The organism is Pseudomonas campi (assembly GCF_013200955.2).
GTDB classification, from domain to species: Bacteria; Pseudomonadota; Gammaproteobacteria; order Pseudomonadales; family Pseudomonadaceae; genus Aquipseudomonas; species Aquipseudomonas campi.
Genome location: NZ_CP053697.2, coordinates 682,719 through 738,563, shown reverse-complemented (window position 1 = coordinate 738,563; position 55,845 = coordinate 682,719). Strand labels below are relative to the sequence as shown.

The following is a 55,845-nucleotide window of genomic DNA, read 5'->3' as shown; positions in this document are numbered from 1 at the left end:
GGTAGGCCTTGGGCGACTGACCGAACCAGCCCTTGAACGCCTTGTAGAAAGCACTCGGCTCACTGAAGCCCAACTCGCGGCTGAGCGCCTCGACCCGGCAACCCGGTTGCGCCAGGCGCTGCAGTGCCTGCTGGCGGCGCACCTGGGCCAGCAACTCGGAGAAGCAGCAGTCTTCCTCACGCAGGTGGCGGTGCAGGGTCTGCCGGCTGATCTGCAGACGCTCGGCCAGCGCCGCCACCGAAAACTCGCCACTGACCAGCCCCTGCTCGATCAGGCGCAGCACCTGCTGACGCAAGCTGCTGTGTGCCGGCAACTGCGCCTGCATGCTGCTTACCCGCTGTTGCAACAGGCCCTTGAGGTAAGCGTTGTCGCCGACCATGGGCAGTTGCATGTCAGCCTCGGCCATCTCGATGTAGTCCTGCGCCTCGCCGAAGCGCACCGCGCAGCCGAACACCTGACGGTAGTTGGCCGGCCCGGCCAGGGCCGCATGACGCAGGCCCACCGCCAACGGCAACAGGCGCACCCCGCTCATCTGCCGCGCCCAGCACAGGGCCGAGCTCAGGCTGTACTCGCAGACGGGCGGCAGGCCCGCCAATGGCGCACTGAACAGGAACACGATGCGCACGCGCCCGGCCTGCCGTTCCACCCGCAGGCTCTCGCATTCGCTCATCACCGGGCTATGCCGGCAGAACAGCTCCAGCGCCTCGCCGAGGGTGGCGCTCAGCGCCGCCAGATTGGCCACCGGGCCGCGCGTCTGCAGGCCACGGCGCTGGCCGAGCAACAGGCCCAGATCGGCCGGTGCGCCACGCCGCAGGGCCAATTGCCAGAGCCGCACCAGCCAAGCCACCGGGATGCGCGTTTCCAGGTCCAGCGCCGGCTCGGGCGCCAGGCCCAGCGTCAGCAGGTCATCCGGCCCCACCAGCTGCAGACTGCGCAGGGCCTGGTAGAGGTCGAGCAACAATGACGCCGACGCGCTGGGAGCCGTGGTCACCTGCAACATGGGGAAGCCCTTTCACCTGCCGAGAGAGGGTCGATTGTGCGGCGCACTTGAGACAAATTGCCAGTTCCTTGTGACCCCAGGCTATCAACAGACCCGCCGCCGCTGGGTAGATTGGCCGGACAACAATATCGAGTGCCTAGCACCGCCGGAGTCCGCCATGAGTCATGCCGACCTGATTACCCTGCCACGCCTGCTGCAACGTCTACCGCGCCTGCTGCTCGACCTGCCCGGCATCGCCAAGGGCCTGCATATCGCCAGCCGCAGTCGCGGCCAACGTCCGGTCGGTCTGGGCCTGTGCGTCGAGCAGGCGGCGCGCGCCAACCCCGACGGTGCGGCGCTGATCCAGGGTGACGAACAACTCAGCTATGCCGAGTTCAACCAGTGGGCCAACCGCCTCGCCCACTACCTGCAGGCCCGTGGCCTGGGCAAGGGCGACAGCGTGGTGCTGATGCTGGAGAACCGCCTGGAGCTGCTGGCCTGCGTCACCGCCTGCGCCAAGCTCGGCGTGGTAAGCGCACTGATCAACAGCAGCCAGCGCGGTCAGGTGCTGGCGCACAGCATCAACCTGGTGCAACCGAAACTGGCACTGGTCGGCGAGGAACTGCTGGCGGCTTTCCAGGAAGTCGAAGCGCAGTTGCAGCTGGCCCAGGACGCGCGCCTGTATTTCGCCGACCAGCCGACCTGGCGCGACCCCGGCATGGCGCCCACAGGCTGGCAGCACCCGGCCGCCGAGCTGCACGCCTACCCGACGAGCAATCCGCAGCTAGCCGAGCCGGTACGCGCCGCCGACCCCTGCTTCTACATCTACACCTCCGGCACCACCGGCCTGCCGAAAGCCGTGGTGTTCAACCACGGGCGCTTCATGAAGGGCTACGGCGTGTTCGGTTTCGCCGCCGTGCGCCTGGGCAACACCGACCGCCTGTACTGCAGCCTGCCGTTCTACCACGCCACCGCCATGGTGGTGTGCTGGGGCTCGGTGCTGGCTGGCCAGGCGGCGCTGATCATGGTGCGCAAGTTCAGCGCCAGCCGTTTCTGGGAGGACGTGCAGCGCCACCAGGCGACCGCCTTCGGTTATGTCGGCGAGTTGTGCCGCTACCTGCTGGACCAGCCGCCGCGTGCCAACGACGGCGCCAACCCGATCCGTGTGATGGTTGGCAACGGCCTGCGCCCGAGCATCTGGCAGGCATTCAAACAGCGCTTCGCGGTCGAGCGGGTGATGGAGCTGTATGCCTCCAGCGAAGGCAATATCGGTTTCACCAATCTGCTCAACTTCGACAATACCGTGGGCTTCTCGCCCTACCCCTACGCCATCGTCCAGTACGACCAGGAGTCCGAGGCGCCGCGCCGCGATGCCGACGGCCGGCTGCAACGAGTGGGCAAAGGCGAAGCCGGGTTGCTGCTCGGGCAGATCACCGCGAATACTCCGTTCGATGGCTACACCGATATGAAGAAGACCGAGACCTGCATCCTGCGCGACGTGTTCGAGCCCGGCGATGCCTGGTTCAACACCGGCGACCTGATGCGCGACATCGGCTTCAAGCACGCCCAGTTCGTCGACCGCCTCGGCGACACCTTCCGCTGGAAAGGCGAGAACGTCTCCACCTCGCAGGTCGAGGCGATCCTCGATGGCATCGAGCAGATCAGCGAGACGGCCGTGTATGGCGTGGAAATCCCCGGCACCAACGGCCGCGCCGGCATGGCCTGCATGCGCCTGGATTGCCCGCCGGCGCAGTTCGACTTCCATGCCCTGCTCAACGAGCTGCGCCGCGAGCTGCCGGTCTACGCCGTGCCGCTGTTCCTGCGCCTGAGCGCGCAACTGGAGACCACCGGCACCTTCAAGCACAAGAAGGCGCCGCTGAAGGAGCAGGCCTATGACCTCGAACGCTGCAGCGATCCGCTGTATGCCTGGCTGCCCGGCAGCGACCGCTACGTGCCACTGACCCGCGAACTGCAGGCGGCCATCGCTGCCGGTGCCTATCGCTACTGAGGCCTATCGCTACTGACGCCTAGGACGGGTGAACCCCGCGCCGGCCAGCGCGGGTTGCACCCGCCCTACGCGTTAGCCCTGAACCTGGGCGAGCAGGGCGTGGCAATCCACGGCGAAGTGATCGGCCAGTTCCGGCCAGGGATTCTCCGCCAGGTTGACCAGCACGCCGCAAGCTCCAGCGGCGCGGGCGCAGTCGAGGTCGAAGCGGTAGTCACCGACCATCACCAGTTGCTGCGGCGCCACTTGCCATTGCCCAGCCAGCTGCAGCAGGCCGCCGGGATGCGGCTTGGGCGGCGCCTCGTCACGGCCGACCACATCGCGACTGACAAAGCAGTCGCCGAGGCCGATCGCCTGCAGGGTCAGCAGCGCCAGTTCGTGGGCGTTGCGGGTGAGGATGCCGAGGCGGCAGTCGCGCTGCTGCAGTTCGCGCACCAGCTCCACGGCTCCCGGCGCCGGCTGCGCGGCCAGGGCCAGCTCGCGTTCGTGCTCGAGCAACCAGGCATGCTTGGCCGCCGCTTCGTCCGCCGGCAGCGCGGCCAGGTGATGGAGGATGTCGTCGCAGGCGGGGATCGCCAGGGCGCGCTTGATCGCCTCGAAGTCATGCACGGCGATGGTCAGGGTGCCGTCCATGTCGAACACCCAGTGCCGGCTACTGCGTAGTCGAACGACGCTCATGGTCGTAGGGCGGGTGAAACCCGCGTCCGCAAAGCGCGGGTTTCACCCGCCCTACCTGTCACTTCCAATCCTCGCGCAGGCGGGTCAGCCCCTCCTGGCAGGACGACGCCACCAACTGGCCGCTGCGATTGAAGATGCTGGCGCGGGCAAAGCCGCGGGCGTTGCCGGCCCAGGGGCTGTCCATGGCGTACAGCAGCCAGTCGTCCATGCGCAGATCGCCGTGGAACCACAGCGCATGGTCGAGGCTGGCGACCTGCATGAACTTCTGGAACACCGAGACGCCGTGCGGCTGCATCGAGGTGGTCAGCAGGTTGAAGTCACTGGCGTAGGCCAGCAGGAACTTGTGCAGCTGCGGCTCGGCCGGCAGCGTACCGGCGGCGCGGAACCAGACATATTTGACCGGCTCGCACGGCTCGGGCGCGAAGGGGTTGATGCGCGTCACCGGGCGGATCTCGATCGGCTTGTCGCTGGTCATGCGCTCGCGCATGCGCTCCGGGATCAGCTGTGCGACCTGGCGCGCCAGCTCGGTTTCCGAGGGCAGGTTTTCCGGGCCGGGCACGTCGGGCATCGGCAGCTGGTGGCTGAAGCCCTGCTCGTCGAACTGGAAAGAAGCGGCGCAGGAGAAGATCGGCTGGCCCTTCTGAATCGCCGTGACCCGCCGGGTGCTGAAGCTGCCACCGTCGCGGATGCGCTCGACCTGGTACACCACCGGCAGGCTGGCGTCGCCGGGACGTAGGAAGTAGCCGTGCAGGGAATGCACGTGGCGCGCTTCCTCCACCGTCTGGCTGGCCGCCGACACGCACTGGCCGAGCACCTGGCCGCCGAACAGCTGGCGGAAGCCAAGGTCCTGGCTCAGGCCGCGGAACAGGTTTTCCTCGATTTGCTCCAGGCTTAGCAGGGCCACCAGATCTTCCAGCACTTGACTCATGATTCCCCTCCCTCGGGGCGGCGCAATACGGGGTAGGCCGGCTGCGAGGAGAGACGCTCATCCCACACCGCGCGGCCAATGGTGAAATGGTAAAGACTTTGCCAGCGGCTGTCGGCCAGTTCGAGCAATTCATGCACCTGATCGTCGAAGAAACAGCCGATTCCGGTGCCGGACAGGCCCGCCGCCTCGGCTTCCAGATAGAGCAGCTGGCCGATCTGCCCGCACTCCCAGTACAGCCGTGGATAGTGCCAGGCGCCCTCGCCCAGGGCCTGGTCGAAGCGCGCCAGCATGGCCAGGGCTACACAGCCATCGCTGGCGATGTCCTGGCCGCAGGAGAGGAAGCCGGCCAGGCCACGGGCATCGCCAGTCAACAGGCGGTACAGCGGCAGCTCGGCATGCGCAGGCTGCCAGGCGAAATCCGCACGCAGCCCCTCTGGCTGAGCTTGCCCGTCGCCGCGCGACAGCCAGTACAGGCCGGGCTCCAGGCCTTGAACACGGTGGACGAACAGCAGCAAATCGACCTGTGCCGGCGTACCGAGCACGGCGAAGGGCACCGGCGAATGGCCCGGCAGCAGACGCCGCAGCCAGGCGAACAGCAGCTCGGCGTGAATGCCGCTACGCCCGTCGAAAGACTGGGCGCTGCGCCGCCGGTGCAGGATCGGCCGCAACGGCAGGCCGGGGTTGTCCGTGGCCAGCAGACCTGTCGGCGCCGTCCACTCAGCCGGCGACAATCCTGGCGCGCGGCACACGGCCTGCACCCGCGCCAGCTCCGGCCAATCGCGGTAGTGGCGCGACAGGCGATTGGGCTGCCCGGCCTGCTCCAGCGCGGCCAGGCCATTGAGCAGACTGCTCGGCAGCTTGAACTCACCCGACTGCGGCGGACCGATCCACAGCAGGCAGTCGGCGTGCTCGGCTTCGTGGAAGCCCTCGCGATCAAGGCCGAGCAGGCCGTCCAGGCGAGCCTCCGCCACCCCGCGCAGCAGGCGCACCTGCCAGCCGTGGAGGCTGGCGGCAATACTCAAGCAGGCCAGCGCGTGGCCGAGGTCGTGCTGGCAGTAACGGTAAGCGCGCTCGCCGTACTTCCACGCCTCGCGCCAGGGAATGCTGGCCAGGCCCAGCAGGAGGCCGCCAACCGGCAGCGCTTCACGCAGTTGCTCGCCCAGCGCCGCCGGCAGCTCGGCGCGCAGCTCCAGAGCATGCTGATCGGGCGCGTAATGGGCCAGCACGCCGGCCTCGTCCACCACACCGGGCGGCAGCAGCAGGTAGGCCTCGGTCGGGTGCAGGTTGCCCGACGACGGATTGACCCGCAGCGCCCAGCGATTGCCGCCAGCCTCCTTCCAGGCCGACAGCGCCAGGCTGTCGTACAGCAGTTGCGCCAGGCTGGCGCGGTTCAGCTCGGCCGGCGCGCCGAGCGGCTCTGCAAACACCGCGTCGTAGCCCGGCGACTCCTCCTGCGGGCGCTGCCACAACTCGATCAGCCGCGCCCCGGTGTATCGGCGGAACGGCGCCGGCTGGGTCGCCCAGTCGAGCTGGCCGGGCCCCGGCGCATAACCATCCGGGCGATGCTTGCTGAGCTGGTGGTAGGCGCGTACGGCCTGTTCGGCATCCATCGGGCGACGGCTCCTTGAGCCAGTGACAAGGCCCACAGCATACTGCCTGCCGCGTGATCACGAGAGCCGTCCGATGTACCTGCCGCTGGTCTACCACGACGACTACAGCCCGCCCTTCCCGGCCGGCCATCGCTTCCCGATGGAGAAGTTTCGCCTGCTGCGCGATCACCTGGTGGACAGCGGCCTGACGACCGACAGCGAACTGCAGCGCCCGCAGATCTGCCCGCCCGAGGTGCTGGCCCTGGCCCACTGCCCGGCCTATATCGAGCGTTTTCTCGCCGGCGAGCTGACCGCGCAGGAGCAGCGCCGCCTCGGCCTGCCCTGGAGTGAAGCCCTGGCCCGGCGCACCGTGCGTGCGGTGGGCGGCTCGCTGCTGGCCGCCGAGCTGGCGCTGCAGCACGGTATCGCCTGCCACCTGGCCGGCGGCACTCACCATGCCCACTTCGACCATGCCTCCGGTTTCTGCATTTTCAACGACCTGGCGGTGGTGGCCCTGCATCTGCTGGAAAGCGGTCAGGCCGGGCGCGTACTGATCTTCGACTGCGACGTGCACCAGGGCGACGGCAGCGCGCGCATCCTGGAAAACGTGCCCGACGCCATCACCGTGTCGCTGCACTGCGAGAAGAACTTCCCGGCACGCAAGGCCAACAGCGACTGGGACATCGGCCTGCCGATCGGCATGGGTGACGCCGCCTATCTCAAGGTGGTCAACGACAGCCTCGGCTACCTGCTGGCCCTCTACCAGCCGGATATCGTGCTGTACGACGCTGGCGTCGACGTACACCGCGATGACGCCCTTGGCTATCTGCAACTGACCGACGCCGGCATCGCCGCCCGCGATGAAGCGGTGCTGCGCCATTGCCTGGAGCGCGAGATTCCGGTGGTCGGCCTGATCGGTGGCGGCTACGACAAAGACCGCGCGGCCCTGGCGCGCCGCCACGGCATCCTCCACCACAGCGCGGCGCGGGTGCTGCAGGCCCTGCGGGCCTGACCCCCGCGGCTAGCCGCCGCAGGGCCGGCATTGCTAGGATCGCCGCCTCACCGACAGGATGTTACCCATGCCAGCCCAGCCCGCCACCGCCCAACACGTTTACTGCCGCTACTGCGGCACGGCCATCGGCCGGCTGGACAATCACTGCCCCGCCTGCAACGCCGGGCAAAACCTCAAGCCGCGCAACCAGATAGTCGCCGGCCTGCTCGCCCTGTTTCTCGGTGGCCTGGGCATGCACCGTTTCTACCTGGGCCAATGGTGGGGCCTGTTCTACCTGCTGCTGTGCTGGAGCGGCATTCCCATGCTGGTTGCCCTGGTGGAGGCGATCAGCTTCCTGGCGACCGACAAGCAAGACTGGAAAGAGCGCTACGGCCATACCGATGGCAGCAGCTGGTTGATCGCCATCGTCAGCGTCGGCCTGCTGCTCATCGCCGTCGCGCTGCTCCTGGCCATCATGATCGTGGCCCTCAGCGATCCCGCCGCGCCCATCGAGTTCAGCGAGCTGCTGCTGGAGCGGCCGGACTGACGCAGGCGGCTACCGATTGCTGATGTAGAATCGCCACCTCTATCGCCGCTCGTCACTCGCCATGCCTGCAGTTTCGCCTCCGCAATCGCCCACAGTCGCCATCATCGGTGGCGGCCCCGCCGGGCTGATGGCCGCCGAAGTGCTGGCCAATGCCGGCGTGCGCGTCGAGCTGTACGACGCCATGCCCTCGCTGGGGCGCAAGTTTCTCCTGGCCGGGGTCGGCGGGATGAACATCACCCACTCAGAACCGAAAGCGGCGTTCCTCGGCCGCTACCGCGAGCGCCGCGAGGAAGTCGCCGGCTTGCTCGCCGACTTCGATGCCGACAGCCTGCGCGCCTGGATCCATGGCCTGGGCATCGACACCTTCGTCGGCACCTCCGGCCGCGTGTTCCCCAGCGACATGAAAGCCGCGCCGCTACTGCGCGCCTGGCTCAAGCGCCTGCGTGAGGCCGGCGTGCGCCTGCACACGCGCAGCCGCTGGCTGGGCTGGAACAGCGATGGCAGCCTGCGCCTGCAGACCAGCGAGGGCGAACAGGCGATCCACGCCGATGCCTGCGTGCTGGCCCTGGGTGGCGGCAGCTGGGCGCGCCTGGGTTCCGATGGCGCCTGGGTGCCCCTGCTGCAACAGCGCGGAGTGAGCAGCGCCCCGCTGCAGCCGGCCAACTGTGGTTTCGAGGTGGCGAGCTGGAGCGCCCTGCTGCGTGACAAGTTCGCCGGCGCCCCGCTGAAGAACGTGACCCTGGCCCTGGCCGACGAGGCGCCGCGGCGTGGCGAATTCATCCTCACCGCAGTCGGCGTGGAGGGCAGCCTGGTCTACGCCCTCTCGGCCGCCATCCGCGAGCAGATCGAACAGACCGGCAGCGCCACCCTGCATCTCGACCTGCAGCCGGATCGCTCGCTGGAGAAGGTCAGCCAGTTGCTGGCCAAGCCGCGCGGTTCGCGCTCCATGGCCAAGCACCTGCACAGCCAGCTGGGACTCGACGGGGTCAAGGCCGCGCTGCTGCGCGAGCTGACCAACGCCGCACAATTCGCCGAACCGGGCCTGCTGGCGGCGGCGATCAAGGCCCTGCCGCTGTGCCTGCTGCGCCCACGCCCCCTGGACGAGGCGATCAGCAGCGCCGGCGGCGTGCCGTTCGAGCAACTGGATGCGAACCTGATGCTGCACCGGCTGCCCGGCGTGTTCTGCGCTGGCGAGATGCTCGACTGGGAAGCGCCGACCGGCGGCTACCTGCTCACCGCCTGCTTCGCCAGCGGCCGTGCGGCCGGGTTGGGCGCATTGGCGTGGCTGCAGGCTCGGGGCCTGCCCCTGTAGGAGCGAGCCCTGCTCGCGAACCGGCGCACCGCAAAGCTTCGCGAGCAGAGCTTGCTCCTACATCAGTTGCGCCCTTACTCCATAGGTTTCTATCGCCCATGAAAAAGCCCGGCATCCGCCGGGCTTTTTGGTTACGCGTCACTCAGTACTCGGGGTTGCCATTGAGCTGAGCTTCGGCGGCCTTGGCCAGGTCCGGCGGCAGGAAGTCCTGGTCCGGGTTGTAGTCCGGCTTGAGGAAGCTGGACAGCGCATCCAGGTCGGACGGTGCCAGGGTGCCGGCGGCCTGTTTCAGGCGCAGGTTGTTGATGATGTAGTCGTAGCGCGCATCGTTGTAGTTACGCACCGAGCTGTACAGCTGACGCTGAGCATCGAGCACGTCGACGATGTTGCGGGTACCGACCTGATAGCCGATTTCGGTGGCTTCCAGGGCGCTCTGGTTGGAGATGATCGACTGCTTGCGCGCCTGTACGGTTTCCACATCGGTGTTCACCGCGCGGTGCAGGTTGCGGGTGTTCTCGACGATCTGCCGGCGCAGGCTTTCGCGCTCCTGCTCGGTCTGGGTCAGGGTCTGATAGGCCTCGCGCACTTGCGAGCTGGTCAGGCCGCCGCTGTAGATCGGGATATTCAGCTGCAGGCCGATGGTGGTCTGCTCGGCATCGCCGTCGTAGACCGACAGCGCGTCGCTGTTGTTGAAACCGAGCGAGTCGTTGTCGCCCTTCTGGTACTGCGCCACGGCGTCGAGGGTCGGCGCATGGCCGGACTTGCGCTGGCGCAGGGTTTCTTCAGCTGCATCCACGGCAAAGTTGCTGGACTGCAGATTGAGGTTCTGCTGGGCGGCGGTATCGACCCAGGCTTTGGCATCGTTCGGCACCGGCACCAGGATCGGCAGGGTGTGCTGGATGCCTTCGATGGCGGCATATTCGTTGTTGGTCAGGGTGACCAGAGCCTGGAAGGCGTCCTGCACATTGCGCTCGGCGATGATGCGGTTGGCGCGGGAAGTGTCGTAACCGGCCTGGGCTTCCAGTACATCGGTCTTGTCCGACAGGCCGACGTCGAAGCGCTCGTTGGCCTGGTCCAGCTGGCGCTTGAACGCCGCTTCTTCGGCCTTGGTCGAAGCCAGGGTGTCCTGGGCGCGCAGCACCGCGAAGTAGGTCTCGGCGCTCTGCAGGATCAGGTTCTGTTCGGTCGCGGACAAGGCCAGGCTGGCCTGCTCGTTGGTGGCCTTGGCCGCCTGGTACTGGAACCAGCGGTCGGCACGGAACAGTGGCTGGCTCAGGCTGGCGCGGTAGGAGGTGCCACTGCGCGAGGAGTCCAGGTCGCCGATGCTGCGATCGACCTGGGTGTCGGTGTTGGTCATGTCGGCGCCGGCGGACAGGTTCGGCAGCAGGCCGGCACGGGCCTGCGGTACCACTTCGCTGATGGCGCCGTAGTTGGCGCGGGCGGCGGCCAGGTCGGCGTTGTTCTTCACCGCCTCGTTGTACACGGTCACCAGACCGGTTTTGCTGCCAGCCGGGGCGTCAGCGGCCCAGGCCATTCCGGATGCGGCGGAAGCTACTGCGAGCGCCAGAGAGAGTCTGCGTAGCATGATCAATCCTAGATACGAGTGAATCGGCCAAGGCTAAGGGGGCGGCCCGCGGTGGTCAAGGCACAGCGAGCCCGACGATAGCCTAGTTTGCAATAAGCTTTGTTGCTGGCTTGCAACAATACTCTACCAGCCGGTTCAGTTTATCTTTTTTTCACCACGATCAATCCATTCTTGCGACCAGCGCATTGGTGTTCTGCCGGCCGCTTGATTAGACTGCCGACTGTTCTTGTCGGGGTGCCCAGAAGCATGGGCTGAGATCGGAAAGTTCCGGATCCCGTTGAACCTGATCAGGTTAAGGCCTGCGTAGGGAACAAGATGTACTCGCCACGGCGAGCCCCTCTCGGCACCGACCCCGGTGCGCCCGCGCTCCCCTTCCGCACTCCAGGTTCGCTCCGACACCAGCCAGGAGTCAGCCATGCGTGCCGAACAAGCCAAGAATCTGAGTGAAAGCGCTCAGGTCGACCAGCAGTCGATCCAGCCCTTCCCCCGTTCGCAGAAAGTCTATGTACAGGGTTCGCGCCCGGATATCCGCGTACCGATGCGCGAGATCAGCCTGGATGTGACACCGACTGCATTCGGCGGCGAGATCAACGCCCCGGTCACCGTGTACGACACCTCCGGCCCCTACACCGACCCGACTGTGACCATCGACGTGCGCCAGGGTCTGGCCGACGTGCGCAGCGCCTGGATCGACGACCGTGGCGACACCGAAAAACTGCCGGGCCTGTCCTCCGAGTTCGGCCAGCGCCGCCTGAACGACGCCGAGCTGACCGCCATGCGCTTCGCCCACGTGCGCAACCCGCGCAAGGCCAAGGCCGGCAAGAACGTCAGCCAGATGCACTACGCCCGCCAGGGCATCATCACGCCGGAGATGGAATACGTCGCCATCCGCGAGAACATGAAGCTGGCGGAAGCGCGCGAGGCTGGCCTGCTCAAGGAGCAGCACGGCGGCCAGAGCTTCGGCGCCAGCATTCCGAAAGAGATCACTGCCGAGTTCGTCCGCGAGGAAATTGCCCGCGGTCGCGCCATCATCCCGGCCAACATCAACCACGTGGAACTGGAGCCGATGATCATCGGCCGCAACTTCCTGGTGAAGATCAACGGCAACATCGGCAACTCGGCGCTGGGTTCTTCGATTGAAGAAGAAGTGGCCAAGCTGACCTGGGGCATCCGCTGGGGTTCGGATACCGTCATGGACCTGTCCACCGGCAAGCATATCCATGAGACCCGCGAGTGGATCATCCGCAACTCGCCGGTGCCGATCGGCACCGTGCCGATCTATCAGGCGCTGGAGAAGGTCAACGGCGTGGCCGAGGACCTGACCTGGGAACTGTTCCGCGACACCCTGATCGAGCAGGCCGAACAGGGCGTGGACTACTTCACTATCCACGCCGGCGTATTGCTGCGCTATGTGCCGCTGACCGCCAAGCGCGTCACCGGCATCGTTAGCCGTGGCGGCTCGATCATGGCCAAGTGGTGCCTGGCCCATCATAAAGAGAACTTCCTCTATACCCACTTCGAGGAAATCTGCGAAATCATGAAGGCCTACGACGTCAGCTTCTCGCTGGGCGATGGCCTGCGTCCCGGTTCGATCGCCGACGCCAACGACGCCGCCCAGTTCGGCGAGCTGGAAACCCTCGGCGAGCTGACCAAGATTGCCTGGAAGCACGACGTGCAGACCATGATCGAAGGCCCCGGCCACGTGCCGATGCAGCTGATCAAGGAGAACATGGACAAGCAGCTGGAATGCTGCGACGAGGCGCCGTTCTACACCCTCGGCCCGCTGACCACCGACATCGCCCCCGGCTACGACCACATCACCAGTGGCATCGGTGCGGCGATGATCGGCTGGTTCGGCTGCGCCATGCTCTGCTACGTCACGCCCAAGGAGCACCTGGGCCTGCCGAACAAGGATGACGTGAAGACCGGCATCATCACCTACAAGATCGCCGCGCATGCCGCCGACCTGGCCAAGGGTCACCCGGGCGCGCAGATCCGCGACAATGCCCTGAGCAAGGCGCGTTTCGAGTTCCGCTGGGAAGACCAGTTCAACCTCGGCCTCGACCCGGACACCGCGCGCAGCTACCACGACGAGACCCTGCCCAAGGACTCGGCCAAGGTCGCGCACTTCTGCTCCATGTGCGGGCCGAAGTTCTGCTCGATGAAGATCACCCAGGAAGTGCGCGACTACGCCAAGGAGAACGGCCTGTCCGACGAGAGCCTGGCGGTCGAGGCCGGCTTCAAGGAACAGGCCGAGCGCTTCAAGGGCGAGGGTTCGGTGATCTACAAGCAGGTCTGATTCCTGCCTGGGATGTCGCGCTCACGCCAAGCGTGGGCGCACCCTAGAAACCACTCAGGCCCTTCACCATGGTGAGGGGCTTTCTTTTTTTATCGGGTGCTGCCCGCTCCGCTAACAGGCTGGGGGCGGACCTCAATAATCGTGAATCTGGTACTTGGCCGCCTGCTCACCCATCACTTCATCACGCAGCTGGCCGACCCGACTCCACAGGCGCTCCAGCAGTTGCGGATGACGGGCCTGGAAATCGCGATTGAAGATGACGAAATAGTCCTTGATCACGAAGGGCACTGGCACCTCCTCGACATCTTCGATCCGGTAGTGACGGAGCGCCTCATTGCCGGCCTCGCGCAGGGTGACATAGCCTGCCAAACGCCCGGCGCGCAACTTGGCCAGGTTGCGCCGAGCGCTGGACTCCTCCTCCACATCAACGCCATGGGCGCGCAGATCCTCAACAATCGACCAGCCACGGTTGGCGCCCAGCGGTTTGTCCAGATCCCTGAAGCGCAAACCATCCCAGTCCAGTACAGAACCGCGCAGACGGAACAGCGCATAAGCCTGTGAGCTCATGCGGCGCGCAGAATCCGGCAGGCCGTCCTTGAGCGGGTAAGCGAAACGCTGCGCCCGCTCGGCGTTGTAGGAATACAGAAGCGCACCGTCCTGGCTGCCAGACTCGACCGAGGCCAGCACCCGCAGGGTCGGGGCGCGCTTGAGGTGCAGCTTGCAGCCGATATCGCCCGCCGCGCGCTGCACCAGCTCAATTGCAATCCCCGGCTGCTCGGGGACGACCTCACTGTCGCCCATGATCAATGGCGGGATCGAGTCGATGCTGTAGGTCAGCGACAACTCACAGGCCTGGGCCTGCAAACAGCTTCCCAGGCCAACGGCAACCCCCAGCATCAGCGCACGCATGACAACCCCTTGCTTAAGCAACAGCCCTGAATGGCAGCACGTTGATATTCCGTGCACGGCTGCGAAAACAGTCTAGCCAACCGGCGCGGGCGCGCAGATGCACGCCCCGCATAGCGGGTTACCCGCGCCCGGGGAAGTAGAACGGCTTGAGGATGCCGTTCAGGCGCGGGTAGGGAATACGCAGCTCCGGATGGCCGCTGCTGTAGGGGGCGATGCGCGCCACCTCGTACTTGAGCATCACCGCACCGAAGGTCAGGGCGATGTTGTCGGTACGTTCGAATGGCCAACTGGCCTGGTAGTCGAGGTCCTGATCGAGACCGTTGGTCTTGAGCCAGGCCTGGTGCGCCAGTTCGGCGGCTTGCCAGAAGGCCTGTTCCTCGTCGGGCAGCAGCATGTCTTGCAGGCTGAGCACGCGCTTGAGCCGGCGGTCGTAGTTCAGGTAGGCGCGCCCGGGGATGCCATGGGCGCCGCCGGTGAAGCGGTAACTGGACAGCTCGATGATCAGCAGGCGGCCATGCTGCTGCAACACCTTGGCCTGCAGGTAGCTGCTCCAGCCCGGCTTGGCCGTGGCCAGGAAGTCGCGTTCGTAGCTGGCCAGCGAGCTCGGTGGCGGGTCGCCCGGCAGCTCGATGGTCAGCCCGAGCAGCTCGCGCTCGATCTGTGCCTGCAGCTCGGGCAGATCCTTGGGCAACTGCAGATCGATATTGACCAGCGGGCAGTCGCCGCCCGTGCAACCCGGCGCGCGGTGTTCCCAGGCCTCACGGCTGGTAGCCAGGGGCTGGCTGTCACGTGCCGGCAGCAGGCCCTGGCAACCAGTCAGGAACAGGGTGAGGGACAGCAGACTGGCAACGGCGATGGGGCGCATGGGTATTCCTTGGGCGACGGCGGGCAGTTCGACTGCACATGCCGCCGAGTGTTCCCGGCGGCACGGGCGCCATTGTCGCTGCCCGCGCCCTTCCCTCCAAGCCCGTAAGGTTTCTTCTGCCAAACCCGGGAAAGAAATGGCCCGCACCATGCCGCGACTCAGAAGCTGAAGTCGCGGCGCACCTGCAGGTAGACCCGATCACGCTGATCGAACTGGCCGTACTGGGTACGTTCGCCACCGCTGAAGCCAATCAATCCAGTCTCGACATACCACTGGTTCCATGGCCGATAGCCGAGGTTGGCCTTGACCATGTGGCTGCTCTGCGTGTCGTGGTTGTACAGCCACAGCAGCCCGGCATTCAGGCGCTGCTTGGACCAGTCCTTGAGCACGGCCGCCGAGGCCTCCCAGGTGTTGCTCTGCTGCAGACTGGACGGCGCATCGTGGCGATGGCTGACCGTGGCCTGCAGATTCACCGTCCACTCGTTGCGGGTCATGTCGAGGCCGAGCAGGGCCGCGCTCTTCGGTACGTTGTCGGCCCCCGTGGGGGTCTGCAAGGGCTCGTGGAACAGATGCACCAGGTCGCCACGTACCACCCAGTCGCCTGCCGGACGGGCGAAGGAAGCGCCGACCAGGCTGCGTCGCCGCTGTTGCTCGACCTGCCGCCCTTCCTCGACCACGTACAGCGGGTCGGGACTCAAGCCGTCGAACAGATAGAAATCCAGGTCGGTACCGTCGACGAAGGTCTTGCCGCGCCAGCCGATATCCGCGCGCTCGTGCTCGTCGTCCTCGGGCAGGCCTTGCGGTTGCCCGGCGACGGCGAAGTCGGCACCGGCCGGGGCGAAGCGGGTGGTCTTGGTGCGCGGCGCCAGCACGAACTGCTGTTCGAGGCTGTCGCCATAAACCTCCACCACCGCCATCGGCCGCGTTTGCCGGCCGAGGGAGTAGTCGTCGATATAGGGCAGGAGGAACTCGCGCAGGTCCAGCGGGTTGAGCACGTCGACCAGGCGGAAGTAGTCGCCACGGCCCCAGGCGATCTGCTGCTGGCCGAGGCGCCATTGCCAGCTGTCGCCGGCCCAGGTGACATACAGCTCGCGCAGGTCCTGATCGGACTGCATGCGGTCTTCCAGCCTGCCGCCGGCATCGTCGTACTGGCTGCGATAACGCCCCAGCAGCACGCTGTCGAGGGTCCAGTTGCCCTCGCTGACGCGGCTTTCCAGCAAGGCTTCGAGGCGATGGCCGGAACTGCTGCTGCCCGTGGTGTCGTGGTGATAGCCGTCTTCCAGATGGCCACGATTGCTCAGGGTGGCCGCGGCCAGCGGTAAGCTGGCCAGGCCGAGCAGGCCGATAAGCGCTGCACGCATCAACGGATCCCGTTGCGCAGGGCGCGCTCGCTGAAGTTCTGGTCTGCCAGGTCGAGGTTATAGTCGGCATCGGCGCGCACCAGGCGGGTCGAGCCACCTTCCAGCAGGTTGCTCATCAGCGACTCCTTGACCGTCCAGAAGCCCTCGATCTGCGCCACTTCGAGCACTTCGAAGGTCTTGATCTGGCGGCCGCCACGATAGAACTCGTCACGCAGGATCAGCCCGCGTTCACGGTCGACATACACCAGACGACGGCTGTAGCCGGTGCGCGGGTTCTCCAGGCCATCGGCGGTAGTCGCTTCGATCACCTGCACCGGGCGGTCCTTGTAGGTTTCCTCGCGCAGCAACTGGTACTGGTAGTCGTCGACGCGCATGCGTTCGATGTCGGCGAAGGAGAAGTCGGTGCCGAGGAACGGGCCTTCCTTGGAGTTGGTGGCAATACGCCGGGTCTTGCGCAGGGCCGGCAGGTACAGCCACTGGTCGTCTTCGCGAGCCGCAGACTCGGCGTAGCTGTGCATGAGGATGCCGGTGCCGGCGGTGTCGCTAGGCGCGGTGAAGTAGAGGGTCGACTTGCGCTCCTCGCCGTACTCCTTTTCCAACATCAGCAGCTGGCGTTCGCGGACGAAACCGTCGGCCATGGTCTGCACCAGGGTCACCGCCGAGCGGCGGTCGGCGCCTTCGTCGCGGTCGCGCACCTCGCGCATGATGGCGGTCGGATCGAGGCTGTCGGCCAGGGCCGGAAGGCTCAGCGCGAGGCCGAGGCTGTAGAGAAACATACGCATGGAAAACTCCTTAACGACAATCCACTGTCAGGTAACTGGTGGGGCTGGACGACCAGGTGGCCGTGCCCTCGATGCGGTAACCGGCGATGCTCGGCGCTGCAATCTGGCCACGCCCGAGGGCGACCAGGTTGAGGCGCTGCAAGTCCGGTCGGGCGAGGTCCTGCAGGTCGCGGCTGCGCAAGCTCTCGGCGATCAGGTAGAGCTGCGCCACCTCGTCGCGACTGGCCGGCAGGCTGGCTTCGCCATTCAGCACGCGCTTGAGGTAGATCAGGATGTCCGCCGCCGAATAGGCCTGCAGGCTCTGCTCACGCAGCGCAGCGGTGCTGCGTTCGAGCTGCTGCAGGGTGGCGACCGGCTCCGGCAGCGCCGCCTCGGCCTGTAGCTGCCACTCGCTGAGACTGAGCCCCTGCAAGGCGCCGGTGGCGTCTGGCTGCACCCGGCACTGGCCGCCGAAATCGGCCGCCAGTTGGCTGGCATAGCGGCGCAGCAACTCGGCCTGTTCGGCCTCACTGTAGGGGTGCGCCAGGCGCAGCCAGAAGTGCGTCGCGTCATGTGTCGCCGTGACCAGCCGCGGGCCGAGCAGCGGATGCTGCTCGACCAGCCCGGCCAGGGTCTGCAGGCCCGCAGGCGTCAGCTCGCGAGTCTCGATCAGCCGGCGAAAGCGTACATCGTCGCCCTGCACGGCAATCGCATTGGTGCTGGCCAGGCTGTCCACGGCACGAATCGGCGTGCGCCCCGCGCCATCCTGCAGCGTCCACAGGTTCTGCGTGGCCCCCACCAACTGCTGCAGGTGGGCGGCCTGGTACAGGTCGCCCCCCGGGTACAGAGTCAGCGCCAGCCAGTCCTGCGCGCCGGCCGGCAAGGCCAGGCACAGCAGCCAGAGCAGGTGCTTACGCATTGGCCGGCTCCGTCTGCTGAACCTCGCGCTCGAGCGGCGCCTGCCGAGTACCGACGAACACCGGCAGCACCAGCAGGGCGAACAGCGCGCTGAACAGCATGGTCAGGGCGATGAAGAAGCCCAGGTTGACCAGCGACTGATAGCCCGACAGGCACAGCACCAGGAAGCCCAGACCCAGCGCCAGGGTATTGATCAGGATCGGCTTGCCGCAATGCCGCAGGGCGTACTGGGTGGCCTCCTGGGCATTGCCCTGGCTGCGGCGCATGGCCGCGATCACATGGATCGCGTAGTCGATGCCAATGCCCACGCAGATGGCCGCAATGATCGAGGTGCCGATGTCCAGATCGGTTCTGGTCAGCGCCATCAACGCGCTGATGCCGACCAGGGTGAACAGCAGCGGTAGCAAGGCGATCAAGCCCAAACGGATCGAGCGGAACATGAGCATGACCATCAGAGCGATCAGCACCAGCGACGCCAGGATGCTGTGGATCTGCCCCCAGACCACCGCATCGGTGGTGGCCACCAGCACTTCGCCGTAGCCGGAGACGCGCACCGTCATGCCCGCCGGCAGCACCTGCTGGGCGTAGGCCAGCACATCTTGCTTCACCGCGCCGACCTCCGAGGAGCGGTCGGTATGCAGGATGGCCAGCACCCGGCCGTTCTGGAAGCGGCGATCGACCACGTCGAACAGGTCGCGGCCGTTGGCGTTCTCGTAGAGCAGGAAATACTGCGCCAGCAACGGCCCGCTGATGTCCGCGGGCAGGCGGTACTGCTCGGCGGCGAAGCTGTCCTGGGTGACCTGGTGCAAGCGCTTGACGAAATCCGCCACCGAATAGGTGAAGCCGACTTCGCTGCGCACGCGCAGGTGCTCCTGGATCTTGGCCACGGCCTGGATCAGCTCCGGGTCCTTGAAGGCGTCGACCTGCTGGCTCTCGATCATCACACTGATCGGCGTGGTCCCGCCAAACTTGGCGTTGATCGCCGCGTCATCCTGGCGGATGCGACTGTCTTCCTCGAAGTAGCCGATCACCTGGTTGTCGACAGTGAGGTTCTCCACCACGAACCAGCCGCACAGCCCGATGGCCATCAGCATGCCCAAGGCCAGGCGCTTGCCATAGCCAACAAAGTGACCGAAGGCGGCGACCATGCGGTCCAGACGGTCGCTGGCCAGCAGGCCGTGGCGCGGCGGTTCGGCCCTCCACAGGATGACGATGGCAGGCAGAAAGACGATGGTGATCAGCCAGGCGAAGAAGACGCCGATACCGGTGAAGATGCCGAACTCACGGATGAAGGTGACGTCGGTCCAGGCCAGCGCGAGGAAGCCGGCCAGGGTGGTCATGGAGGTCACGAACATCGGCCAGAACAGCTTCTGCAGAACGCTGAAGGCGGTGTCGATGCGCGCCTGGCGATCCGGGTTGGACGGCAGGTTGCGGTAGTAGTCGGCGAGGAAGTGAATGGCGTCGCACACCGCGATGGAGATGATGAACACCGGCATGATCGAGGTGATGATGTTCTGCTTCACCCCGCAGGCGGCCATCAGGCCGAGGGTCCAGATCAGGCTGAAGACGGCGATCAGCAACGGCGCCACCACGCCCTGCAGGCGACCGAAGCTGACGAACAGCACCAGCAGGATCACCAGCAGTACCGCCGGCAGCAGGGTCTGGTTGTCCTGCTCCATGTTCGACGCGGTCTGCGCGGCAATCATCGGCGGGCCGCTGAGGTAGATGCGGTCGTCGCTCTGCACCTGGTCGGTGATATCGACGATGGCCTGGTAGGCCTGCAGCATGGCCGGCGAGTCATCCTGGGCGATGTTGAACTCGACCTGAATAGTGGTGGCGCTGCCGTCGCGGGCCACCAGACTGTCGAGGAACAGCGGGTTGCCCAGCACTTCGCCACGCAGGGCAGCGAGACCGGCCTGGTCCTGCGGAACCTGCGGCATCAGCGGATGCACATCGAGGGCGCCATCGAGGGTCAGCATGTTCTCGATGGTGACCAGGCTGCGCACCTTGCGGACCGGCACCAGGCGCGTCTGCAGGCTGTCCAGCCAGGCTTCCTGGGTGTGGCTGAGTGCACCGCTTTCGGCCAGGCGCTCCTTCAGCGCGGCCAGGCGCGGCTGGTCGGCGGGCTCCAGGCCGCCGGCGAGGATGGCGTCGACCTCGGCCTGCAGGCGTGGGTCGCTGCGCAGGGCCTGCAGCTTGTCGCTATCAGCCGGCTGTACCAGGTCGATGGCCTGGAAGGCTCGGGTCAGCTCGGCCACCAGGGCCAGGCTCTGGGCATTGAAGATATTGCCCTGGGGGTTTTCCAGGGCAATGATGGCCTGCTCTCCGGTGTTGGAGAACAGCCGCTTGGTATCGCTGTCGGCCACCCGACTGGGGTGGCTCTTGTCGATCATGTAGGGGGTGCTGTTGACCTCCAGGCGGCCCATCGCGACCACCGCCGAGGCGGTGATCAGCAGCAAGGCAGCGAGCATCAGCCAGGGCCGATGCAACATCCAGGAGAGCAGCGCCACGGCGCGCGTCTTCATGCCGCCGCTCCTTCGCCGGTATAGGCGTCCAGGCGCAGGTCGTCCTTGGCCTTGCTGCGGTTCTGCGCATCTGCCACCAGGTTGGCCCAGATCACCGTCTTGTGGATTTCGCTGGTGCCGCCGGCGAAGAACAGGCCGATGGAGTCACGCAGCAGGCGCTCGTAGTGGTGGTCGCGACGGTAGCCGTAGTTGCCGTGGATGCGCATGGCATTCAGGCAGGCCTCGTGCATCGACTCACTGGCCAGCACCTTGATGATCGAAGCCAGGGTCGAGCAGTCACGCCCCTGCTCCAGCTCGGTCAGGCCTCGGCCGACCACGCTGCGCAGCAGCTCCAGCTGGGTGTAGGCCTGGACAATGTGGCCCTGCACGTACTGGTTGTCGCTGATCGGCCGGCCGAAGGCCTCGCGCTTGAGGCTGTACTGCAGGCACTCGTCGATCACCGGCTGCATGCAGCCAACGATGGATACGCCGGTGAAGATGCGCTCGACCAGGAAGCCGAAGTACAGCACGCGCAGGCCCTGGCCCTCGATGCCGACCAGGCTGGCGGCGTCCAGCGCCACGTCGTCGAAGCTCAGGCTGCCGATCGGTGTACCGCGGTTGCCCATCAGCTCGAACGGCGTGGACTGGGTAAGCCCCGGCTTGGCGGTCTCGGTGATGAAGCAGGAGATGCCGTTGGTCCCGCTCTCCTCGAGGCGCGCGAAGGTCATGCAGATATCCGCCACCGGCGCGTTGGTGATGTTCCACTTCATGCCGTTGAGGCGGTAGCCACTGCCATCGCGGCGCGCCGCCAGCTTCAGCGAACGCACGTCGGAGCCGCAGCCCTGTTCGGTGATGGCGAAGCAGCCGATTTTCTCGCCACTGATCAGCGGCGGCAGCCAGCGTTGCAGCTGTTCCTCAGTGCCGTAGCTGATCAGCGCCGCCTGCACCAGGGCCACCTGGGCAACGAAGGAGACCAGTACGCCCATGTCCTGGCAGCCCTCGGAGAAGCCTTCCAGCGCAGCGGAGAACTCCCAGATGCCGAGGCCCTGGCCGCCGTACTGCTTGGGCATGTGTACGCCAAACAGGCCGCTGCTACCCAGGGCCCGCCAGAGTTCGCGGTCGAAGCCCAGTTCGCGATCGCGCTGGGACGATGTAGGGCGCACCAGCTCGCGGCCGACGGCCAGGTAGTGGGCGCGGATGTCTTGCTGTTGTTCGTTCCAAATACCGTTCATGTTCATGCTCCTATCTGCAGAGGGGTCTGCTGCTTGGCGGCGCGCAGCTGGGAAAGAAATTCGTCGCCTTCTAGCTCGATCAGGCTCTCGATCTGCGCCACCCGCTCGCGGTCGATGGCGTCCAGGCGCAGCCAGAAGGGGTGCACCTCGCGACCCTGATAGCGGTTGGCGTAGAGATGCTCGGAGGGGATGCTGGCGTCGCGTGCCGGCATGATCTGCGGGCGGAAACCGAAGAAGCCGAGGTTGCGCAGGGTGACCTGCCGCTCACCGTCGCCGACCATCGCTGCCACGCCGCTGTCGGCCATGCACAGCAGGCGGCCGTAGGCGCTGAGCAGCAGCATGCCGGCCTTGGCCTCCAGCACCGGATCGCCGATCTGCGCCTTGGTCACTCGACCGATCTCGCGCACCTGCTCCACCGGCAGATCCTGCAGCTCGGCGATCTGCGCATAGAGGTCACGACCGAAGGCGGTCTCCACGCCGAAGGCCGGGCGCTGCGCGTCGTCGAAACGTTTGCCGCGAGCAATCGGCGCCTTGAGGGTGGAATAGGCCAGTAGCTGCTGGTCGCTCTCACGCACCAGCACGATATGCACATCCTCCTGAGCCAGGTTCTCCAACGGCTCGGCGTGCAGTTGGCGGCTGGAAGCCACCAGCGGGTTGATGAAGCCGACTTTGGCGTAGTGGACGAAGGCGAAACGCAGCAACTGGCGAGTCAGGTTGTTGTCCAGCTGGTAGTTGGGAATCGCGTAGGTGGCGATGCCGGCGCGACGGTCGATGCAGAACTGCTGGTAGCTGCGCAGGCCGCCCAGCAGGGGCGCCTGATAGTGCTTGACCGAGCGTTCGAGGAAGAACGCGTCGGGCAGCTCCGGCGGCAGCTGGCGCCATTGCGCCAGAGCCTGACGGCCCTGCTCCAGCTGGCGCTGGTGCTCGCGCTCGGCCAGGGCATCGCGACGCCGGATCAGCTCCCAGACGTCGACATAGATGGCGTCACGTACCGCGCGACCATTGAGCAGATCGATGATCAGCGCGGTGGCCAGGGTGCCGAACAGGTGGGCGGCGACGCCCAACTGCGAGGTGTAGTCCTTGCCGGCCAGATGGCGGTCCAGCTCGGCGTACATCTCCAGCGGCACGCACTCCACCGGAATCAGAAAGGAGCAGGCCTGCATCGGATCAAGGGTGGCCACCTGCTCGGCGCTCAGCTGGTTGTCCAGCACCGCCAGGTCCGGGTTGCGGTAGTCGAACACCGGGATGTACTGGGCGGCGGCCATGTCGTAGCCGCACACCACCGGCTTGTACTGGCGCTGACAGACACGGTGCAGCAGGTACTTCATTTCCAACCCGGAGCGGCCGGTGACATCGATGGCGTCCACCACCACGTCGGCCTGGGCAACCATGGCCTCGACGTTGTCCGGCGTCACGCCGTGGCCGTGCAGCTCCAGCTTGATGTAGGGGTTGATCTGGCGTACGCGCTCGGCAAATACCTCGACCTTGGTCCGGCCGATATCGCTGATCACCATGTTCTGCCGGTTGGCATTATTCAGCTCATAGCTGCCGTTGTCGGCCAGGATCAGGTGCTCGGCGCCGCTTCGCACCAGCAGCTCGATCACGCTGCCGCCAGTGGAGCCGCAACCGGCGATGAGGATCACCGCCTCGCGCAGGCCACACTGCTCGTCCGTGCTGATGAACCCGGCGTTGCGCAGGGTAAGTTCGCGATAAAACTGATCGTGATCCAGGGGGGGGAGTGGGTGACTCATTGTGGCGTCCTGCGGAGTATGGGAGGCCGGCATCCTATTCACCGCTTTAATGGCACAACAAGGAGCAAAAACCCTTCGCTGCCATTAACCACAAAAACAGTTAACTACATGTTTTTATTAGTATTTTCATCTGTGATCACAGATATTCGAGGCACACAAACGACAACCGCCCCGAAATGGGGCGGTTTGTCATGCAATCGTCATTGAAAAAAACAGCCGCGAAGGCTCTAGCCCACGAGTTTGTGCAGATTATCCGGCACCTTGGTCAGCTCCCAGAGGAAGCTGTCGAGCTTGAAGGTGGACGTGCGGATTTTTTCCTCGATGTCGTGCAGCTCACGACAGACTTCCTGGTAGCGCTGTTCACGACGCACGGCGGCCAGGGCCTCGCTGATCCGCTCCGGCTGCGCGCCGATGTATTCGCGCACGCGTTTGCCGCCCTTCTGCGGGCGCACCAGGTAGAGGTAGCGCTGCTGGTGCCAGTAGGGCGTGGCAGCGATGCGCGGCGAGTCCTGCAGGGCCTCGAACTCGGCCAGCAGGTTCATGCGCAGGGATTTGAGGCTGTCGAGCTGTTCGGAGATGCGCCAGACCTTCTGCCCCAGGCTCTCCTGGTCGCCAAGCTTGTCGGCGTGACTCTCGCGGTGGGAAATGTCGGTGATGGTCAGCAGGCTGCCGCGGTCGCGGCCGTCGACGCTGGGAATCGGCGCCGCGCTCATCTGCACCCAGCGCACCTGGCCGTCGCTGGCCTGGATGCGCATGGGATAGCGCTCCGCCGACGGGCCCTGGCGGCGCTGCATCAGCACCACCTCCACCAGGTCGGCGGAGATGACCTGGGCCAACGGCCGGCCCAGGGCCTCGGCCGGCGAGTAGCCGAGGAAGTGTTGCATGAAGGGGTTCATGTAGGTGATGCGGCCGGACGGATCGAGGACCACCAGGCCCTCCTGGGCCTGCTCTACCAGGTTCTGGTAGCAGCGAGTGTCGCCGGTGCTGTAGCAACTGGCCACCTGCAATTGCGGCTCGGCGCCGAATTCGGCATCGGTATAGGCCACCGGGATATCCGTGTCCGGATCGTATTGCCGGAGCAGATCGATCAGCTCTGCAGCGCGCATTCCCTACCCCCTGTTGAAATCGATACCGACGGCCGCGAGTATACTCATCGCTAGCCCATGAAAAAGTCTGCTATTTCCGATAAGTGCCAAACGGCACGGCATATCGACGTCACACTATCGTGCTTGAATGGCCTTGAGGCGACAGCGTCGGGCCGCAGCGGCAGCTCTTGCCAAAGCGCGGTTGCCGCGCGCACATTCACCAGTAGCCCGCCGGTGGCGGATGGATTTTCTGCAGGGCCGAACCCTGCCACGAGGGGGAATTGCATGTCACATGCCGATGTCGAGGTGCTCCAGCGCGAGACCTGCTTCAAGGGCTTCTATCGCCTGGACCGCCTGCATCTGCGCCACCGCCAGTTCGCCGGCGGCATGGGCCCGCAGCTCAGCCGCGAGCTGTTTGTGCGCCACGACGCCGTGTGCGTGCTGCCCTACGATCCGCAGCGCGACAGGGTGGTACTGATCGAGCAGTTTCGCGTCGGCGCCATGGACAAGAGCGCCAACCCCTGGCTGCTGGAGCTGGTGGCCGGGCTGATCGACAAGGACGAGGAGCCCGAGGAAGTGGCCCACCGCGAGGCCGAGGAAGAAGCCGACCTGCAGCTCAGTGCGCTGTGGCCGATCACCCAGTACTACCCCTCCCCTGGCGGCTCTGACGAGCGCGTCTACCTGTATCTCGGTCGCTGCGACAGCGAGGGCGTCGGCGGCGTGCATGGCCTGGCCGAGGAAGGCGAGGACATCCGCGTGCATGTCTGGCCGCTGCAAGATGCGCTGCAGGCGGTCAAGGACGGGCGCATCAACAACGCCGCCAGCATCATCGCCCTGCAATGGCTGGCGCTGAACCGCGCCGAAGTGCGGGGACAGTGGTCATGAACCTGCTGCGCGAGCGTTACCGGGTCGACCTGGTCGAACTGCAGGCCGCTTGCGAAGCCAACTACGCGCGCCTGCTGCGCCTGCTGCCGGACATGCGTGCGGCGCAGGGCGAACGCCGCGTGGCCCTGAGCCAGGGTGACCAGTTGCTCGGCGTGCTGGTGCTGCAGGTGCTGGAAGCCTGCCCCTACACCACCACCCTGCAGGTGCGCCAGGAACACAGCCTGCAGTGGCTGCCGGTGCCCAAGTTGGAAGTACGGGTCTACCACGACGCGCGCATGGCCGAAGTCGTCCGCGCGGAAAACGCCCGGCGTTTTCGCAGCATCTACAGCTACCCGAATGCCGCCATGCATCAGCCGGATGAGAAGACCCAGCTCAACCTGTTCCTCGGCGAATGGCTCAGCCACTGCATGGCCTGTGGCCATGAACTGGCCAGCGTGCGCTGAGAGCCGACCTCCGATCGCCTGGCCGTCGGCCAACGCACCGCCGCACACCGATCAATTTCTAGCCAGACACCCCCGAACACCCCGGCTTTCGCCCCAGAAATGCCCGCCAAACGTGGCAAATGTGACCCGTTCACGTTTGCCGGGTTTACCGAATCGCATTTCAGCCACCATAATCCTGAGAACCTGTTCAGGAGTCGCACCTTGTCGCGCCCCGTTTCCCTTGCCCATGACCCTTCGGTGCTGATCGTTCAGCTCTCCGACAGTCATCTGTTTGCCGAAGAAGACGGCAAGCTGCTTGGCATGAACACCTGCGACAGCCTGCAGCGGGTCATCGAGCGCGCACGCGAAGAACAGCCGCACATCGACCTGATGCTGGCCTCCGGCGATCTGTCGCAGGATGGCTCGCTGGCGTCCTACCAGCGCTTTCGCGAGCTGACCGATCCGGTTGCGGCAAAAGCCCGCTGGTTCGCCGGCAACCACGATGAACTGCCGAGCATGCGCGCCGCCTGCAAAGACAGCGATCGACTGGAGCCGATCCTCGACCTCGGCAACTGGCGCATCACCCTGCTCGACTCCTCGATTCCCGGCGCAGTGCCCGGCTTCCTCGGCGACGACCAGCTCGAGCTGCTGGAACAATCGCTCAACGCTGCGCCCGAACGCCACCACCTGGTGTGCTTCCACCATCACCCGGTTTCCATCGGCTGCACCTGGATGGAACCGATCGGCCTGCGCAACCCCGACGCCCTGTTTGCCGTGCTGGCCAAGGCGCCGCAGATCAAGGCGATCCTCTGGGGGCATATCCACCAGGAATTCGACCAGCAGCGTGACGGCGTGCGCCTGCTCGCCTCGCCGTCCACCTGCGTGCAGTTCGCCCCCGGCAGCGAGGAATTCCAGGTCGACACCACGGCGCCCGGCTACCGCTGGCTGCGCCTGCATGCCGATGGGCGCCTGGAAACCGGCGTGTCGCGGGTCACCGGCATTCACTTCGAAGTGGATTACAGCGTCAAAGGCTATTGAGCCACGCCAGAACCGCACGCAATAAGCTGCACAGCGGGGGCAACTCCGCTTGCAGCCTGAAGCTTTCAGCTTGTAGCCTCCCCTCCCCATGACCAGCATCCTTTATATCCACGGCCTCAACAGCTCGCCGGCCTCGACCAAGGCCAGCCAGCTGCTGCGGGTTGCCGAACACGGCGGTATCGCCCAGCACCTGCGCGTCCCCGCCCTGCACCACCACCCGCGCCAAGCCATGGCCCAGCTGCAGGCAGCCATCGCCGAACTGGGCCGGCCGCTGCTGGTAGGCAGTTCGCTGGGCGGCTACTACGCCACCTACCTGGCCCAGCAGCATGACCTGAGCGCCCTGCTGATCAACCCGGCGGTGCGCCCGCACCAGCTGTTCGGCGGCCGCGAAGTCGAGCAGACCAACCACTACAGCGGTGAAACCTGGCTGCTGACCCATGACCATGTGCAGGCCCTGGCCGAGCTGGAAGTGCCGCCACCGCAGGACGCCCAACGCTATCGCGTGTGGCTGCAGACCGCCGACGAGACCCTCGACTACCGCCAGGCCGAGTCCTACTACCAAGACTGCAGCCTGGATATCCAGGAAGGTGGCGACCACAGCTACCAGGGTTTTGCCGGCCGTCTGCCGGAAATCCTCGAACTGGCTGGTTTCAGCCCGGCAATCTGGCAAGATTTCGACTTTTCCACTCTGTGAGCCCGCCGGACTGCCTCACCGCAGCCCGTCCGCGCCCGGATCAACTGACCAAGTAAGAGACCCCATGGCCCAGCAGAACTCCTACAACGCCGATGCCATCGAAGTCCTCTCCGGCCTCGACCCGGTGCGCAAGCGCCCGGGCATGTACACCGACACCTCGCGGCCCAACCACCTGGCCCAGGAAGTCATCGACAACAGCGTCGACGAGGCCCTCGCCGGCCACGCCAAATCGATCCAGGTGATCCTCCACGAGGACAACTCCCTGGAAGTGCTGGACGACGGCCGCGGCATGCCGGTGGACATCCACCCGGAAGAAGGCGTGCCTGGCGTCGAGCTGATCCTCACCAAGCTGCATGCCGGCGGCAAGTTCTCCAACAAGAACTACCAGTTCTCCGGCGGCCTGCACGGCGTGGGCATCTCGGTGGTCAACGCGCTGTCGACCCAGGTGATCGTCACCGTCAAACGCGACGGCAACGAGTACCAGATGAGCTTCGCCGACGGCTACAAGGCCAGCGACCTGGCCGTGGTCGGCACGGTGGGCAAGCGCAACACCGGCACCAGCGTGCATTTCTGGCCGGACGCCAAGTACTTCGACTCGCACAAGTTCTCGGTCAGCCGCCTCAAGCACGTACTGAAAGCCAAGGCCGTGCTCTGCCCCGGCCTGGCCGTCAGCTTCGAGGACAAGGCCAGCGGCGAAAAAGTCGAATGGCTGTATGAAGACGGCCTGCGTTCCTACCTGGTGGATGCCGTCAGTGAATTCCAGCGCCTGCCCGAGGAGCCCTTCGTCGGCAGCCTGGCAGGTAATAAAGAGGCGGTGGACTGGGCCCTGCTGTGGCTGCCGGAAGGCGGCGACGCAGTGCAGGAAAGCTACGTCAACCTGATTCCCACCGCCCAGGGCGGCACCCACGTCAACGGCCTGCGCCAGGGCCTGCTGGATGCCATGCGCGAGTTCTGCGAGTTCCGCAACCTGCTGCCGCGCGGGGTCAAGCTGGCCCCGGAAGATATCTGGGAGCGCATCTCCTTCGTCCTCTCGATGAAGATGCAGGATGCGCAGTTCTCCGGGCAGACCAAGGAGCGCCTGTCATCGCGCGAGGCCGCCGCCTTCGTCTCCGGCGTGGTCAAGGATGCCTTCAGCCTGTGGCTCAACGGCCACCCCGAACTCGGCCAGCAGCTCGCCGAACTGGCGATCAGCAACGCCAACCGCCGCCTCAAGGCCAGCAAGAAGGTCGAGCGCAAACGCATTACCCAGGGCCCGGCGCTGCCCGGCAAGCTGGCCGACTGCGCCGGGCAGGACCCGATGCGCTCCGAGCTGTTCCTGGTCGAAGGGGACTCCGCCGGCGGCTCGGCCAAGCAGGCGCGCGACAAGGAATTCCAGGCGATCCTGCCGCTGCGCGGCAAGATCCTCAACACCTGGGAAGTCGACGGCGGCGAAGTACTGGCCAGCCAGGAAGTGCACAACATCGCCGTGGCCATCGGCGTCGACCCGGGCTCAAACGACCTCGGCGAGCTGCGCTACGGCAAGGTCTGCATCCTCGCCGACGCCGACTCCGACGGCCTGCACATCGCCACACTGATCTGCGCGCTGTTCGTTCGCCACTTCCGCCCGCTGGTGGATGCCGGCCACGTCTACGTCGCCATGCCGCCGCTGTACCGCATCGACCTGGGCAAGGAAATCTTCTACGCCCTGGACGACGCCGAGCGCGACGGCATCCTCGACCGCCTGGTCGCCGAGAAGCGTCGTGGCAAGCCGCAGGTCACTCGCTTCAAGGGCCTCGGCGAGATGAACCCGCCGCAGCTGCGCGAAACCACCATGGACCCCAACACCCGGCGCCTGGTGCAGCTGACCCTGGAAGACTTCGAGGGCACGCTGGAAATCATGGACATGCTGCTGGCGAAGAAGCGCGCCGGCGACCGCAAGAGCTGGCTGGAAGCCAAAGGCAACCTGGCCGAGGTTCTGGTGTGAGACTGAGTCTGGCCCTCGCTGGCCTGCTGTTCGCCTGTATGGCGGCAGCGGCCGAGCAGCCCGTGCAACCAGTCGAACTTGAGCTGCTGGCCGAGTACCCGGTGGACGGCATGGCCGGCGGTAACCTGTCCGGCCTGACCCGCTGCGGCGCGGAATGGCTGGCGGTGTCCGACCGCGAGGACGAGCGCCTGTATCGCTTGGTTCCCGGCGATGCTGCCTGGCAGGCCGAGGCCGAGACCTTCGCCGCGTCGCCGGTACCGCGCAGCGCGCTGCCCTGGGGCCTGCGCATGCGCACCTGGGCAGCCAACCTGGTGCGCGGCGGCGAGCTGGACTTCGAGAGCATCAGCTGCGACGCCAAGGGCAACCGCTACCTGCTCAGCGAGGCGCATACCGCCCTGCTGCAGGTTGGCCCCAGCGGTATGGCCGAATGGCTGGCGCTGCCGGACGAACTGCTCCGCCAGGCCCGCGCCAGCGGCATGCTGCTGCGCCACAACGCGCTGCTCGAAGGCCTGGTCGTCGATCAGGCCGGCGAGCGCCTGTGGCTGGCCGCCGAGCGCGAGCGCCGAGGCCTGCTAGTGCTGCACAAGGACAAGGGCCGCTGGCGCTGCACCGGCGGCTGCATCCTGATGTCGGAAGCCGGCCAGCTGCGCTCGCCGCTTACCCCGCAGAGCGACCAGCGCCATCCGCGCAGCTTCGGCGACCTGGCCTTCCACGATGGCAGACTGTTCACCCTGGAGCGCCTGGAACAGCGCATCTGCCGCCGCGACTTGACCACAGGCGCGGAGCAGAAATGCTGGTCCTTCAGCGCCGCGGCCCTGGCCGACGGTCGCAGCTACCCCGAGCCCTACGGCAACGCCGAGGCCCTGTGGCTGGACAAGGACGGCGCCTGGCTGGGCCTGGACAACAACGACCAGGCCCGCGCCGACGGCGAAAGCCGCCCGCTGCTCTGGCACTTCAAGGCGCCGGCCGGCGGCTGGAGCGCACCGTGAGCGACAGACCTGCCGGCCAACGCGCCGGGCGCATCATGCTGATCCTGGCCTGGATCTTCGCCCTGGCGCTGGCCACCTACTGGTTCGGCAACTGGGAAGACCAGCGCGACAACCCCAATCGCGCCCCGCAGTCACTGCATGGCGATGGCTATATCGAAGTGCGCCTGGCCAGCGGCCGTAGTGGCCACTATTTGCTGGATGGCAAGATCAACGGCCAGACCCTGACCTTCCTCCTCGACACCGGTGCCAGTGCCGTGGCGATCCCCGCCGAGCTGGCCGCCCAGCTGCGCCTGGAGCCCGGCGCGCCGGTACAGATCCGCACCGCCAACGGCACGGTGACCGGCCAGCGCACCCGCCTGGCCTCCCTGCAACTGGGCGATATCCAGCTGCGCGATGTGGCCGCGCTGATCACCCCCGGCATGGACGGCGACGAGGTGCTGCTCGGCATGAGCGCCCTCAAGCAACTCGAATTCACTCAGAAGGGCGGCACCCTGGTGCTGCGCCAATCGACTTCACTGAAATGACCCTGAGGCACGCATGAGCGACTCCCTCGATTTGAGCCTGGAAGGCGTGGAACGACGTTCCCTCGCCGATTTCACCGAGCAGGCTTATCTCAACTACTCCATGTACGTGATCATGGATCGCGCCCTGCCGCATATCGGCGATGGCCTCAAGCCGGTGCAACGACGCATCGTCTACGCCATGAGCGAGTTGGGCCTGGACGCCGATTCCAAGCACAAGAAGTCGGCGCGTACCGTCGGTGACGTGCTCGGCAAGTTCCACCCGCACGGCGACAGCGCCTGCTACGAGGCCATGGTGCTGATGGCCCAGCCATTCAGCTACCGCTACACCCTGGTCGACGGCCAGGGCAACTGGGGTGCGCCGGACGATCCGAAGTCCTTCGCCGCCATGCGTTACACCGAGGCGCGCCTGTCGCGCTACTCGGAAGTGCTGCTGGCCGAGCTGGGCCAGGGCACCGTCGACTGGGTGCCGAACTTCGACGGCACCCTCGACGAGCCGGCGACCCTGCCGGCGCGCCTGCCGAACATCCTGCTCAACGGCACCACCGGCATCGCCGTGGGCATGGCCACCGACGTGCCGCCGCACAACCTGCGCGAAGTCGCCAGCGCCTGCGTGCGCCTGCTCGACGAGCCAAACGCCACCGTCGAGCAGCTCTGTGAACACATTCTCGGCCCGGACTTCCCCACCGAGGCGGAAGTCATTACCCCGCGCAGCGATCTGCTGAAGATCTACGAGACCGGCAAGGGTTCGGTGCGCATGCGCGCCGTGTACCGCGTCGAGGACGGCGATATCGTGGTCACCGCCCTGCCGCACCAGGTTTCCGGGGCCAAGGTGCTGGAACAGATCGCCGCGCAGATGCAGGCCAAGAAGCTGCCGATGGTCGCCGACCTGCGCGACGAGTCGGACCACGAGCACCCGTGCCGCATCGTCATCATCCCGCGCTCCAACCGGGTGGATGCCGACGAGCTGATGCAGCACCTGTTTGCCACCACCGAGCTGGAGTCCAGCTACCGGGTCAACACCAACGTCATCGGCCTCGATGGCAAGCCGTCAGTGAAAGACCTGCGCACCCTGCTGACCGAGTGGCTGGTGTACCGCGTCGGCACCGTGCGCCGTCGCCTGCAGTTCCGCCTGGACAAGGTCGAGCGCCGCCTGCACCTGTTGGAAGGCTTGCTCACCGCCTTCCTCAACCTGGATGAAGTCATCCACATCATCCGCACCGAAGATCAGCCCAAGCCGGTGCTGATGGCGCGCTTCGGCCTCACCGAGATCCAGGCCGACTACATCCTCGACACCCGCCTGCGTCAGCTGGCGCGTCTCGAGGAAATGAAGATCCGTGGCGAGCAGGACGAACTGGCCAAGGAGCGCGCCAAGCTGCTGGCCCTGCTCGGCAGCGAAGCCAAGCTGAAGAAACTGGTGCGCCAGGAAATCCTCGACGACGCCGAGAAGTACGGCGACGACCGCCGCTCGCCCATCGTCGCTCGCGCCGAAGCCAAGGCCCTCAGCGAGAACGAGCTGCTGCCGACCGAACCGGTTACCGTGGTGCTCTCGGAAAAAGGCTGGGTGCGCTGCGCCAAGGGCCACGACATCGACGCCACCGGCCTCTCCTACAAGGCCGGTGACGGCTTCAAGACCGCCGCACCGGGCCGTTCCAACCAGTTCGCCGTGTTTATCGACAACACCGGGCGCAGCTACTCGCTGCCGGCACACACCCTGCCTTCCGCGCGCGGCCAGGGCGAACCGCTCACCGGCCGTCTGCAACCGCCGCCGGGCGCGACCTTCGAATGCGTGCTGCTGCCCGATGACAACGCCCTGTACGTGATCGCCTCGGACGCCGGCTATGGTTTCGTGGTCAAGGGCGAGGACCTGCAGGCCAAGAACAAGGCCGGCAAGACCCTGCTGACCTTGCCCAACGGCGCGTTGGTCGTCCCGCCCAAACCGCTGGCCAACCGCGAGGAAGACTGGCTGGCCGCGGTGACCACCGAAGGCCGTCTCCTGTTATTTAAGTGTGCCGACCTGCCGCAGCTGGGCAAAGGCAAGGGCAACAAGATCATCGGCATCCCCGGTGAGCGCGTGGCCAGCCGCGAGGAGTACCTCACCGACCTGGCCGTGCTGCCCAACGGCGCCACCCTGGTATTGCAGGCTGGTAAGCGTACCCTGTCGCTCAAGCCGGACGATCTGGAGCACTACAAGGGCGAGCGCGGCCGGCGTGGCAACAAGCTGCCACGCGGCTTCCAACGGGTCGACGCGCTGCTGGTCGAGGTGCCCGCCGGTTAAGGGACGCGCGTAGGGTGCGCCGTGCGCACCAGGGTCCCGCAGGGGTTGCGCTGCGCACAGTGCAGCCTGCGCGGGATAGTGAACTCGCCCCAAGAGGATCAAGACATGGACGCCGCCACAGCCGAGCTGCGCTGGCAGGAGACCCCGCAGGGCCAGACGCACTTGTGCGTCAGCGGCCAGTGGACCCTGCACGCGCGCAAGCCGGACCTGTTGGCGGTGCTCGATGCCTATTCGGTCGTAGGCGCCGAGCTGCCCGTGCGGGTCGCCGTCAGCGCCTGGGACAGCAGCCTGCTGGCCCTGCTGCGGCGCGTGCAGCGCCTGGCCGAGGAGCGTCAGCTGACACTGCACTGGCTGGAGCTGCCCGATGGCGTGGAACGCCTGCTGCAGATGGGCAGCGCCCACCCGATCAAGGCCGCCGATAAAGTCAGCGCCAGCCGCAATCCCCTGAGCCGCATGGGCCAGGGCTTTCTCGACCTGCTGACCACCCTGACCAACAGTTGCACCTTCCTCGGCGAAGTCTGCCTGGCTCTGCTGCGCCTGCTGCAGGGCCGCTCGCGCCTGCGCGCCGGCGATTTCTGGCTGGCCCTGCAGCAATGCGGCCCCGGCGCCCTGCCGATTGTCGCGCTGATCGCCAGCCTGGTCGGGCTGATCCTCGCCTTCGTCGGCGCGGCCCAGCTGGAGGCCTTCGGTGCCCAGCTGTACATCGCCAATATGGTGGCCATCGGCATGACCCGCGAGATGGGCGCGCTGATGACCGCGGTGATCATGGCCGGGCGCACCGGCGCGGCCTATGCCGCCGAGCTGGGCAGCATGCAGGCCAACGAGGAAATCGACGCGCTGAAGACCTTCGGCTTCCCGCCACTGGACTTCCTCGTGCTGCCGCGCCTGCTGGCGTTGCTAGTGGCCATGCCGCTGCTCTGCGTGTTCGCCGACCTCCTCGGCATCCTCGGCGGCTTCATCATCGGCGCCGGGCTGTTCGACATCTCCGCCACCCAGTACCTCAACCAGAGCCTGGAGATGCTCAGCCTCACCGACTTCCTGCTCGGCATCTTCAAGAGCCTGGTGTTCGCCGTGCTGATCGGTCTGATCGGCTGTCATTACGGCCTGGCCAGCGGACGCAACGCCCAGGCCGTGGGCCAGGCCACCACCCGCGCGGTGGTCAGCATTATCGTCGCCCTGGTGGTCAGCGACGCGCTGATCACCCTGATCTGCACCCAAGTAGGAATCTGACGTGAGTGATGCCGTGCTGACCGTGGAACAGCTGGACGCCGGCTATGGCACGCGGGTGATCCAGCACGACCTCAATTTCAGCATCCAGCGCGGCGAAGTGTTCGTCATCATGGGCGGCAGCGGCTGCGGCAAGAGCACCGTGCTGCGCCACCTGATCGGCCTGCAGGCGCCGCTGGGCGGGCGCGTACTGTTCCACGGTGAGGATTTCTGGGCACAGGACGAGGCGCGCCGGGCCGAGCTGCTGCAACACTTCGGCGTGCTCTACCAGAACAGCGCGCTATGGGGCTCGATGACCCTGCGCGAGAACATCTGCCTGCCGCTGGAAACCTACCGCCCCAACCTCGGCCGCGCCGAGCTGGATGAGCTGGCCGCGCTCAAACTCAACCTGGTCGGCCTCGGCGGCTGCGACGAGCTGTACCCGGCCGAACTGTCCGGCGGCATGCGCAAACGCGCGGCGCTGGCCCGCGCCCTGTCTCTCGATCCGCAGGTGCTGTTCTTCGACGAGCCTTCGGCCGGCCTCGACCCGATCAGCTCCAAGGCCCTCGATGAACTGATCCTGCAGCTGCGCGACAGCCTCGGCTCCAGTATCGTGCTGGTCACCCACGAGCTGCCGAGCATCTTCGCGGTGGCCGACACCTGCCTGTTCCTCGACGGCCAGACCGGCACCCAGATCGCCCTCGGCGCCCCGCGCGAACTGCTGGCCAACGGCCCGCAGGAAGTACAACGCTTCCTCGGACGCAACGGAACATTCCTCAAGGCGGAGGACGCATGAGCGAAACACGCAAGCCCTTTCTGATCGGCAGCTTCCTGCTCGGCGGCCTGGTTCTGCTGGTGGCCGGCGCCCTGCTGCTGTCGCGGGAAAGCTGGTTCAGCCAACCCAGCGAGTACGTGGTGTATTTCACCGGCGCCCTCGATGGCCTGGATGTCGGCGCCGACGTGACCTACCGCGGCGTGAAGATCGGCAGCGTGCGCGAGATCCGCCTGTCCTATGACCGCAAGCTCAAGGACGTAGTGATGCCGGTGATCATCCAGGTCGATCCGAAGAAAGCTGCCAGCCAGCGTGGTTTCGACCAGGTGGTCGAGCAACTGATCAAGCGCGGCCTGCGCGCCCAGCTGCAGACCCCCAGCCTGCTGACCGGCAAGGCCATCGTTGCGCTGGACATGTTCCCCGAGCAGGCCGGCTACGTGTTCAGCCCCAGCGACGTCGACCTGCCCAGCATCCCCAGCGTGCCCTCGCGCATCGACCAGGCCGCCAATCTGCTGCAGGACCTGGCCAGAAGCCTGAGCGAAGTACCGCTGGGCGAGCTGATCGAGTCGGCTAACCGCACCCTGCAGGCGATCGAGAAGCTGAGCACCTCCGACGACCTGCACCAGGGCCTGAGCAGCCTGGCTGCCACCCTGGCCAACCTCGACCGCCTGAGCCAGCGCCTGGAACAGCAACTGCCCGGCCTGCTCGACTCGGCGCAGCGCAGCAGCGGCGAACTCAACGCCACCCTGGTGGAAATCCGCCAGGCCGCTGCCAGCACCCGGCAGACCCTGGAACAGGCCAACGGCCTGCTGCTCGATGGTCGGCAGAGCATCGGCCCGCAATCGACCCTGCAATACGAACTCGGCAACACCCTGCAGGAGCTCAGTCGTGCCAGCAAGGCCCTGCAACGCGCGGCCGAGACACTGGAACAGCAACCGCAATCGCTGATCTTCGGGAAACCCCAGCCATGAGCCAACGCCTGCTGCACGTCGCCTTCCTGCATGTGGCCTTCCTGCTGCTCGGTGCCTGCAGCAGCGCGCCGCCCCAGCAGTTCTACCAGCTGCCGGGCAGCGCCACGCCGCCCACGCAGAGCACCAACGGCCCGGCCGTGCTGCTCGGCCCGCTGCAACTGGCCGACTACCTGCAACGGGAAAGCCTGATCCAGCGCCACAGCGCCCAGCGCCTCGACATCAGTGCCAGCGGCCGCTGGGCCGGCAGCCTGCAGAACGACATCGGCCAACTGCTGCTCGCCACCCTGGCCAGCGACCTGCACAGCAGCCGCCTGGCGCTCTACCCGGACCGCATCGGCTTCCCCGCCCAGGCGCAGATCATCCTGCATATCAGCCGCCTCGATTCCGGCCCGCAGCAGCCAGCGGTGCTGGAAGCCCGCTGGCGCCTGCTGGATGCCCGAGGCGAGCAACGCGCCAGCGACCTGCTGCACCTGCAGCAAGCCCACGACGGCAGCCTGGAGGGCCAGGTGGCGGCACAAGGCCACTTGGTCGAGCAGCTCGGCCAGCAGCTGGCCAGAGCGGTGCGTGCCCTGCCGGCAGCGGTGGCCGGCAACCCCGCCACAACGGGCCGCTGAGCAGCGCAGGCTGGAGTCCGGCGGCGCTTTGACGGATGATACGCGGCCGCAGGCAACCCCCTGCCCGTTCGCGTATGACTGCCGGCCGCCACCTGCGGCCCCCAGGGTGAAATGATGACCGTGTTGCGCCTTCCCTTTGTTCTCCTGCTGACCAGCCTGCTCGGCCTGGCCGGCTGTACGGCGCATAAACCGATTCCGCTGTACCAGCTGGATGGCGGCAACCCCGCCGTACCGCAACAGAACCAGGGCCTGGCCGTGTTGCTCGGGCCGGTGTCGGTCGCCGACTACCTGCAGCGCGAGGCCTTGCTCCAGCGCCAGCCCGACGGCAGTCTGGTGCCCGCCGACGACGCGCGCTGGGCCGGCAGCCTGGCCGCCGATATCGACCAGGTCCTGCTACGCCAACTGGCCTCCAGGCTGGACAGCCAGCGCCTGGTGCTGGCCCCGAGCAACCCCGGTTTCACTCCCGACGTGCAAGTGCTGCTGAGCATCAGCCGCCTAGACTCCGGCCCGCTGCACCCGGCCGTGCTGGAAGCCCAGTGGCGCCTGCTCGATCGCAGCGGCCAACTGCGCGACAGCCGCCTGCTGCGCCTGGAACAGGCCCACTTCGGTAGCCCGGCCGAGCAGGTACGGGCGCAGAGCATGCTGCTGCAGCAACTGGTCGAGCAACTGGCCGTCGCCATCGAGCCCCTGCGCAACCAGCCCCCGGTGGCAAGCAAACCGGCACCTTTGCCGCAAGCACCGGTCAAACCCAAGCAGCAGCCGAAGATCCCCATGGTCGGCCCGACCCGCAGCAACAGTGAAGTGCTGCGCTTCTGAGCCACCGATTTACCCAAGCTGTGCGGCTCTGCCTTTGCTAGTGTCGCGCCCGTTTTAGAGCCTACGAGAGCGTTAGCCATGGCCCGCAAGAAAGCCGCCGTCGATTTCGAACAATCCCTCGCCGACCTGCAACAGCTGGTCGAGCGCCTGGAAGGTGGTGAACTGTCGCTGGAAGACTCTCTGACCGCCTTCGAACAAGGCATCGGCCTGACTCGCGACTGCCAGGCCGCCTTGGCCCAGGCCGAGCAGAAGGTACAGATCCTCCTGGAGCGCGACGGCCAACTGGAGGAAGCCCCCTTCGACGCGGACGACCAGGCATGATCGCGACCTACCAGCAACGCTGCCAGACCCGCGTCGACGCGGCCCTGGAAAGCCTCTTCGATGCCCCGCGCAGTGAACTGGCACGGCTCTACCAGGCCATGCGCTACAGCGTGGTCAACGGTGGCAAGCGGGTCCGCCCGCTGCTGGTATATGCCGCCTGCGAAGCCTTGAATGGCGATCTCGACCGCGCCGATGGTGCCGCCTGTGCGGTGGAGCTGATCCACGCCTACTCGCTGGTCCACGACGACCTGCCGGCGATGGACGACGACGACCTGCGCCGTGGCCAGCCCACCACCCACATCGCCTTCGACGAAGCCTGCGCGATTCTCGCCGGCGATGGTCTGCAAAGCCTGGCCTTCGAAGCCCTCGCCGATCCGCGACACAACCCGACGGACGCCAACCTGCGCCTGTCCATGGTCCTCGGCCTGGCGCGCGCCGCCGGCCCGGCCGGGATGGTCGGCGGCCAGGCCATCGACCTCGGCTCGGTCGGTCAGCGACTCGACCAGGCGGCCCTGGAAGTCATGCACCGGCACAAGACCGGCGCACTGATCGAGGCCAGCGTGCAACTGGGTGCCCTGGCCAGCGGCCTGGCCGATGATGCCGCGCTGCGCTCGCTGCAGAATTACGCTCGTGCCATCGGCCTGGCGTTCCAGGTACAGGACGACATTCTCGACGTGGAAAGCGATACCGCCACCCTAGGCAAGACCCAGGGCAAGGACGAAGCCAACCACAAGCCGACCTACCCCGCGCTGCTCGGCCTCGACGCCGCCAAGGCCTACGCCCTGGAGCTGCGCGACCAGGCCCTGCATGCCCTGCGCCCGTTCGGCAGCAGCGCCGAACCGCTGCGCGAACTGGCCCGTTACATCGTCGAACGGCGCAGCTAAGCCTCCTAACCGTAGCCCGGAGGCAATCCGGGCAGCCCCCCCCCGGAGAACATCCCCGGATTGCATCCGGGCTACCGATTGCGCTGATCGAACCTTGTTTGGGCAGTTCCCGGCGCTTCGGGTAAACTGCCGCATCTTTTGTACGCCTATAACGATCAGCCTGATGCCCACAACTTTCCACGAGATCCCCCGCGAGCGCCCTGCCACGCCCCTGCTCGATCGCGCCGAGACGCCGGTCGGCCTGCGCCGCCTGGCCGAGAGCGAGCTGGAAACCCTCGCCGACGAGCTGCGCCAGTACCTGCTGTACAGCGTGGGCCAGACCGGCGGGCACTTCGGCGCCGGCCTCGGGGTGATCGAGCTGACCATCGCCCTGCACTACATCTTCGACACCCCGGACGATCGCCTGGTGTGGGACGTCGGCCATCAAGCCTACCCGCACAAGATCCTCACCGGACGCCGCGAGCGCATGGCCAGCCTGCGCCAGAAGGACGGCCTGGCCGCCTTCCCGCGACGCAGCGAGAGCGAGTACGACACCTTCGGCGTCGGCCACTCCAGCACCAGCATCAGCGCGGCCCTGGGCATGGCCATTGCCGCCCGCATGCAGGGCAGCCGGCGCAAATCGGTCGCGGTGATCGGCGATGGCGCATTGACCGCCGGCATGGCCTTCGAGGCGCTCAACCACGCCTCGGACGTCAAGGCCGACATGCTGGTGGTGCTCAACGACAACGACATGTCGATCTCGAAGAACGTCGGCGGGCTGTCCAACTACCTGGCCAAGATCATCTCCAGCCGTACTTATTCGAGCATGCGCGAAGGCAGCAAGAAGATCCTCTCGCGCCTGCCCGGCGCCTGGGAGATCGCGCGCAAGGTCGAAGAGCACGCCAAGGGCATGCTGGTGCCCGGCACCCTGTTCGAGGAACTGGGCTGGAACTACGTCGGCCCGATCGACGGCCACGACCTGCCCACACTCGTCGCGACACTGCGCAATATGCGCGACCTGGAGGGCCCGCAGTTCCTCCATGTGGTGACCAAGAAGGGCAAGGGCTTCGCCCCGGCCGAGGCCGACCCGATCGGCTACCACGCGATCACCAAGCTGGAGCCGATCAAGGCTCCGGTTGTCGAAGCCAAGAAGCCGAGCGGGCCGAAATACTCCAGCGTGTTCGGCCAGTGGCTGTGCGACATGGCCGCCGAAGACCCGCGCCTGGTCGGCATCACCCCGGCGATGAAGGAAGGCTCCGACCTGGTGGCCTTCAGCGAGCGTTTCCCCGCGCGTTACTTCGACGTGGCCATCGCCGAGCAGCATGCGGTGACCCTGGCCGCCGGCATGGCCTGCGAGGGCGCCAAACCGGTGGTGGCGATCTACTCGACCTTCCTGCAGCGCGCCTACGACCAGCTGATTCATGACGTGGCCGTGCAGCACCTCGACGTGCTGTTCGCCATCGACCGCGCCGGCCTGGTCGGCGAAGACGGCCCGACCCACGCCGGCAGCTTCGATATCTCCTACCTGCGCTGCATCCCCGGCATGCTGGTGATGACGCCGAGCGACGAGAACGAACTGCGCCAGATGCTCACCACCGGTTACCTGTTCGATGGCCCGGCGGCGGTGCGTTACCCGCGCGGCAGCGGGCCGAACACGCCGATCGACCCGGCGCTGCAACCGCTGGAAATCGGCCGAGGCGTCATTCGCCGACGCGGCCAGAAAACCGCCCTGCTGGTATTCGGCGTGCAGCTGGCCGAAGCGCTCAAGGTCGGCGAGACGCTGGACGCCACGGTGGTCGACATGCGTTTCGTCAAACCGCTGGACGAGGCCCTGGTGCGCGAACTGGCGGCCAGCCACGAGCTACTGGTGACCATCGAGGAAAACGCCATCATGGGCGGCGCCGGTTCGGCGGTCAGCGAGTTCCTTGCCGCCGAGAACCTGCTCAAGCCCGTGCTGCACCTGGGCCTGCCGGACAGCTACGTCGAGCACGCCAAGCCGGCGCAGATGCTCGCCGAGTGCGGCCTGGACGAAGCCGGCATCGAAGCGGCCGTGCGCCAGCGCCTGGTGCAACTGCCCACATGAATGCCGCTCATCCAAACCAGGGCTTAACTCGCTTGTAATTCATCCAGCCGCGCACTAAGGTGCGCGACGTTTTACTTCCGCCAAGGTGCGCCCGTCGTGATCGACCGGCGTTAAACGGGAAGCCGGTGCGCTCGTCACGAGCCATTCCGGCGCTGCCCCCGCAACGGTAAGCCACCGCAGCCTCGCGCTGCCATGTCGATCGACGTGCCACTGGGAGTTTCCCCGGGAAGGCGATCGACAGGGAAAGTTCGCTTTCAGTGGCAAGCCCGGAGACCGGCCTCGACGGATTCGACTGGTGTTGCGGAGGGCATCACCGTCAAGCGTCGGCTTGTCGTGGCGCTTGTCCCTGCCCTCCTCAAAAGTCTGCCGACTCTTTGAGGATCCATTGATGAAACTGCCCCGCCTGGCTCTCGCCATCGCCCTGCTGCCCGCCTCCCCGACCTTCGCCGCCGAAGACCAGGAAGCCGCGCTGAAGCTGTCCGAAACCCTGATCAGCGCCAACCGCGACGTGCAGCAACGCAGCGCCAGCAGCGCCGCCAGCACGGTGTTCACCCGCGCCGACATCGAGCGCCTGCAACCATCCTCGGTGACCGAGCTGCTCCAGCGCGTGCCCGGCGTGCAGGTGACGCAGAACGGCAGCGGCAGCCTGGCCAGCCTGTATATCCGCGGCACCAAGTCGGCACAGAGCCTGGTGCTGGTGGACGGCATGCGCATCGGCTCGGCCAGTTCCGGCGACAGCAACCTGCAGCACCTCAATATCGAGCAGATCGAGCGCATCGAAGTGCTGCGCGGACCGCGCTCGGCCATGTACGGCGCCGATGCCATCGGCGGCGTGGTGCAGATCTTCACCCGCCGCAGCAGCGGCGAAGGGTTCAAGCCATTCGTGCGCGTGGGCTATGGCAGCCGGGGCACCTGGCAGCGTAGCGCCGGCATTTCCGGTGGCGATGAGGCCACGCGCTTCAGCCTGGCCGGCAGCCTCGACGAGACCAACGGCATCGACCGCACCGGCACCTCCTACGCGGCCGACCAGGATCACGACGCCTACCGCAACAAGGCCTTCAGCCTGAGCCTCAGCCACAGCTTCAGCGACAAACTGGAAGCCGGCGTCAACGTCCTCGACCAGCGCGGCCGTACCGAGTTCGACAACCCCTTCGGCCGCTTCGACATGACCACCTTCGAGTCGGTCGAGCAGGACCCGTACAGTGACTTCACCGTCAGCAGCGTCTCCAGCTACCTCGACGCCCAGCTCAACGACACCTGGAACAGCCGCCTGGAAGTCGGCCACAGCGAAAACCGCGAAGAGAGTCTGGATAAACTCAGCGACGAGCGCGGCGTGTTCAACACCTACCGCGACTCGGTCAACTGGCTGAACACCCTGAGCCTGAGCGACAGCCACAGTCTGATGCTCGGTGCCGACTGGTACGAAGACCAGCTCAACAGCAACACCGCCTTCGCCGAGCAACAGCGCTGGAACCAGGCCGCCTTCATCCAGCACCGCTACGACGGCGAGCACTTTTCCACCGAACTGGGCCTGCGCCACGACAAGAACGAGCAGTTCGGCAGCGAAAACACCTGGAGTGGCGCCCTGACCCTGCCGCTGAACGAGCGCAACGACCTGATCGCCTCCTACAGCGAAGGCTTCCGCGCGCCGACCTTCAACGACCTGTACTACCCGGACTACAGCAACCCGGACCTCCAGCCGGAACACTCCAAGAGTGTCGAGCTGCAGTGGCGCAGCCAACTGGCCGCCACCACCCGCCTGGAGGCCTCGGTCTACCGCACCGACATCGAGGACGCCATCGCCAGCGACCAGGACTTCATCCCGCAGAACATCGCCAAGGCGCGCATCCATGGTTTCGAGGCCGCGCTGCAGCAGGAACTGTTCGGCTGGCAGGGACAACTGGGCGTGGCCTTCATCGACCCGCGCGACCGCGACAGCGGCCACACCCTCAACCGCCGTGCGCGGCGCACCCTGAGCCTGGACCTGGATCGCAGCTACGGCGATGTCGCCATCGGCGCCAGCTGGCAGGCCGTGAGCAGCAGCTACGACGACCCGGACAACCAGTACCAGCTAGCCGGTTATGGCCTGCTGGCCCTGCGCAGCAGCTGGCAGGCCACCCCCGAGCTGAAGCTGGAAGCCAAGCTGGATAACCTGCTGGACAAGGATTACAGCCGCTCGCTGTACGAGCACGAGGGTGAGCGCTACAGCTACAGCCAGGAAGGCCGCAGCGCACTGATCGGCTTCGTCTGGACACCGGAGCTGTAACAGGCAATGCAAAAGGCCCCGAAAGGGGCCCTAGCAGAGAATCGCGTGGTTCTTTTGTGGGGAATAAAGCTCAGTTCACTTTGGTAAAAACGGCGTCCTTACCATGGCGCAGATGACTTTTCATCTTGCCGTCTTCGGCGATTTCCAAACCACGCGTACCTTGTTCCTGACGCACCAGAAGCTTATCTGACTCGGCGATCAGAACAACTTCGACATCCATATACCCCTCCTTGTCTTTATCAAAGTGGGATACCACACGATAACCGCCAGATGCCTCGGTCACAGTAATGGTTTCGACCATCTTATCGTTACTCTTCCACTGACCAACAAAAGACTCGCCTTCGTCTTTACATCCAGCTAGAGCCACGACAGCGAGGGCCGCAATAAAGAGTTCTTTCATTCCGTTTCTCCTACGATCCAGTCCATGGTGATGTCGTTAAGACACGGCCCGCATTTTGCGACAGATCAAGCTAGTTGCGCTGTGCTCTGAGTAACAGCTCGCAGAGCTTCTCGGTAGCCGCCAGCATCTGGAAACTGGGCCGCTCTAGGCCTTTGTCCGGCACCGCCCAGAGCTGCTGGCGACGGGTTGCCCTGAGCTGCGGCCAGGCCTGCCAGGTCTGCAGTTCGGCCACGCTGCCGGCGAGGATCACCGCCGGATCGCGCTGCAGCACAGCCTCGACGCTGACCTGCGGCGCGGCCAGCTGCAGCTCGGCGAAGACATTCTCGGCGCCGCACAGGCGCAAGGCATCGCTGATGATCTGGCCACCGCCGATTGTGTACAGCGGCTGGTGCCAGACTTGGTAGAACACCGGCAACGGCGGCTCGCGGCGGTAGGTCTGGCGCAGGCGCTGCAGGCCGGCGCGGAAACGCTCGGCCAACTCGCGACCCTGGCGCTCGCGGCCGATGCGCGCACCGACTGCGGCGAACTGCTCGGCCAGTTCCTGCAAGTCATGCGGCTCGCCGATATGCAGGGGGATGCCGGTGAGGCGCAGTTGTTCGCGTTGACTGGGCGTCACGCTGTCCGGCCAGAGCAGGATCAGGTCTGGCTTGAGGCTGAGCAGGGTTTCCAGTTCCACCTGCTCATGGCGCCCCAGTGAAGGCAGACCCACCAGGGCCGGCGGGCGCTCGCCGGCATCCAGCACACCGACCAGCAAGTCGGCCGCATCCAGCTCGAGCATGATCTCGGTCATCGACGGCGCCAGGCTGACCACCCGCTCCACCGCCGCCAGCGGCAGGGCACAGGCGAGCAGGCAGGCGCCGAGCAGCAGTCGCATCAGGCCAGCTGGCGAGGAATGCGGTACAGGCAGAGCAGCACCACGCTGCTCAGGGCGAGGAGGAACAGCGCCACCGCATGCAGACCGGTGAACTGCGCCGCGGCGGCGATCCAAGCGGGCAGACCAGCGGCGAGAAAGGCCAGGCGCCGGCGGCGCGCCAGCTCGACCCAGGCCGCCGGCTCATCGGCGCTATCCAGCGCCTGCTGGGTGGCGATCAGCGCGCGCTTGTAGGCGGAGAACAGCGGCAAGGTGATGAACAGGGAAATCATCGCGGCAATGAACAGCGGCATTTCCAGCAGCGCCAGCACCGGCGGCTGACCACCGAAGAAAAAGCCAAGAACCAGCAGCGGCGCCAGCGTCAGGGCGAGCTGACGCCACCATTCACCGGCCAGCCGGCGGCGCACTTCGGCGCGCGTCACTCGGCCTCTTCCTGGTGCTGCAAGCCGAGCATGTGGCCGAGCTTGCCGGCCTTGGTCGTCAGGTACTTGCGGTTGTGCACGTTGAGGCCGATTTCCAGCGGATGACGCTCGGCCACGCGCACGCCGAAGCCTTCCAGGGCTTTGACCTTGCGCGGGTTGTTGGTCATCAGCTTGATCGCGCTGATGCCCAGGTGATCGAGCATCGGCTGGCAGATCGAATAGTCACGCTGGTCGGCGGCGAAGCCCAGGCGCTCGTTGGCCTCAACCGTATCGGCACCCGCATCCTGCAACTCGTAGGCGCGGATCTTGTTCAGCAGGCCGATGCCACGGCCTTCCTGGCGCAGGTACAGGAGCACGCCGCGGCCCTCTTTGGCGATGGCGCGCAAGGCCGCTTCGAGCTGGGCGCCGCAGTCGCAGCGCTGGCTGAACAGGGCATCGCCGGTCAGGCACTCGGAGTGCAGGCGACCCAGCACGGGAGCGCCATCGTTCACCTGGCCGAGGGTCAGGGCGACATGTTCCTTGCCGGTCTCCTCATCGAGGAAGCCGTGCATGGTGAAAGTCGCAAAAGGCGTAGGCAGCTGGGAGGCGGCGACGAAGACAACGGACACCGGGTGCTCCTGTTGAGTGTTCGGCAGAAAGGCCGGCATTGTACCAGCAGCACCCGCCGGGCTGGCAGCGTGAATTGTGCGGGATAAGGATCGAGCCATTCGATCGATCGCCCCCGCAAGCCGGCAGGCAAGCACTGTAGAAGCGAGCTCTGCTCGCGAAGCTGTTGCGCTGCCGGGTTGCCGAGCAGAGCTCGCTGCTAGATTTTCGATTCCAGCAGCAGCACCCCATTCTCTTCGCGCCAGCGCACGCGACTGAGGAAGCTCATGCCGAGCAGCACTTCGGTCGGCGCATCGCCTTCCAGCACCACACCCTCGACACCCAGCACTTCGATGCTGCCGACCTTGACCCGGTCGAGCTTGATCCGCCAACCGCGTACATTGCCGCCCGCCGTGCTGGCCACCATCGGCCGACCGACCACGCGATAGTCGATGCCCAGGCGCCGGGCCTGCCCCTCGTTCATCGCCACCGAGGTCGCGCCGGTATCGACAAGGAACTGCACCGGATAGCTGTTGAGCGAGCCCGCCACCCAGAAGTGGTTGCCAATCCCCCGGGTAATGCTGAGCTGCTCAGTCTGCGGACCGGCACTGCCGGCCTGGTTGTACTCGCGCGTCAGGTTGAAGTTGCGCTGCACACCATCCACCAGCAAGACCGCGCCCTTGCTGTCGGCACTCAGCACTTTCACCCCACCGGGGCCGGTCTGACCGGCCTTGACCAGCTTGCGCTGGCCATCAACGACCAGCACGGCGGCATTGGGAAACAGACCGACCACCTGCACCTGGGGTTCGGCATGCAGCACTGCGCTCACCACCAGCAACAGGCTGGCAGTCAGCAACTCAAGGCAACGCATCGGGTTTCTCCATGTCCTTGTCGAAGGGGTACGGCTGCTGCCAGCGCTGGAACAACGGACGCAGGGCATCGCTCTGCACCAGCTCGGCCATGCGCCGGTCGTAGATATGCGCCAGCGCTTTACCGCGCGCAGTATCGGCAAAGCCGGGATACAGCGGCAAGTCGGTCAGCCTGGTTATGCGGAAGCGTTCCGCAGTCTCGGCACTACGCAGGACATCTTCGATCTCGGTCAGGGCGTCGATATAGAAGTCGGCATGACCACGCTCGAGCATCCCCAGAATACCGCTGCGGCGCGCGACTTCCTGGAACTTGCCGAGCCCTGGCAGATAGTTCTGATAGTCGTAGCCGCGCATCCAGGCCAGACGGTAGCTACCAAGCGTCTGCAGGGTCGGCAGCGGCTGGCTGGTCAGGCCCAGGGCGCTGATCTGATCGGAGTCGTAATGCCAGCGCGGATAGACAATGCGCTCGGTCACTTCGTCACGGTACGAGCCGAGCCAGGCATCCGCCTCGCCGCGCTGCACCAGGCCGATGGAACGGGTATAGGGCACGATCTGGAAACTCAGCCTGACCCCGGCCGGCTCGAACACCTGCCGCAGGATGTCCCAAGCCAGGCCACTGCCATCCTCATTGGTATGTCCGGCCCAGTGTTCACTGACCAGCCTGATCTCGGCCGGCACAGCCTCTTCGGCCTGCACGCTCGACAGGCCGAGGGACAACAGCACAACACCCAGCCAGCAAACCCGCATGCCTACTCCCTAGAACCAGGCGACGCCCCAGACAATCAGCTGCATGCTCAGCCAGGCGAAGACGCCGGCCAGCACATCATCGAGCATGATGCCCACTCCGCCGTGCACATGACGGTCGATCCAGCGGATCGGCCACGGCTTGAGGATGTCGAAGAAGCGGAATACCAGGAAGCCTAGCAGGATCCAGTGCCACCCCTCTGGCACCAGCCACAAGGTAATCCACATGCCGACCATTTCGTCCCAGACGATGCCTTCATGGTCATGCACGCCCATGTCCGTGGCGACCCGCCCGCACAGCCAGAAGCCGAACAGCATGGTGATGCCGAGCATCAGCCAGTAGCCCCAGTCCGGCAACATCTGCCACAGCGGAATGAACGGGATGGCCACCAGCGAGCCCCAGGTGCCCGGCGCCTTGGGCATCAGCCCGGAGCCGAAACCGAAAGCCAGAAAATGCCAGGGATTGCGCCACACCTGCGGCGCCACACGAACCGAATCAGTCACCCGAACTCCCGAAATGTTGATAGCCCGCCCGTGGCGGTTGGATCACGGCACCACTGGCGTCCAGCAGCTCCACCCCTGTGCCGGCCATTGCGCGGCCAATCACCACGGTCGCCGGCCAGGCCGCCTGCAAGGCAGCCAGGTGCTCGGGCGGCAGAGTAAACGCCAATACATAGTCATCGCCACCGGCCAGCGCACAATCGCGTGCAGCCGTTCCGGCAATCGCCTGCAGCGCGGACGACAACGGCAGCTGTTCGAGCTCGATGTGCAAGGCCAGGCCCGACGCCACAGCGATATGCCCGCAGTCGGCCAGCAGGCCATCAGAGATATCCAGCGCCGCCGTGGCCTTGCCGCGCAGCAACCGCCCTAGAGCAAGCTGCGGCTGCGGCGCCCAGTAGCGCCGCAGCAAATAATCGGCCTGCTCGCCCTGCGCCTGGCGCTGGCCCAGCACCAGCGGCAAAGCACCGGCCGCATCACCCAGTTCGCCACCGACACACAGTAGATCGCCCGCTCGCGCACCGCTGCGAACCAGCGCCTGACCGGCCGGCACCCGGCCGAATACCGTCAAGGTCAGGCTCAAGGGGCCGCGCGTGGTATCCCCACCGACCAGCGCCAGGCCGCAGTTCTGCGCCATCTGCGACAAACCACGGGCAAACCCCTGCAGCCAGGCTTCGTCCGCCTGCGGCAAGGTGATGGCCAGGGTAAAGCCCAGAGGAGTGGCGCCCATGGCTGCCAGGTCGCTGGCCGCCACTGCCAGCGCGCGCTGGCCGAGCAGGAAGGGATCGGGGGATGCGGGGAAATGCACGCCGGCGACCAGGGTGTCGGTAGACACCGCCAGTTGTTCGCCGGCTGGCAGTTGCAGCAGGGCACAGTCGTCGCCGATGCCCAGGGCGACTCCTTCGGTCGCCTGCGCACAGGGCGCGGCGGCGAAGAAGCGGCGGATTAGCTCGAACTCACCCACCCGCTTGCAGCCCGATCAGCGCTTGTGGGCGCTGACTTCGGCGGCACGCAGGCTCGGCGCCAGCTTGTCCAGTACGCCGTTGACGAACTTGTGTCCGTCGGTGGCACCGAACACCTTGGCCAGCTCGATGCCTTCGTTGATCACCACGCGATAGGGCACGTCGACGCGGCTGCGCAGCTCCCAGGTGGACAGGCGCAGGATGGCCAGTTCGACCGGATCCAGCTCTTCCAGCGGACGATCCAGGCAAGGCGCGATGGCCTCGTCGATCTCGGTTTTCTGGGTGGCCACACCGACGAGGATCTCGTGGAAGTAGCCGCCGTCGACGCCGCTGAAATCGTTGTCGACGCGGAACTGCGCTTCGATCTCGTTCAGCGACTGGCCAGCCATGTGCCACTGATACAGGGCCTGCATGCCCAGGCTGCGGGCAACCCGGCGAGTCGCGATCTTGCCCTTGGCCTTGGGCTGCGGAGCGTCCTGGCTGTCGTCGTGGTTAAGGCTCACTTGGCCTCCAGCTGCGCCAGCAGGCTGACCATTTCCAGAGCGGACAGGGCAGCTTCGGCGCCCTTGTTGCCGGCCTTGGTGCCGGAACGCTCGATGGCTTGTTCGATGGAGTCGACGGTCAGTACGCCGAAGGACACCGGCACGCCGTATTCCATGGAGACCTGGGCCAGCCCCTTGGTGCATTCACCGGCAACGTATTCGAAGTGCGGGGTGCCGCCACGGATCACCGCGCCGAGGGCGATGATGGCTGCGTACTCGCCACGCTGGGCGACTTTCTGGGTGACCAGGGGAATTTCGAAGGCACCCGGGGCGCGGATGATGGTGATATCGCTTTCGCTCACACCATGACGCACCAGGGCGTCGACGGCGCCGCTGACCAGGCTTTCGACGACGAAGCTGTTGAAGCGGCCAACCACCAGGGCATAGCGGCCTTTGGGGGCGATGAAGGTACCTTCGATGGTCTTCAGGGTCATGGCGAGTCTCGTATGGCGTTAAAGAGCCAGTGCGCCATTGGCAGCGCACTGTAAACATAGGATATGAACAGCGGATCGACCGACCGGCTTATTCAGCGGGCACGTATTCTACTACTTCCAGGTCGAAACCGGATATCGCGTTGAACTTCATCGGCGAGCTGAGCAGGCGCATCTTGCGCACGCCGAGGTCACGCAGAATCTGCGAACCGGCGCCGACGGTGCTGTAGGTGGTCGGGCTGGCCGACTTGCTTTCCGCACCCTGGCTACGTTCGAGCTGAGCGAGCAGCTCCGGACCGTTGATCGGATTGCCCAGCAACAGCACCACGCCGCTGCCGGACTTGGCCACTTCGGCCATGGCCGCACGCAGACTCCAGCGCCCCGCCTGCTTGACCATGAACAGGTCGCGCAGCGGATCGGCGTTGTGCACCCGTACCAGGGTCGGCGTCTCGGCGCAGATGCTGCCTAGGGTCAGAGCCATGTGCACGCTGTCATCCAGGGCATCGCGGTAGCTGACCAGGTTGAACTGGCCCAGCTCGCTGTCGATCGTCTGTTCGCTGACGCGCTGCACGGTGCGCTCGTGGATCAGCCGGTAGTGGATCAGGTCGGCGATGGTGCCGATCTTCAGGCCGTGCTGCTCGGCGAACACTTCCAGCTCCGGACGACGAGCCATGGTGCCGTCGTCATTCATGATCTCGCAGATCACCCCGCTCGGCTCGAAACCGGCCATGCGCGCCAGGTCGCAGGCTGCCTCGGTGTGCCCGGCACGGGCCAGCACGCCGCCGGGCTGGGCCATCAGCGGGAAGATATGGCCGGGGCTGACGATATCGTCGGCCACCGCACTCTTGGCCACGGCGGCCTGCACAGTACGCGCGCGGTCGGCGGCGGAGATGCCGGTGGTCACGCCCTCGGCGGCCTCGATGGACACGGTGAACTTGGTGCCGAAGCCGGAACCGTTACGCGGCGCCATCAGCGGCAGCTTGAGCAGTTCGCAGCGCTCGCGGCTCATCGGCATGCAGATCAGGCCGCGGGCGAAACGCGCCATGAAGTTGATGTGCTCGGCGGTCACGCATTCGGAGGCGATGATGATGTCGCCTTCATTCTCGCGGTCCTCGTCATCCATGAGGATGACCATCTTGCCAGCGCGGATGTCTTCGATCAGTTCTGCTGCGGTATTCAGAGCCATGAGGGCTATTCCTTCAATTCGTTAGCGAGACGGGTTCAGAAAGCCGTGCTCGGCCAAGAAACCTTCGGTGATGCCACTGGCAGCGGGCTCGGCAGCCTTGTCACCGAGCAGCAGGCGCTCCAGGTAACGCGCCAGCAGATCCACTTCCAGGTTGACCCGGCGACCGGACTGGTAGTCGGCCATGATGGTCTCGACCAGGGTATGCGGCACGATGGTCAGCTCGAACTCGGCGCCATTCACCGCGTTGACCGTCAGGCTGGTGCCGTCGACGGTGATCGAGCCTTTCAGCGCGATGTACTTGGCCAGCTCGCGCGGCGCGCGGATGCGGAACTGGATGGCGCGGGCGCTCTCCTCACGGGAGACGATCTCGCCGACACCATCGACATGGCCGCTGACCAGATGCCCGCCGAGGCGGGTGGTCGGCGTCAGGGCCTTTTCCAGGTTGACCCGGCTGCCGATCTTCAGGTCGATGAAGGCACTGCAGGCCAGGGTCTCGCGGCTGACGTCGGCCCAGAAACCGTCGCCCGGTAGCTCGACCGCAGTCAGGCACACGCCGTTGACCGCGATGCTGTCACCCAGTTTGACGTCGCCCAGGTCGAGCTTGCCGGTCTGCACGTACACACGTACGTCGCCGCCCTTGGGGCTGAGGGCACGGATGGTGCCGATGGATTCGATTATGCCGGTGAACATGCGTCCTCCCGGTGGGTCTTGCAATGCAGCATGGATGAACTCCTGTTTTGGTCAAAAACAGGGCAATGCCGATCGATAGGGATTTTCGCGGGCGCAGCAGACGGCGCCCTGGAAGGGAATCCCGCTCTCTCTTTATCCGGACTATACCGTCGGCCCCGGAATCACACCGGGTCTGCTGTCCCTTTCCTGTGGAAAGGCGCTCGCGGGCTAGGCCGAAAGGCCATTACCGCCGGTGGGGAATCACACCCCGCCCTGAGAACGTTGCAGCCCTGGAGGGCTGCGGCCTGCTTTTTACCACAAAAGCGCGGCGTGCTGTAGGAGCGAGCTCTGCTCGCGAAGCTTTTGCGTGGCCTGGATTGGCGCGCAGAGCGCGCTCCTACACAGGGCGCTTGGGCACCGCGATGATCCGCCAGTCGGCGCCCACCGCGCGTATCTCGCGGATCTCCAGCTCCTGGGCCTCGGCCATGCGCGCCAGCGGCCAGTCCAGCAAGGGCCGCGCGCTGGAACCAAGGAACTTCGGCGCGACGAACAGCTGGTACTCGTCGACCAGCCCGGCGCGGGCGAAAGCCCCGGCCAAACGCGGCCCCGCCTCGACCAGCACTTCGTTGGCGCCACGCCCAGCCAGTTCCATAAGCAGCTTGCGCAGGTCGACATGGCCGTTGCTGCCCGGCACGGCGAGCAGTTCGTGGCCATCACCGAGAAAGCGATCGCGCGCTGCCGCCGCGGCGCAAGTGGCGACCAGTGCCGGCCCGGTCTGATAGAACGGCGCCGACAGCGGCACGCGCAGACGTCCGTCGACCAGCACCCGCAGCGGTGGACGGGTCACCGCCAGGGCCGTCAGCTCGGCGCCCAGGCCCAGCTCATCGGGGCGCACGGTGAGGCGCGCCTGATCGGTGAGCACGGTGTCGGCACCGGTGAGGATGGCGCTGGCCCGCGCGCGCAGGCGCTGCACTGCCGAGCGCGCTTCCGGGCCGGTAATCCACTGGCTTTCGCCGCTGGCCATGGCCGTGCGCCCGTCCAGGCTCATCGCCAGCTTGACCCGTACGAACGGCAGACCGTGCTCCATGCGTTTGATAAAGCCGGCGTTGAGCACCCGCGCCTCGGCCTCCAGCACGCCACTGTGCACGGCGATGCCGGCATGCATCAGGCGCAACAAGCCCTTGCCGGAGACTTCCGGATTGGGGTCCTGCATGGCCGCCACCACGCGGGCGACCCCGGCCGCGACCAGCGCATCGGCGCAGGGCGGCGTGCGCCCGTGGTGGCTGCAGGGTTCCAGGGTGACGTAGGCGGTGGCGCCTTGCGCCCGCGCGCCGGCCTGGCGCAGGGCATGCACTTCGGCATGCGGCTCGCCGGCGCGGGCATGCCAGCCTTCGCCGACGATCTGCCCGTCACGCACGATGACGCAGCCGACGCGGGGGTTGGGATGGGTGGAGTACAGGCCCTTGCGCGCCAGCTCCAGCGCGCGAGCCATGAACTGCTGGTCGCTGGCGGCGGCGCTCATGGTTTTGCCGGCTCACGGGCCAGGCGATCGATTTCCTCGCGGAATTCGTTGAGGTCCTGGAAGCGGCGGTAGACCGAGGCGAAGCGGATATAGGCGACTTCATCGAGCTTCTGCAGCTCGGTCATCACCAGCTCGCCGAGCACCAGCGACTTGATCTCGCGTTCGCCGGTGGCGCGCAGCTTCTGCTTGATATGGGCGATCGCCTCTTCCAGGCGCTCGACGCTGACCGGGCGCTTCTCCAGCGCACGCTGCATGCCGGCCCGCAGCTTGTCCTCGTCGAACGGCTGGCGGCTGCCGTCCTGCTTGATCAGGCGCGGCATCACCAGTTCGGCGGTTTCGAAGGTGGTGAACCGCTCGCCGCAGGCCAGGCATTCGCGGCGGCGGCGCACCTGTTCGCCCTCGGCGACCAGGCGGGAGTCGATGACCTTGGTGTCGTTGGCGGCGCAGAAGGGGCAATGCATGGCGGGAAACGGCCCTATGAAAAGGTGGCTCATGGTAGCGCATCCCTTTGCCAAGACAAGCCAGCGCCTTTGCGGTATACAGGCGCCCTGCAGACAGCCCGGCTGCGCCAGCACAGGCTACTCTTGCTATCAGCAACGCTGCGCCCAGCGTTCGTCCTTACCGCGTCGAGTCCATCATGTTGATACGCCCCCTGCTGCTTTCCAGTGCCCTGCTGCTGGCCGCCTGTGCCAGTGCGCCGGAAAAACCCGCGCAACCCGTCGCGCCAGCGCCAGCACCAGTCGCCGCGGCCAAGCCGGCAGCGGCGGTCGAAGCGCCCCTGCCCAGCCATATGCGCGAGCTGCGCGGCAGCCTGCGCACGCCGCCAGCCGGCAGCGAAGTGGAGATGGCCCTGCTGGTGATCGACGAGCGAGACCGACCGCAGCAGTTGCTGGCCAGCCTGACCCTGGCGGGCAACGGCCAGCTGCTGCCGTTCCGTCTGCCGTTCAACCCCGAGTATTTCCCCAGCGGTGCGCGGGTCGAACTGCGCGCTCGCATCAGCCAATCCGGACGCCTGGTCCTGCGTCTGCCGCCGCAGCGCATCAGCCAGGCGCAGAGTCAAAGCCTCGGCGAACTGCCACTGGTCAGCGCGCCATGAAGGCACCGCAGGTCCTGCAGGACTCCTTGCGGCAGTTGCTCGGTGACGCGCGCCTGGTGGCGGAAACCCTGCCCGGCACCGACCTCAAGCTGTGGCTGATCGATGCGGTGAACATGGATCGCTGCTTCAGCCCGGAAGAAACCCGCCTGATCCTCGAGGAACCGCCCTACTGGAGCTTCTGCTGGGCCAGCGGCCTGGTGCTGGCGCGCTGGCTGGCCGAACAGCCGGAATGGGTGCGCGGCAAACGCGTGCTGGACTTCGGCGCCGGCTCCGGCGTGGCCGCCATCGCCGCAGCCAAGGCCGGCGCCCTGGAAGTGGTGGCCTGCGACCTCGACCCGCTGGCCATCGAATCCTGCCGGGCGAATGCCGAGCTGAACGGCGTCGAGCTGAGCTACTCGCTGGATTTCTTCGCCGAGGCCGACCGCTTCGACCTGATCATCGTCGCCGACGTGCTCTACGACCGCGCCAACCTGCCGTTGCTCGACCATTTCCTCAGCCGAGGCCGCGAGGCGCTGGTCGCCGATTCGCGGGTCAAGGACTTCCAGCACCCGCTGTACCAGCGCCTAGGCATGCTGGAAGCCTGCACCTGGCCGGACCTGGCCGAGCCGGCGGAGTTTCGCCATGTCAGCCTGTACCACGCCCAGCGCGCCTGAAACGCCCCTCTGCTTAACCTTCTCCCGTAAACGGGAAAGGGACCGAGCCCGTAGCCCGGATGCAATCCGGGGAAGCAGGCGACCCCGCCCCGGATTGCATCCGGGCTACTTGTATCCGTGCCGGCACGCCCGCATTTATAGTTGCAGCCTTTCGCCTTCCCGAGATTCTTCCATGAGCGATACCCCCTACATCTTCGACATCTCCGGTGCCGCCAGCTTCGAACAGCTGGTGATCGAGAACTCCTTCCACAAGCCGGTGCTGGTGGATTTCTGGGCCGAGTGGTGCGCGCCGTGCAAGGCGCTGATGCCGCTGCTGGCGAAGATCACCGAGGAATACCGCGGCGAACTGCTGCTGGCCAAGGTCAACTGCGACATCGAGCAGGACATCGTCCAGCGCTTCGGCATCCGCAGCCTGCCCACCGTGGTGCTGTTCAAGGATGGCCAGCCGGTCGACGGCTTTGCCGGTGCGCAACCGGAGTCGGCGATCCGCGAGATGCTCAAGCCGCATGTCGCTGAACCGGCGCCGGAAGCCGCCGACCCCATGGAAACGGCGCAGGCGCTGTTCGCCGAAGGCCGCATCAGTGAGGCCGAGAGCCTGCTCAAGCAGGTACTCACCGAGAACAACGAGAACGCCGCCGCGCTGATCCTCTATGCCCGCTGCCTGGCCGAACGCGGCGAGCTGGACGAAGCCGAGGCGGTGCTGAACGCGGTGAAAGGCGACGAACACAAGCAGGCCCTGGCCGGCGCCAAGGCGCAGCTGACCTTCCTGCGCCAGGCTGCCGACCTGCCGGACAGCGCCGACCTGAAAGCCCGCCTGGCCCAGGACGGCAACGACGACGAGGCGACCTACCAGCTGTCCATCCAGCAGCTGGCGCGCCAGCAGTACGAAGCGGCGCTGGATGGCCTGCTCCGGCTGTTCGTGCGCAACCGCAGCTATGCCGAGGGCATCACCCACAAGACCCTGCTGCAGGTGTTCGACCTGCTCGGCAACGATCACCCGCTGGTGACCCTGTACCGGCGCAAGCTGTACCAGGCCATTTATTGATGAGCACGCCCTTCCAGCTCCTGTTGCGCGTACGTTACGGCGAATGCGATGCCCAGCAGGTGGTGTTCAACGCGCGCTATGGCGACTATATCGACGTGGCCGCCACCGAGTTCTACCGCGCGTTGTTTGGTAGCTATCAGTACCTGCTCGACCGGGGCCTGGACAGCCAGGTGGTGCGCATGACCACCGATTGGAGCTCACCAGCACGCTTCGATGACGTGCTGGTCATTCAAGTGCAGACCCTGCGCCTGGGCACCACGTCCTACAGCCTGCTGGTGGAGATCATCCAGCAGGCCGAGCAGCGTCTGGTGGCGCGCAGCGAAGTCACCTACGTGATGGTCGATGCGCA

General features: G+C 66.2%; 54 protein-coding genes and 3 riboswitches (2 of these 57 running past the window's edge). Of the genes, 26 read left to right on the top strand and 28 right to left on the bottom strand.

Annotated elements, in window-relative coordinates:
- On the bottom strand, nucleotides 1-1,000 hold the 5' portion of the coding sequence (locus HNE05_RS03295) for an AraC family transcriptional regulator (protein WP_173203303.1). It extends 35 nt beyond the left edge of the window; only the first 1,000 of its 1,035 coding nucleotides appear in the window; it begins with the start codon at nucleotides 998-1,000; its stop codon lies off the left edge, out of view.
- A gap of 157 nt (nucleotides 1,001-1,157) precedes the next feature.
- On the opposite strand from HNE05_RS03295, the gene HNE05_RS03290 reads away from it, so the two are divergent.
- Complete coding sequence (locus HNE05_RS03290; protein ID WP_173203301.1) at nucleotides 1,158-2,987, top strand: long-chain-acyl-CoA synthetase; 1,830 nt, start codon at nucleotides 1,158-1,160, stop codon at nucleotides 2,985-2,987.
- 72 nt (nucleotides 2,988-3,059) lie between these two features.
- Here the strand turns inward: HNE05_RS03290 and HNE05_RS03285 are convergent, their stop codons facing one another.
- The 3 genes from HNE05_RS03285 to HNE05_RS03275 are packed head-to-tail and all read right to left on the bottom strand — an operon-like array spanning nucleotide 3,060 to nucleotide 6,200.
- A complete protein-coding gene (locus tag HNE05_RS03285; protein WP_173203299.1) occupies nucleotides 3,060-3,662 on the bottom strand; it encodes an HAD family hydrolase in 603 nt (200 codons plus the stop codon).
- A gap of 58 nt (nucleotides 3,663-3,720) precedes the next feature.
- Nucleotides 3,721-4,590, bottom strand: coding sequence for an acyl-CoA thioesterase II (gene tesB, locus HNE05_RS03280; protein ID WP_173203297.1), 870 nt, complete (start codon nucleotides 4,588-4,590; stop codon nucleotides 3,721-3,723).
- On the bottom strand, nucleotides 4,587-6,200 hold the full coding sequence (locus HNE05_RS03275) for a SagB/ThcOx family dehydrogenase (protein ID WP_173203295.1): 1,614 nt from the start codon (nucleotides 6,198-6,200) through the stop codon (nucleotides 4,587-4,589). Before HNE05_RS03275 ends, tesB begins: the two co-directional genes overlap by 4 nt.
- A gap of 73 nt (nucleotides 6,201-6,273) precedes the next feature.
- Between HNE05_RS03275 and HNE05_RS03270 the strand changes: the two genes are divergently transcribed.
- The 3 genes from HNE05_RS03270 to HNE05_RS03260 all read left to right on the top strand — a co-directional run bounded on the left by HNE05_RS03270 (nucleotide 6,274) and on the right by HNE05_RS03260 (nucleotide 9,029).
- Nucleotides 6,274-7,191, top strand: a complete 918-nt coding sequence (locus HNE05_RS03270) for a histone deacetylase family protein (RefSeq protein ID WP_173203293.1) — start codon at nucleotides 6,274-6,276, stop codon at nucleotides 7,189-7,191.
- Between the two features lie 67 nt (nucleotides 7,192-7,258).
- Nucleotides 7,259-7,717 carry a TM2 domain-containing protein gene (locus tag HNE05_RS03265; RefSeq protein WP_173203291.1) on the top strand — a complete coding sequence of 153 codons (459 nt, stop codon included), beginning with the start codon at nucleotides 7,259-7,261 and terminating at the stop codon, nucleotides 7,715-7,717.
- Between the two features lie 61 nt (nucleotides 7,718-7,778).
- Entirely contained in the window at nucleotides 7,779-9,029 is a 1,251-nt protein-coding gene (locus HNE05_RS03260) for a TIGR03862 family flavoprotein (protein WP_173203289.1), read from the top strand.
- Nucleotides 9,030-9,171: 142 nt separating this feature from the next.
- Here the strand turns inward: HNE05_RS03260 and HNE05_RS03255 are convergent, their stop codons facing one another.
- Nucleotides 9,172-10,614, bottom strand: a complete 1,443-nt coding sequence (locus HNE05_RS03255; RefSeq protein WP_173203287.1) for a TolC family outer membrane protein — start codon at nucleotides 10,612-10,614, stop codon at nucleotides 9,172-9,174.
- 220 nt (nucleotides 10,615-10,834) lie between these two features.
- Nucleotides 10,835-10,941, top strand: a riboswitch (TPP riboswitch).
- Nucleotides 10,942-11,029: 88 nt separating this feature from the next.
- On the opposite strand from HNE05_RS03255, the gene thiC reads away from it, so the two are divergent.
- Nucleotides 11,030-12,913, top strand: a complete 1,884-nt coding sequence (thiC, locus tag HNE05_RS03250) for a phosphomethylpyrimidine synthase ThiC (protein WP_173203285.1) — start codon at nucleotides 11,030-11,032, stop codon at nucleotides 12,911-12,913.
- Nucleotides 12,914-13,045: 132 nt separating this feature from the next.
- Here the strand turns inward: thiC and HNE05_RS03245 are convergent, their stop codons facing one another.
- The 9 genes from HNE05_RS03245 to HNE05_RS03205 all read right to left on the bottom strand — a co-directional run bounded on the left by HNE05_RS03245 (nucleotide 13,046) and on the right by HNE05_RS03205 (nucleotide 24,320).
- Nucleotides 13,046-13,822 (bottom strand): substrate-binding periplasmic protein, encoded by a 777-nt coding sequence (locus HNE05_RS03245; protein ID WP_173203283.1) that lies wholly within the window; start codon nucleotides 13,820-13,822, stop codon nucleotides 13,046-13,048.
- A gap of 118 nt (nucleotides 13,823-13,940) precedes the next feature.
- Complete coding sequence (locus tag HNE05_RS03240) at nucleotides 13,941-14,687, bottom strand: DUF3298 and DUF4163 domain-containing protein (protein WP_173203281.1); 747 nt, start codon at nucleotides 14,685-14,687, stop codon at nucleotides 13,941-13,943.
- A 158-nt stretch (nucleotides 14,688-14,845) separates the two neighbouring features.
- A complete protein-coding gene (locus tag HNE05_RS03235; protein ID WP_173203279.1) occupies nucleotides 14,846-16,048 on the bottom strand; it encodes a DUF1302 family protein in 1,203 nt (400 codons plus the stop codon).
- Nucleotides 16,048-16,830 carry an outer membrane lipoprotein-sorting protein gene (locus tag HNE05_RS03230; protein WP_173203277.1) on the bottom strand — a complete coding sequence of 261 codons (783 nt, stop codon included), beginning with the start codon at nucleotides 16,828-16,830 and terminating at the stop codon, nucleotides 16,048-16,050. Before HNE05_RS03230 ends, HNE05_RS03235 begins: the two co-directional genes overlap by 1 nt.
- A 10-nt stretch (nucleotides 16,831-16,840) precedes the next feature.
- Nucleotides 16,841-17,728 carry a hypothetical protein gene (locus HNE05_RS03225; protein ID WP_173203275.1) on the bottom strand — a complete coding sequence of 296 codons (888 nt, stop codon included), beginning with the start codon at nucleotides 17,726-17,728 and terminating at the stop codon, nucleotides 16,841-16,843.
- Nucleotides 17,721-20,252, bottom strand: coding sequence for an efflux RND transporter permease subunit (locus HNE05_RS03220; RefSeq protein ID WP_173203272.1), 2,532 nt, complete (start codon nucleotides 20,250-20,252; stop codon nucleotides 17,721-17,723). Before HNE05_RS03220 ends, HNE05_RS03225 begins: the two co-directional genes overlap by 8 nt.
- Nucleotides 20,249-21,463 (bottom strand): acyl-CoA dehydrogenase family protein, encoded by a 1,215-nt coding sequence (locus HNE05_RS03215; RefSeq protein ID WP_173203270.1) that lies wholly within the window; start codon nucleotides 21,461-21,463, stop codon nucleotides 20,249-20,251. The genes HNE05_RS03220 and HNE05_RS03215 overlap by 4 nt, the downstream gene beginning before the upstream one ends.
- A 2-nt stretch (nucleotides 21,464-21,465) precedes the next feature.
- The gene (locus tag HNE05_RS03210; RefSeq protein ID WP_173203268.1) at nucleotides 21,466-23,214 is read right to left on the bottom strand and encodes a HesA/MoeB/ThiF family protein; all 1,749 of its coding nucleotides are present in this window, start codon (nucleotides 23,212-23,214) and stop codon (nucleotides 21,466-21,468) included.
- A gap of 227 nt (nucleotides 23,215-23,441) precedes the next feature.
- Nucleotides 23,442-24,320 (bottom strand): PAS domain S-box protein, encoded by an 879-nt coding sequence (locus HNE05_RS03205; protein ID WP_173203266.1) that lies wholly within the window; start codon nucleotides 24,318-24,320, stop codon nucleotides 23,442-23,444.
- A 264-nt stretch (nucleotides 24,321-24,584) separates the two neighbouring features.
- On the opposite strand from HNE05_RS03205, the gene HNE05_RS03200 reads away from it, so the two are divergent.
- The 17 genes from HNE05_RS03200 to HNE05_RS03120 all read left to right on the top strand — a co-directional run bounded on the left by HNE05_RS03200 (nucleotide 24,585) and on the right by HNE05_RS03120 (nucleotide 43,001).
- Complete coding sequence (locus HNE05_RS03200; RefSeq protein WP_173203264.1) at nucleotides 24,585-25,184, top strand: NUDIX domain-containing protein; 600 nt, start codon at nucleotides 24,585-24,587, stop codon at nucleotides 25,182-25,184.
- A complete protein-coding gene (locus tag HNE05_RS03195; RefSeq protein ID WP_173203262.1) occupies nucleotides 25,175-25,627 on the top strand; it encodes a DUF1249 domain-containing protein in 453 nt (150 codons plus the stop codon). Before HNE05_RS03200 ends, HNE05_RS03195 begins: the two co-directional genes overlap by 10 nt.
- 201 nt (nucleotides 25,628-25,828) lie before the next feature.
- The gene (cpdA, locus tag HNE05_RS03190; RefSeq protein WP_240008809.1) at nucleotides 25,829-26,644 is read left to right on the top strand and encodes a 3',5'-cyclic-AMP phosphodiesterase; all 816 of its coding nucleotides are present in this window, start codon (nucleotides 25,829-25,831) and stop codon (nucleotides 26,642-26,644) included.
- 88 nt (nucleotides 26,645-26,732) lie between these two features.
- Nucleotides 26,733-27,338 (top strand): YqiA/YcfP family alpha/beta fold hydrolase, encoded by a 606-nt coding sequence (locus HNE05_RS03185; protein WP_173203258.1) that lies wholly within the window; start codon nucleotides 26,733-26,735, stop codon nucleotides 27,336-27,338.
- A 64-nt stretch (nucleotides 27,339-27,402) separates the two neighbouring features.
- Complete coding sequence (gene parE, locus HNE05_RS03180; RefSeq protein WP_173203256.1) at nucleotides 27,403-29,301, top strand: DNA topoisomerase IV subunit B; 1,899 nt, start codon at nucleotides 27,403-27,405, stop codon at nucleotides 29,299-29,301.
- A 38-nt stretch (nucleotides 29,302-29,339) separates the two neighbouring features.
- Nucleotides 29,340-30,290 (top strand): esterase-like activity of phytase family protein, encoded by a 951-nt coding sequence (locus tag HNE05_RS03175; RefSeq protein WP_173211590.1) that lies wholly within the window; start codon nucleotides 29,340-29,342, stop codon nucleotides 30,288-30,290.
- Between the two features lie 35 nt (nucleotides 30,291-30,325).
- The gene (locus tag HNE05_RS03170) at nucleotides 30,326-30,814 is read left to right on the top strand and encodes a retropepsin-like aspartic protease family protein (protein WP_420826998.1); all 489 of its coding nucleotides are present in this window, start codon (nucleotides 30,326-30,328) and stop codon (nucleotides 30,812-30,814) included.
- 13 nt (nucleotides 30,815-30,827) lie between these two features.
- Nucleotides 30,828-33,089 carry a DNA topoisomerase IV subunit A gene (parC, locus tag HNE05_RS03165; RefSeq protein WP_173203252.1) on the top strand — a complete coding sequence of 754 codons (2,262 nt, stop codon included), beginning with the start codon at nucleotides 30,828-30,830 and terminating at the stop codon, nucleotides 33,087-33,089.
- A gap of 105 nt (nucleotides 33,090-33,194) precedes the next feature.
- The gene (locus HNE05_RS03160; RefSeq protein ID WP_173203250.1) at nucleotides 33,195-34,319 is read left to right on the top strand and encodes an ABC transporter permease; all 1,125 of its coding nucleotides are present in this window, start codon (nucleotides 33,195-33,197) and stop codon (nucleotides 34,317-34,319) included.
- A 1-nt stretch (nucleotide 34,320) separates the two neighbouring features.
- Complete coding sequence (locus HNE05_RS03155) at nucleotides 34,321-35,091, top strand: ABC transporter ATP-binding protein (protein ID WP_173203248.1); 771 nt, start codon at nucleotides 34,321-34,323, stop codon at nucleotides 35,089-35,091.
- Nucleotides 35,088-36,038, top strand: coding sequence for an MlaD family protein (locus tag HNE05_RS03150; protein WP_173203246.1), 951 nt, complete (start codon nucleotides 35,088-35,090; stop codon nucleotides 36,036-36,038). Before HNE05_RS03155 ends, HNE05_RS03150 begins: the two co-directional genes overlap by 4 nt.
- Nucleotides 36,035-36,652 (top strand): PqiC family protein, encoded by a 618-nt coding sequence (locus HNE05_RS03145; RefSeq protein WP_173203244.1) that lies wholly within the window; start codon nucleotides 36,035-36,037, stop codon nucleotides 36,650-36,652. Before HNE05_RS03150 ends, HNE05_RS03145 begins: the two co-directional genes overlap by 4 nt.
- 114 nt (nucleotides 36,653-36,766) lie before the next feature.
- Nucleotides 36,767-37,468, top strand: coding sequence for a PqiC family protein (locus HNE05_RS03140; protein WP_173203242.1), 702 nt, complete (start codon nucleotides 36,767-36,769; stop codon nucleotides 37,466-37,468).
- A 78-nt stretch (nucleotides 37,469-37,546) separates the two neighbouring features.
- A complete protein-coding gene (locus tag HNE05_RS03135; RefSeq protein WP_173203240.1) occupies nucleotides 37,547-37,789 on the top strand; it encodes an exodeoxyribonuclease VII small subunit in 243 nt (80 codons plus the stop codon).
- On the top strand, nucleotides 37,786-38,673 hold the full coding sequence (gene ispA / locus HNE05_RS03130; protein ID WP_173203237.1) for a (2E,6E)-farnesyl diphosphate synthase: 888 nt from the start codon (nucleotides 37,786-37,788) through the stop codon (nucleotides 38,671-38,673). The genes HNE05_RS03135 and ispA overlap by 4 nt, the downstream gene beginning before the upstream one ends.
- A gap of 163 nt (nucleotides 38,674-38,836) precedes the next feature.
- Nucleotides 38,837-40,735, top strand: a complete 1,899-nt coding sequence (gene dxs, locus HNE05_RS03125; RefSeq protein WP_173203235.1) for a 1-deoxy-D-xylulose-5-phosphate synthase — start codon at nucleotides 38,837-38,839, stop codon at nucleotides 40,733-40,735.
- Between the two features lie 66 nt (nucleotides 40,736-40,801).
- Nucleotides 40,802-41,031, top strand: a riboswitch (cobalamin riboswitch).
- A 92-nt stretch (nucleotides 41,032-41,123) separates the two neighbouring features.
- Complete coding sequence (locus tag HNE05_RS03120; RefSeq protein ID WP_173203233.1) at nucleotides 41,124-43,001, top strand: TonB-dependent receptor domain-containing protein; 1,878 nt, start codon at nucleotides 41,124-41,126, stop codon at nucleotides 42,999-43,001.
- Nucleotides 43,002-43,071: 70 nt separating this feature from the next.
- Here HNE05_RS03120 and HNE05_RS03115 read toward each other — a convergent pair whose 3' ends face one another.
- From HNE05_RS03115 to nrdR, 14 genes are all read right to left on the bottom strand, one after another.
- Nucleotides 43,072-43,401 carry a hypothetical protein gene (locus tag HNE05_RS03115; protein WP_173203231.1) on the bottom strand — a complete coding sequence of 110 codons (330 nt, stop codon included), beginning with the start codon at nucleotides 43,399-43,401 and terminating at the stop codon, nucleotides 43,072-43,074.
- 70 nt (nucleotides 43,402-43,471) lie between these two features.
- Complete coding sequence (locus tag HNE05_RS03110) at nucleotides 43,472-44,275, bottom strand: cobalamin-binding protein (protein WP_173203229.1); 804 nt, start codon at nucleotides 44,273-44,275, stop codon at nucleotides 43,472-43,474.
- A complete protein-coding gene (locus HNE05_RS03105; RefSeq protein ID WP_173203227.1) occupies nucleotides 44,275-44,694 on the bottom strand; it encodes an MFS transporter in 420 nt (139 codons plus the stop codon). Before HNE05_RS03105 ends, HNE05_RS03110 begins: the two co-directional genes overlap by 1 nt.
- Nucleotides 44,691-45,302 (bottom strand): GTP cyclohydrolase II, encoded by a 612-nt coding sequence (gene ribA, locus HNE05_RS03100; RefSeq protein WP_173203225.1) that lies wholly within the window; start codon nucleotides 45,300-45,302, stop codon nucleotides 44,691-44,693. The genes HNE05_RS03105 and ribA overlap by 4 nt, the downstream gene beginning before the upstream one ends.
- A gap of 197 nt (nucleotides 45,303-45,499) precedes the next feature.
- A complete protein-coding gene (locus tag HNE05_RS03095) occupies nucleotides 45,500-46,150 on the bottom strand; it encodes a retropepsin-like aspartic protease family protein (RefSeq protein ID WP_173203223.1) in 651 nt (216 codons plus the stop codon).
- Entirely contained in the window at nucleotides 46,137-46,895 is a 759-nt protein-coding gene (locus HNE05_RS03090) for a substrate-binding periplasmic protein (protein ID WP_173203221.1), read from the bottom strand. Before HNE05_RS03090 ends, HNE05_RS03095 begins: the two co-directional genes overlap by 14 nt.
- A gap of 9 nt (nucleotides 46,896-46,904) precedes the next feature.
- Entirely contained in the window at nucleotides 46,905-47,396 is a 492-nt protein-coding gene (locus tag HNE05_RS03085) for a phosphatidylglycerophosphatase A family protein (RefSeq protein WP_240008808.1), read from the bottom strand.
- On the bottom strand, nucleotides 47,389-48,354 hold the full coding sequence (gene thiL, locus HNE05_RS03080) for a thiamine-phosphate kinase (protein WP_173203219.1): 966 nt from the start codon (nucleotides 48,352-48,354) through the stop codon (nucleotides 47,389-47,391). Before thiL ends, HNE05_RS03085 begins: the two co-directional genes overlap by 8 nt.
- A gap of 15 nt (nucleotides 48,355-48,369) precedes the next feature.
- Nucleotides 48,370-48,855: a transcription antitermination factor NusB gene (nusB, locus tag HNE05_RS03075; protein ID WP_173203217.1), complete on the bottom strand. Its 486-nt coding sequence runs from the start codon at nucleotides 48,853-48,855 to the stop codon at nucleotides 48,370-48,372.
- On the bottom strand, nucleotides 48,852-49,328 hold the full coding sequence (ribH, locus tag HNE05_RS03070) for a 6,7-dimethyl-8-ribityllumazine synthase (protein WP_173203215.1): 477 nt from the start codon (nucleotides 49,326-49,328) through the stop codon (nucleotides 48,852-48,854). Before ribH ends, nusB begins: the two co-directional genes overlap by 4 nt.
- A gap of 88 nt (nucleotides 49,329-49,416) precedes the next feature.
- Nucleotides 49,417-50,511, bottom strand: coding sequence for a bifunctional 3,4-dihydroxy-2-butanone-4-phosphate synthase/GTP cyclohydrolase II (ribBA, locus tag HNE05_RS03065; RefSeq protein WP_173203213.1), 1,095 nt, complete (start codon nucleotides 50,509-50,511; stop codon nucleotides 49,417-49,419).
- Between the two features lie 21 nt (nucleotides 50,512-50,532).
- A complete protein-coding gene (locus tag HNE05_RS03060; protein ID WP_173203211.1) occupies nucleotides 50,533-51,201 on the bottom strand; it encodes a riboflavin synthase in 669 nt (222 codons plus the stop codon).
- Between the two features lie 119 nt (nucleotides 51,202-51,320).
- A riboswitch (FMN riboswitch) is annotated at nucleotides 51,321-51,465 on the bottom strand.
- A gap of 112 nt (nucleotides 51,466-51,577) precedes the next feature.
- Nucleotides 51,578-52,702, bottom strand: a complete 1,125-nt coding sequence (ribD, locus tag HNE05_RS03055) for a bifunctional diaminohydroxyphosphoribosylaminopyrimidine deaminase/5-amino-6-(5-phosphoribosylamino)uracil reductase RibD (RefSeq protein WP_173203209.1) — start codon at nucleotides 52,700-52,702, stop codon at nucleotides 51,578-51,580.
- Entirely contained in the window at nucleotides 52,699-53,163 is a 465-nt protein-coding gene (gene nrdR, locus HNE05_RS03050; protein WP_160488971.1) for a transcriptional regulator NrdR, read from the bottom strand. The genes ribD and nrdR overlap by 4 nt, the downstream gene beginning before the upstream one ends.
- Nucleotides 53,164-53,339: 176 nt before the next feature.
- Here nrdR and HNE05_RS03045 point away from each other — a divergent pair, with 176 nt between their 5' ends.
- From HNE05_RS03045 to HNE05_RS03030, 4 genes are all read left to right on the top strand, one after another.
- On the top strand, nucleotides 53,340-53,798 hold the full coding sequence (locus HNE05_RS03045) for a YbaY family lipoprotein (protein ID WP_173203207.1): 459 nt from the start codon (nucleotides 53,340-53,342) through the stop codon (nucleotides 53,796-53,798).
- A complete protein-coding gene (locus tag HNE05_RS03040; protein WP_173203205.1) occupies nucleotides 53,795-54,451 on the top strand; it encodes a class I SAM-dependent methyltransferase in 657 nt (218 codons plus the stop codon). Before HNE05_RS03045 ends, HNE05_RS03040 begins: the two co-directional genes overlap by 4 nt.
- A 172-nt stretch (nucleotides 54,452-54,623) precedes the next feature.
- Entirely contained in the window at nucleotides 54,624-55,496 is an 873-nt protein-coding gene (trxA, locus tag HNE05_RS03035) for a thioredoxin (RefSeq protein WP_173203203.1), read from the top strand.
- Nucleotides 55,496-55,845 carry the 5' portion of an acyl-CoA thioesterase gene (locus HNE05_RS03030; protein ID WP_173203201.1) on the top strand. It continues 88 nt past the right edge of the window, so the window shows 350 of its 438 coding nt (coding positions 1-350); it begins with the start codon at nucleotides 55,496-55,498; the stop codon falls past the right edge of the window. Before trxA ends, HNE05_RS03030 begins: the two co-directional genes overlap by 1 nt.

Coding starts and splice junctions, on each gene's coding strand:
- HNE05_RS03290 (WP_173203301.1), top strand. CDS start 1,158: ATGAGTCATGCCGACCTGATTACCCTGCCACGCCTGCTGCAACGTCTA.
- HNE05_RS03285 (WP_173203299.1), bottom strand. CDS start 3,662: ATGAGCGTCGTTCGACTACGCAGTAGCCGGCACTGGGTGTTCGACATG.
- tesB (WP_173203297.1), bottom strand. CDS start 4,590: ATGAGTCAAGTGCTGGAAGATCTGGTGGCCCTGCTAAGCCTGGAGCAA.
- HNE05_RS03275 (WP_173203295.1), bottom strand. CDS start 6,200: ATGGATGCCGAACAGGCCGTACGCGCCTACCACCAGCTCAGCAAGCAT.
- HNE05_RS03270 (WP_173203293.1), top strand. CDS start 6,274: ATGTACCTGCCGCTGGTCTACCACGACGACTACAGCCCGCCCTTCCCG.
- HNE05_RS03265 (WP_173203291.1), top strand. CDS start 7,259: ATGCCAGCCCAGCCCGCCACCGCCCAACACGTTTACTGCCGCTACTGC.
- HNE05_RS03260 (WP_173203289.1), top strand. CDS start 7,779: ATGCCTGCAGTTTCGCCTCCGCAATCGCCCACAGTCGCCATCATCGGT.
- HNE05_RS03255 (WP_173203287.1), bottom strand. CDS start 10,614: ATGCTACGCAGACTCTCTCTGGCGCTCGCAGTAGCTTCCGCCGCATCC.
- thiC (WP_173203285.1), top strand. CDS start 11,030: ATGCGTGCCGAACAAGCCAAGAATCTGAGTGAAAGCGCTCAGGTCGAC.
- HNE05_RS03245 (WP_173203283.1), bottom strand. CDS start 13,822: ATGCGTGCGCTGATGCTGGGGGTTGCCGTTGGCCTGGGAAGCTGTTTG.
- HNE05_RS03240 (WP_173203281.1), bottom strand. CDS start 14,687: ATGCGCCCCATCGCCGTTGCCAGTCTGCTGTCCCTCACCCTGTTCCTG.
- HNE05_RS03235 (WP_173203279.1), bottom strand. CDS start 16,048: ATGCGTGCAGCGCTTATCGGCCTGCTCGGCCTGGCCAGCTTACCGCTG.
- HNE05_RS03230 (WP_173203277.1), bottom strand. CDS start 16,830: ATGCGTATGTTTCTCTACAGCCTCGGCCTCGCGCTGAGCCTTCCGGCC.
- HNE05_RS03225 (WP_173203275.1), bottom strand. CDS start 17,728: ATGCGTAAGCACCTGCTCTGGCTGCTGTGCCTGGCCTTGCCGGCCGGC.
- HNE05_RS03220 (WP_173203272.1), bottom strand. CDS start 20,252: ATGAAGACGCGCGCCGTGGCGCTGCTCTCCTGGATGTTGCATCGGCCC.
- HNE05_RS03215 (WP_173203270.1), bottom strand. CDS start 21,463: ATGAACGGTATTTGGAACGAACAACAGCAAGACATCCGCGCCCACTAC.
- HNE05_RS03210 (WP_173203268.1), bottom strand. CDS start 23,214: ATGAGTCACCCACTCCCCCCCCTGGATCACGATCAGTTTTATCGCGAA.
- HNE05_RS03205 (WP_173203266.1), bottom strand. CDS start 24,320: ATGCGCGCTGCAGAGCTGATCGATCTGCTCCGGCAATACGATCCGGAC.
- HNE05_RS03200 (WP_173203264.1), top strand. CDS start 24,585: ATGTCACATGCCGATGTCGAGGTGCTCCAGCGCGAGACCTGCTTCAAG.
- HNE05_RS03185 (WP_173203258.1), top strand. CDS start 26,733: ATGACCAGCATCCTTTATATCCACGGCCTCAACAGCTCGCCGGCCTCG.
- parE (WP_173203256.1), top strand. CDS start 27,403: ATGGCCCAGCAGAACTCCTACAACGCCGATGCCATCGAAGTCCTCTCC.
- HNE05_RS03175 (WP_173211590.1), top strand. CDS start 29,340: ATGGCGGCAGCGGCCGAGCAGCCCGTGCAACCAGTCGAACTTGAGCTG.
- HNE05_RS03170 (WP_420826998.1), top strand. CDS start 30,326: ATGCTGATCCTGGCCTGGATCTTCGCCCTGGCGCTGGCCACCTACTGG.
- parC (WP_173203252.1), top strand. CDS start 30,828: ATGAGCGACTCCCTCGATTTGAGCCTGGAAGGCGTGGAACGACGTTCC.
- HNE05_RS03160 (WP_173203250.1), top strand. CDS start 33,195: ATGGACGCCGCCACAGCCGAGCTGCGCTGGCAGGAGACCCCGCAGGGC.
- HNE05_RS03150 (WP_173203246.1), top strand. CDS start 35,088: ATGAGCGAAACACGCAAGCCCTTTCTGATCGGCAGCTTCCTGCTCGGC.
- HNE05_RS03145 (WP_173203244.1), top strand. CDS start 36,035: ATGAGCCAACGCCTGCTGCACGTCGCCTTCCTGCATGTGGCCTTCCTG.
- HNE05_RS03140 (WP_173203242.1), top strand. CDS start 36,767: ATGACCGTGTTGCGCCTTCCCTTTGTTCTCCTGCTGACCAGCCTGCTC.
- HNE05_RS03135 (WP_173203240.1), top strand. CDS start 37,547: ATGGCCCGCAAGAAAGCCGCCGTCGATTTCGAACAATCCCTCGCCGAC.
- ispA (WP_173203237.1), top strand. CDS start 37,786: ATGATCGCGACCTACCAGCAACGCTGCCAGACCCGCGTCGACGCGGCC.
- dxs (WP_173203235.1), top strand. CDS start 38,837: ATGCCCACAACTTTCCACGAGATCCCCCGCGAGCGCCCTGCCACGCCC.
- HNE05_RS03120 (WP_173203233.1), top strand. CDS start 41,124: ATGAAACTGCCCCGCCTGGCTCTCGCCATCGCCCTGCTGCCCGCCTCC.
- HNE05_RS03115 (WP_173203231.1), bottom strand. CDS start 43,401: ATGAAAGAACTCTTTATTGCGGCCCTCGCTGTCGTGGCTCTAGCTGGA.
- HNE05_RS03110 (WP_173203229.1), bottom strand. CDS start 44,275: ATGCGACTGCTGCTCGGCGCCTGCCTGCTCGCCTGTGCCCTGCCGCTG.
- HNE05_RS03095 (WP_173203223.1), bottom strand. CDS start 46,150: ATGCGTTGCCTTGAGTTGCTGACTGCCAGCCTGTTGCTGGTGGTGAGC.
- HNE05_RS03090 (WP_173203221.1), bottom strand. CDS start 46,895: ATGCGGGTTTGCTGGCTGGGTGTTGTGCTGTTGTCCCTCGGCCTGTCG.
- ribH (WP_173203215.1), bottom strand. CDS start 49,328: ATGACCCTGAAGACCATCGAAGGTACCTTCATCGCCCCCAAAGGCCGC.
- ribBA (WP_173203213.1), bottom strand. CDS start 50,511: ATGGCTCTGAATACCGCAGCAGAACTGATCGAAGACATCCGCGCTGGC.
- HNE05_RS03060 (WP_173203211.1), bottom strand. CDS start 51,201: ATGTTCACCGGCATAATCGAATCCATCGGCACCATCCGTGCCCTCAGC.
- ribD (WP_173203209.1), bottom strand. CDS start 52,702: ATGAGCGCCGCCGCCAGCGACCAGCAGTTCATGGCTCGCGCGCTGGAG.
- nrdR (WP_160488971.1), bottom strand. CDS start 53,163: ATGCATTGCCCCTTCTGCGCCGCCAACGACACCAAGGTCATCGACTCC.
- HNE05_RS03045 (WP_173203207.1), top strand. CDS start 53,340: ATGTTGATACGCCCCCTGCTGCTTTCCAGTGCCCTGCTGCTGGCCGCC.
- HNE05_RS03040 (WP_173203205.1), top strand. CDS start 53,795: ATGAAGGCACCGCAGGTCCTGCAGGACTCCTTGCGGCAGTTGCTCGGT.
- trxA (WP_173203203.1), top strand. CDS start 54,624: ATGAGCGATACCCCCTACATCTTCGACATCTCCGGTGCCGCCAGCTTC.